General features: G+C 52.4%; 56 protein-coding genes and 1 other RNA gene (1 of these 57 cut by a window edge). 26 read left to right on the plus strand and 31 right to left on the minus strand.

Going from position 1 to position 56,612, the window contains the following annotated elements; all coding sequences use genetic code 11:
- Positions 1–479: 479 nt before the first annotated feature.
- Positions 480–2,096, plus strand: a complete 1,617-nt coding sequence (locus WKJ03_RS02650; protein WP_337840598.1) for a response regulator — start codon at positions 480–482, stop codon at positions 2,094–2,096.
- Here WKJ03_RS02650 and WKJ03_RS02655 read toward each other — a convergent pair.
- From WKJ03_RS02655 to smc, 4 genes are all read right to left on the minus strand, one after another.
- On the minus strand, positions 2,083–2,565 hold the full coding sequence (locus WKJ03_RS02655) for a DUF2919 family protein (protein WP_337840599.1): 483 nt from the start codon (positions 2,563–2,565) through the stop codon (positions 2,083–2,085). The two genes, WKJ03_RS02650 and WKJ03_RS02655, sit on opposite strands and share 14 nt — an antisense overlap.
- Complete coding sequence (gene ligA / locus WKJ03_RS02660; protein ID WP_337840600.1) at positions 2,566–4,596, minus strand: NAD-dependent DNA ligase LigA; 2,031 nt, start codon at positions 4,594–4,596, stop codon at positions 2,566–2,568.
- A 90-nt stretch (positions 4,597–4,686) separates the two neighbouring features.
- The gene (gene zipA / locus WKJ03_RS02665) at positions 4,687–5,508 is read right to left on the minus strand and encodes a cell division protein ZipA (protein ID WP_337840601.1); all 822 of its coding nucleotides are present in this window, start codon (positions 5,506–5,508) and stop codon (positions 4,687–4,689) included.
- Between the two features lie 19 nt (positions 5,509–5,527).
- A complete protein-coding gene (gene smc, locus WKJ03_RS02670) occupies positions 5,528–8,935 on the minus strand; it encodes a chromosome segregation protein SMC (protein WP_337840602.1) in 3,408 nt (1,135 codons plus the stop codon).
- Positions 8,936–9,093: 158 nt separating this feature from the next.
- On the opposite strand from smc, the gene cysZ reads away from it, so the two are divergent.
- From cysZ to WKJ03_RS02685, 3 genes are all read left to right on the plus strand, one after another.
- Positions 9,094–9,825, plus strand: coding sequence for a sulfate transporter CysZ (cysZ, locus tag WKJ03_RS02675; protein ID WP_337840603.1), 732 nt, complete (start codon positions 9,094–9,096; stop codon positions 9,823–9,825).
- A gap of 264 nt (positions 9,826–10,089) precedes the next feature.
- On the plus strand, positions 10,090–11,616 hold the full coding sequence (locus WKJ03_RS02680) for a P-loop NTPase fold protein (RefSeq protein ID WP_337840604.1): 1,527 nt from the start codon (positions 10,090–10,092) through the stop codon (positions 11,614–11,616).
- A gap of 15 nt (positions 11,617–11,631) precedes the next feature.
- Complete coding sequence (locus WKJ03_RS02685; protein ID WP_337840605.1) at positions 11,632–11,943, plus strand: hypothetical protein; 312 nt, start codon at positions 11,632–11,634, stop codon at positions 11,941–11,943.
- A gap of 62 nt (positions 11,944–12,005) precedes the next feature.
- Here the strand turns inward: WKJ03_RS02685 and WKJ03_RS02690 are convergent, their stop codons facing one another.
- From WKJ03_RS02690 to WKJ03_RS02710, 5 genes are read right to left on the minus strand one after another with little or no spacing between them, the layout of a single operon-like run.
- On the minus strand, positions 12,006–12,608 hold the full coding sequence (locus tag WKJ03_RS02690) for a mechanosensitive ion channel domain-containing protein (RefSeq protein WP_337840606.1): 603 nt from the start codon (positions 12,606–12,608) through the stop codon (positions 12,006–12,008).
- A gap of 19 nt (positions 12,609–12,627) precedes the next feature.
- Positions 12,628–13,119, minus strand: a complete 492-nt coding sequence (locus WKJ03_RS02695; RefSeq protein ID WP_337840607.1) for a YcgN family cysteine cluster protein — start codon at positions 13,117–13,119, stop codon at positions 12,628–12,630.
- A gap of 8 nt (positions 13,120–13,127) precedes the next feature.
- Positions 13,128–13,793, minus strand: a complete 666-nt coding sequence (locus tag WKJ03_RS02700) for a fumarylacetoacetate hydrolase family protein (RefSeq protein WP_337840608.1) — start codon at positions 13,791–13,793, stop codon at positions 13,128–13,130.
- Between the two features lie 2 nt (positions 13,794–13,795).
- Complete coding sequence (locus WKJ03_RS02705) at positions 13,796–14,875, minus strand: lytic murein transglycosylase (protein WP_337840609.1); 1,080 nt, start codon at positions 14,873–14,875, stop codon at positions 13,796–13,798.
- Complete coding sequence (locus tag WKJ03_RS02710; protein WP_337840610.1) at positions 14,872–15,153, minus strand: YcgL domain-containing protein; 282 nt, start codon at positions 15,151–15,153, stop codon at positions 14,872–14,874. Before WKJ03_RS02710 ends, WKJ03_RS02705 begins: the two co-directional genes overlap by 4 nt.
- A 141-nt stretch (positions 15,154–15,294) precedes the next feature.
- On the opposite strand from WKJ03_RS02710, the gene minC reads away from it, so the two are divergent.
- The 3 genes from minC to minE are packed head-to-tail and all read left to right on the plus strand — an operon-like array spanning position 15,295 to position 17,085.
- The gene (gene minC, locus WKJ03_RS02715) at positions 15,295–15,993 is read left to right on the plus strand and encodes a septum site-determining protein MinC (protein ID WP_337840611.1); all 699 of its coding nucleotides are present in this window, start codon (positions 15,295–15,297) and stop codon (positions 15,991–15,993) included.
- Between the two features lie 12 nt (positions 15,994–16,005).
- Positions 16,006–16,815 (plus strand): septum site-determining protein MinD, encoded by an 810-nt coding sequence (gene minD, locus WKJ03_RS02720; RefSeq protein WP_337840612.1) that lies wholly within the window; start codon positions 16,006–16,008, stop codon positions 16,813–16,815.
- Positions 16,816–16,818: 3 nt separating this feature from the next.
- A complete protein-coding gene (minE, locus tag WKJ03_RS02725; protein ID WP_337840613.1) occupies positions 16,819–17,085 on the plus strand; it encodes a cell division topological specificity factor MinE in 267 nt (88 codons plus the stop codon).
- 65 nt (positions 17,086–17,150) lie between these two features.
- On the opposite strand, the gene rnd is transcribed toward minE, so the two are convergent.
- The 5 genes from rnd to WKJ03_RS02750 all read right to left on the minus strand — a co-directional run bounded on the left by rnd (position 17,151) and on the right by WKJ03_RS02750 (position 22,499).
- Positions 17,151–18,293, minus strand: a complete 1,143-nt coding sequence (gene rnd / locus WKJ03_RS02730; protein ID WP_337840614.1) for a ribonuclease D — start codon at positions 18,291–18,293, stop codon at positions 17,151–17,153.
- A gap of 72 nt (positions 18,294–18,365) precedes the next feature.
- The gene (fadD, locus tag WKJ03_RS02735) at positions 18,366–20,024 is read right to left on the minus strand and encodes a long-chain-fatty-acid--CoA ligase FadD (protein ID WP_337840615.1); all 1,659 of its coding nucleotides are present in this window, start codon (positions 20,022–20,024) and stop codon (positions 18,366–18,368) included.
- A gap of 193 nt (positions 20,025–20,217) precedes the next feature.
- Positions 20,218–21,105: an alpha/beta hydrolase gene (locus WKJ03_RS02740; RefSeq protein WP_337840616.1), complete on the minus strand. Its 888-nt coding sequence runs from the start codon at positions 21,103–21,105 to the stop codon at positions 20,218–20,220.
- Positions 21,083–21,937 (minus strand): methyltransferase, encoded by an 855-nt coding sequence (locus WKJ03_RS02745; protein ID WP_337840617.1) that lies wholly within the window; start codon positions 21,935–21,937, stop codon positions 21,083–21,085. The genes WKJ03_RS02740 and WKJ03_RS02745 overlap by 23 nt, the downstream gene beginning before the upstream one ends.
- Complete coding sequence (locus WKJ03_RS02750) at positions 21,903–22,499, minus strand: Slp family lipoprotein (protein ID WP_337840618.1); 597 nt, start codon at positions 22,497–22,499, stop codon at positions 21,903–21,905. The genes WKJ03_RS02745 and WKJ03_RS02750 overlap by 35 nt, the downstream gene beginning before the upstream one ends.
- Positions 22,500–22,747: 248 nt before the next feature.
- Between WKJ03_RS02750 and WKJ03_RS02755 the strand changes: the two genes are divergently transcribed.
- Positions 22,748–24,049 (plus strand): alkaline phosphatase, encoded by a 1,302-nt coding sequence (locus WKJ03_RS02755; protein ID WP_337840619.1) that lies wholly within the window; start codon positions 22,748–22,750, stop codon positions 24,047–24,049.
- A 5-nt stretch (positions 24,050–24,054) separates the two neighbouring features.
- Here WKJ03_RS02755 and WKJ03_RS02760 read toward each other — a convergent pair whose 3' ends face one another.
- From WKJ03_RS02760 to WKJ03_RS02775, 4 genes are all read right to left on the minus strand, one after another.
- Positions 24,055–24,360 (minus strand): hypothetical protein, encoded by a 306-nt coding sequence (locus WKJ03_RS02760; RefSeq protein ID WP_337840620.1) that lies wholly within the window; start codon positions 24,358–24,360, stop codon positions 24,055–24,057.
- 35 nt (positions 24,361–24,395) lie between these two features.
- Entirely contained in the window at positions 24,396–25,115 is a 720-nt protein-coding gene (tsaB, locus tag WKJ03_RS02765) for a tRNA (adenosine(37)-N6)-threonylcarbamoyltransferase complex dimerization subunit type 1 TsaB (RefSeq protein ID WP_337840621.1), read from the minus strand.
- A gap of 9 nt (positions 25,116–25,124) precedes the next feature.
- Entirely contained in the window at positions 25,125–27,047 is a 1,923-nt protein-coding gene (locus tag WKJ03_RS02770) for an ATP-dependent DNA helicase (RefSeq protein ID WP_337840622.1), read from the minus strand.
- Between the two features lie 84 nt (positions 27,048–27,131).
- On the minus strand, positions 27,132–27,401 hold the full coding sequence (locus tag WKJ03_RS02775; protein WP_337840623.1) for a hypothetical protein: 270 nt from the start codon (positions 27,399–27,401) through the stop codon (positions 27,132–27,134).
- Between the two features lie 457 nt (positions 27,402–27,858).
- Here WKJ03_RS02775 and hisG point away from each other — a divergent pair, with 457 nt between their 5' ends.
- From hisG to WKJ03_RS02825, 10 genes are all read left to right on the plus strand, one after another.
- Entirely contained in the window at positions 27,859–28,761 is a 903-nt protein-coding gene (gene hisG, locus WKJ03_RS02780) for an ATP phosphoribosyltransferase (protein WP_337840624.1), read from the plus strand.
- Positions 28,762–28,765: 4 nt separating this feature from the next.
- On the plus strand, positions 28,766–30,097 hold the full coding sequence (gene hisD, locus WKJ03_RS02785) for a histidinol dehydrogenase (protein WP_337840625.1): 1,332 nt from the start codon (positions 28,766–28,768) through the stop codon (positions 30,095–30,097).
- The gene (hisC, locus tag WKJ03_RS02790) at positions 30,094–31,149 is read left to right on the plus strand and encodes a histidinol-phosphate transaminase (RefSeq protein ID WP_337840626.1); all 1,056 of its coding nucleotides are present in this window, start codon (positions 30,094–30,096) and stop codon (positions 31,147–31,149) included. The genes hisD and hisC overlap by 4 nt, the downstream gene beginning before the upstream one ends.
- 45 nt (positions 31,150–31,194) lie before the next feature.
- Entirely contained in the window at positions 31,195–32,265 is a 1,071-nt protein-coding gene (hisB, locus tag WKJ03_RS02795) for a bifunctional histidinol-phosphatase/imidazoleglycerol-phosphate dehydratase HisB (protein ID WP_337840627.1), read from the plus strand.
- Positions 32,265–32,870, plus strand: coding sequence for an imidazole glycerol phosphate synthase subunit HisH (gene hisH, locus WKJ03_RS02800; RefSeq protein ID WP_337840628.1), 606 nt, complete (start codon positions 32,265–32,267; stop codon positions 32,868–32,870). The genes hisB and hisH overlap by 1 nt, the downstream gene beginning before the upstream one ends.
- A gap of 9 nt (positions 32,871–32,879) precedes the next feature.
- The gene (gene hisA, locus WKJ03_RS02805; protein ID WP_337840629.1) at positions 32,880–33,617 is read left to right on the plus strand and encodes a 1-(5-phosphoribosyl)-5-[(5-phosphoribosylamino)methylideneamino]imidazole-4-carboxamide isomerase; all 738 of its coding nucleotides are present in this window, start codon (positions 32,880–32,882) and stop codon (positions 33,615–33,617) included.
- Positions 33,599–34,372, plus strand: a complete 774-nt coding sequence (hisF, locus tag WKJ03_RS02810; RefSeq protein WP_337840630.1) for an imidazole glycerol phosphate synthase subunit HisF — start codon at positions 33,599–33,601, stop codon at positions 34,370–34,372. The genes hisA and hisF overlap by 19 nt, the downstream gene beginning before the upstream one ends.
- Entirely contained in the window at positions 34,369–34,992 is a 624-nt protein-coding gene (gene hisIE, locus WKJ03_RS02815) for a bifunctional phosphoribosyl-AMP cyclohydrolase/phosphoribosyl-ATP diphosphatase HisIE (RefSeq protein WP_337840631.1), read from the plus strand. The genes hisF and hisIE overlap by 4 nt, the downstream gene beginning before the upstream one ends.
- Before the next feature lie 106 nt (positions 34,993–35,098).
- Positions 35,099–35,347, plus strand: a complete 249-nt coding sequence (locus WKJ03_RS02820) for a DUF3297 family protein (RefSeq protein WP_337840632.1) — start codon at positions 35,099–35,101, stop codon at positions 35,345–35,347.
- 136 nt (positions 35,348–35,483) lie between these two features.
- Positions 35,484–36,263, plus strand: a complete 780-nt coding sequence (locus WKJ03_RS02825) for a transporter substrate-binding domain-containing protein (RefSeq protein WP_337840633.1) — start codon at positions 35,484–35,486, stop codon at positions 36,261–36,263.
- A 116-nt stretch (positions 36,264–36,379) separates the two neighbouring features.
- Here the strand turns inward: WKJ03_RS02825 and WKJ03_RS02830 are convergent, their stop codons facing one another.
- A complete protein-coding gene (locus tag WKJ03_RS02830; RefSeq protein ID WP_337840634.1) occupies positions 36,380–37,405 on the minus strand; it encodes a hypothetical protein in 1,026 nt (341 codons plus the stop codon).
- A gap of 175 nt (positions 37,406–37,580) precedes the next feature.
- Between WKJ03_RS02830 and WKJ03_RS02835 the strand changes: the two genes are divergently transcribed.
- From WKJ03_RS02835 to WKJ03_RS02845, 3 genes are all read left to right on the plus strand, one after another.
- A complete protein-coding gene (locus WKJ03_RS02835; RefSeq protein ID WP_337840635.1) occupies positions 37,581–39,674 on the plus strand; it encodes an amidohydrolase family protein in 2,094 nt (697 codons plus the stop codon).
- Between the two features lie 65 nt (positions 39,675–39,739).
- Positions 39,740–40,246: an LURP-one-related family protein gene (locus WKJ03_RS02840; protein ID WP_337840636.1), complete on the plus strand. Its 507-nt coding sequence runs from the start codon at positions 39,740–39,742 to the stop codon at positions 40,244–40,246.
- Positions 40,247–40,296: 50 nt separating this feature from the next.
- Complete coding sequence (locus tag WKJ03_RS02845) at positions 40,297–40,905, plus strand: LysE family translocator (RefSeq protein ID WP_337840637.1); 609 nt, start codon at positions 40,297–40,299, stop codon at positions 40,903–40,905.
- A gap of 9 nt (positions 40,906–40,914) precedes the next feature.
- Here WKJ03_RS02845 and WKJ03_RS02850 read toward each other — a convergent pair whose 3' ends face one another.
- The 4 genes from WKJ03_RS02850 to WKJ03_RS02865 form a co-directional block, all read right to left on the minus strand.
- A complete protein-coding gene (locus tag WKJ03_RS02850) occupies positions 40,915–42,120 on the minus strand; it encodes an ATP-binding protein (protein ID WP_337840638.1) in 1,206 nt (401 codons plus the stop codon).
- Entirely contained in the window at positions 42,117–42,806 is a 690-nt protein-coding gene (locus WKJ03_RS02855; protein ID WP_337840639.1) for a response regulator transcription factor, read from the minus strand. The genes WKJ03_RS02850 and WKJ03_RS02855 overlap by 4 nt, the downstream gene beginning before the upstream one ends.
- Entirely contained in the window at positions 42,806–43,180 is a 375-nt protein-coding gene (locus WKJ03_RS02860) for a DUF3019 domain-containing protein (protein ID WP_337840640.1), read from the minus strand. Before WKJ03_RS02860 ends, WKJ03_RS02855 begins: the two co-directional genes overlap by 1 nt.
- 89 nt (positions 43,181–43,269) lie before the next feature.
- Positions 43,270–45,798 (minus strand): TonB-dependent receptor, encoded by a 2,529-nt coding sequence (locus WKJ03_RS02865; protein ID WP_337840641.1) that lies wholly within the window; start codon positions 45,796–45,798, stop codon positions 43,270–43,272.
- A gap of 203 nt (positions 45,799–46,001) precedes the next feature.
- Between WKJ03_RS02865 and WKJ03_RS02870 the strand changes: the two genes are divergently transcribed.
- From WKJ03_RS02870 to WKJ03_RS02880, 3 genes are read left to right on the plus strand one after another with little or no spacing between them, the layout of a single operon-like run.
- A complete protein-coding gene (locus WKJ03_RS02870; RefSeq protein WP_337840642.1) occupies positions 46,002–46,628 on the plus strand; it encodes a c-type cytochrome in 627 nt (208 codons plus the stop codon).
- Complete coding sequence (locus tag WKJ03_RS02875) at positions 46,625–47,785, plus strand: cytochrome c peroxidase (RefSeq protein ID WP_337840643.1); 1,161 nt, start codon at positions 46,625–46,627, stop codon at positions 47,783–47,785. Before WKJ03_RS02870 ends, WKJ03_RS02875 begins: the two co-directional genes overlap by 4 nt.
- Positions 47,782–49,269 (plus strand): parallel beta-helix domain-containing protein, encoded by a 1,488-nt coding sequence (locus WKJ03_RS02880; protein ID WP_337840644.1) that lies wholly within the window; start codon positions 47,782–47,784, stop codon positions 49,267–49,269. The genes WKJ03_RS02875 and WKJ03_RS02880 overlap by 4 nt, the downstream gene beginning before the upstream one ends.
- Positions 49,270–49,582: 313 nt before the next feature.
- Here the strand turns inward: WKJ03_RS02880 and WKJ03_RS02885 are convergent, their stop codons facing one another.
- The 6 genes from WKJ03_RS02885 to WKJ03_RS02910 all read right to left on the minus strand — a co-directional run bounded on the left by WKJ03_RS02885 (position 49,583) and on the right by WKJ03_RS02910 (position 52,714).
- Positions 49,583–49,846 carry a Txe/YoeB family addiction module toxin gene (locus WKJ03_RS02885; RefSeq protein WP_337840645.1) on the minus strand — a complete coding sequence of 88 codons (264 nt, stop codon included), beginning with the start codon at positions 49,844–49,846 and terminating at the stop codon, positions 49,583–49,585.
- Positions 49,843–50,085: a type II toxin-antitoxin system Phd/YefM family antitoxin gene (locus tag WKJ03_RS02890; protein WP_337840646.1), complete on the minus strand. Its 243-nt coding sequence runs from the start codon at positions 50,083–50,085 to the stop codon at positions 49,843–49,845. Before WKJ03_RS02890 ends, WKJ03_RS02885 begins: the two co-directional genes overlap by 4 nt.
- A gap of 93 nt (positions 50,086–50,178) precedes the next feature.
- Positions 50,179–50,973, minus strand: coding sequence for a c-type cytochrome (locus tag WKJ03_RS02895; protein ID WP_337840647.1), 795 nt, complete (start codon positions 50,971–50,973; stop codon positions 50,179–50,181).
- 101 nt (positions 50,974–51,074) lie between these two features.
- An RNA gene (gene ffs, locus WKJ03_RS02900) (signal recognition particle sRNA small type) lies at positions 51,075–51,172 on the minus strand.
- A gap of 82 nt (positions 51,173–51,254) precedes the next feature.
- Positions 51,255–51,842: a 1-acyl-sn-glycerol-3-phosphate acyltransferase gene (locus WKJ03_RS02905; RefSeq protein ID WP_337840648.1), complete on the minus strand. Its 588-nt coding sequence runs from the start codon at positions 51,840–51,842 to the stop codon at positions 51,255–51,257.
- Positions 51,842–52,714, minus strand: a complete 873-nt coding sequence (locus WKJ03_RS02910) for a DUF3014 domain-containing protein (RefSeq protein ID WP_337840649.1) — start codon at positions 52,712–52,714, stop codon at positions 51,842–51,844. The genes WKJ03_RS02905 and WKJ03_RS02910 overlap by 1 nt, the downstream gene beginning before the upstream one ends.
- Before the next feature lie 116 nt (positions 52,715–52,830).
- Between WKJ03_RS02910 and WKJ03_RS02915 the strand changes: the two genes are divergently transcribed.
- Together WKJ03_RS02915 and WKJ03_RS02920 are read left to right on the plus strand one after the other, a co-directional pair.
- The gene (locus WKJ03_RS02915) at positions 52,831–53,988 is read left to right on the plus strand and encodes a patatin-like phospholipase family protein (protein WP_337840650.1); all 1,158 of its coding nucleotides are present in this window, start codon (positions 52,831–52,833) and stop codon (positions 53,986–53,988) included.
- 120 nt (positions 53,989–54,108) lie between these two features.
- The gene (locus WKJ03_RS02920; RefSeq protein WP_337840651.1) at positions 54,109–55,011 is read left to right on the plus strand and encodes a GGDEF domain-containing protein; all 903 of its coding nucleotides are present in this window, start codon (positions 54,109–54,111) and stop codon (positions 55,009–55,011) included.
- Here the strand turns inward: WKJ03_RS02920 and tilS are convergent.
- Both tilS and accA read right to left on the minus strand, forming a co-directional pair.
- The gene (gene tilS, locus WKJ03_RS02925) at positions 55,002–56,324 is read right to left on the minus strand and encodes a tRNA lysidine(34) synthetase TilS (RefSeq protein ID WP_337840652.1); all 1,323 of its coding nucleotides are present in this window, start codon (positions 56,322–56,324) and stop codon (positions 55,002–55,004) included. The two genes, WKJ03_RS02920 and tilS, sit on opposite strands and share 10 nt — an antisense overlap.
- Before the next feature lie 35 nt (positions 56,325–56,359).
- Positions 56,360–56,612: the 3' portion of an acetyl-CoA carboxylase carboxyl transferase subunit alpha gene (accA, locus tag WKJ03_RS02930; RefSeq protein ID WP_337840653.1), read on the minus strand. 704 nt of this gene lie beyond the right edge of the window; 253 of the gene's 957 nt are visible here — the last part of the coding sequence; its start codon lies off the right edge, out of view — the gene reads right to left on this strand; its stop codon occupies positions 56,360–56,362.

Raw genomic sequence — 56,612 nt, forward strand, 5'->3', positions numbered from 1 at the left:
AGTGTAAGGTCGGTGAAGCACCGCCCGCTCTTTACAACAACAAGGGTGTCACCGGTTCGAACCCAGTACCATCCACCATATATCTAAATCGAAAACTACATTTTAAACTGTTAGCTGCCTTGTTAGTGCGATGCCGCACCGCCCGCTTTCCATGACAAAACGGTTGTCACTGGTTCGAACCCAGTACCATCCACCATAATTTGTTGTGATAGTGTAAGGTCGGTGAAGCACCGCCCGCTCTTTACAACAACAAGGGTGTCACCGGCTCGAACCCAGTACCCTCCACCATAAGTTCCAATAAGTAATTTCAGAAAGCTTGCCATTCCGCTTTACGCACTACCATATTTTTCACAATTCACTAACCTCAATCCCTAAATTCGCAAAATTTTCAAATTTCACCGAATTTTACTGGCCTTGCTGCATCAATTAGCGCTTTAATATCTATATTTGATAGAAATGATAAAACCCCTGAAAGACGCATGAGTGAGCAGCTGAGCCGCGATATCCGCATTCTGATTGTGGATGAGCAACCCATTTTACAGAACTACCTGCGCTTTGCGCTGGAGACGCTCGGCTTTCTGAGTTTCAGCCATGCGGAAAATGCCAGCAGTGCGCTGGCTTTGTATCAGGACAAGTTTTTTGACTTGGTGATCTGCTCTTTTAATCTGGATGGCAAAGATGGCTATCAGCTGTATCAGGAGCTCAAAGCCCGCAATCTGTACCGGCACAGCACGGGTTTTATCTTTATCAGTGCCGACACTGACCCGTCACTGGTACACAGCGTACTGGAACTGCAGCCAGACGAATTTATGGTGAAGCCGTTTTCAATCAAGGATTTAAAAACCCGCATTGAACGAACCATGCTGCGTAAGCAGCAGTTGAAACCCCTGTACGAACTGCTGGACCAAAACAAGACTGTAGGGGCCATTCATCAGATTGATCAGTGGCTAAAACAAAATTCGTTGCCAAAGTACGCTCCGCTGCTCAGGAAAACCCGCGGTGAAATTCTGATCAGCAGCAACAGATGGGCGGAAGCCGAACAGTTTTACGATGCGATTCTGGACAGAGAGCCCCTCCCCTGGGCCCGGCTTGGGCTGGCCCGCTGCCTGGTCGAGCGGGGGGAATTCAACCAGGCCATTTCTCTGCTGCAGCTGCTACTGAAAAAGTCAGATTACAAACTGATGGCACTGGACCTGTTGTCCAGCATTTATCTGCAGCAACATCTGTTTGATAAAGCCCAGGCCGAACTGAAGCAGGCCGCCACGCTGGCCCCACGTAATCTGCTACGCCAGCAAAAACTGCTCAACCTGTCACGCCTGAACCACGACTATGAGAACCAGTACAAAGCAGCCAGGGATCTGGTGAAGTTCGCCCGTTATTCCGTGTTTGAACAGCCGGATCTGTATCTGAACCTGGCGCGTTCCTGCATAGATTATGCGTTGACCACCAGCGAAGAAGAACAAAGCAGCCGACTGTCCAAAGTGGCCAATGAAACCTTAAACAGTATGCGTAAAGCTTTTCCTGATCAACCAAAAGAAGAGCAGCAACTGGTGTTACAGGCCCGACTGCTTTACCTGAAGGAACAAATTGATAAAGCGAAAACCTTATTGCTGGAGCTGCAAAAATCGCCGCAGCCAGAGCGGCTGGAAGATGCGTTGGATAAAGCCAAAGCCCTGCATGAAGTGGGCTTACTCAGTGCCTCGCGTCAGCTCCTGAGCCAGTTGACACTGGACAGCCAGCAAGAGCACGGGATGGATCCGGTGTTTGTCCGCTATCTGCAGCAGGAGCAAAAAGAACGCGCCGCTTTACCTATGGGTCCGCGCGAATTTAATAACAACGCCGTCGCCATGTACGAGCAAGGGCGCTGGCAAGACGCACTGCAGGCTTTTATACAGGCATTTCAGGTAATGCCTTCCAATGCAGGTATTGCGCTCAATCTGCTGCAGGCATTGCGTTCAGGGAAAGTGCAGCTCGACAATGAACTGGCATCCCGTCTGGAGCGGCAATGTGAAATGCTGCTGGTCAACTCCAGACTGAGTAAGGACCAGCAGCAACGCTGGCAGCAGTTGCAAGGCCGGGAATCTATTGCAATTTAGCCGCAGAAGCGGGTGGTTCCGGCCATTCGCTGAGTACCAGCTTAAGCCGGTCACTGCGCAGCAGCCAGACGGAGCCAATACCCAGCGCTATTGGAGCCAGCAAAAGCCAGGGCGCGGTGACAGTGACAAAGGCAGGTAAATGCGTCAGGCTGTGGCCCAGGTCCAGCAAGGCCGTCGCCATCAGCGGCCATCTGCAGTGACGCCACAGCACAAAACACCCTCGCCAGCCTTTGTCTTTGCGTTGTGACAACACCAGTGTCAGCACCAATGCAGGCAGAGCTATCAGGCAAGCCAGCAAAAAATCTTCTGAATGCGGGTAAACCAGCTTCATCATGCTGTCACCGCCTTCGCGCATGGTCAGCACCACCACCCAGAGCAGATAGGGCCGCAACAACACCAGCAACAGGGCATAAAACATCCAGGGAATACGCACAAGGCCGTGGTCGTCCAGCTCAAAATACCGCTTCATTTAAGCAAGACCGTGCTCAGTAAATAAATCCAGCATTTGTTGTTCTGTCCAGACCGGAATATTCAGCTCTGTGGCTTTGGCCAGTTTGGAGCCAGCATTGTCCCCTGCGATCACTGCATAGGTTTTGGCTGACACTGATCCCGACACCTTAGCCCCCAGCCGCTGTAATTTATCTTTAGCTTCGTCCCGGCCCATCGCCAGCAAGGTGCCGGTCAAGACCAGCGTCAAACCTGCCAATGGCTGCTCACTTTGCTGCTTTGGTTCAATCACTGGCCAGTGCAGACCCAGTTCGAGCAGCTCTGCAATCACTGCCTGGTTATGTGGTTCGGCAAAAAAGCGCTGAATTTGCCCGGCCACCACAGCGCCGACATCATTGACGGCCAGCAGTTGTTCCAGGCTGGCCTGCTGCACTGCGTCCAGCGTCGTAAAGTGATTCGCCAGGTTCAGGGCCGTGGCCTCCCCCACTTCGCGAATACCCAGTGCATAAATAAAACGTGGCAAGGTGGTTTGTTTAGCCTGCTCTATAGCCGCCAGCAGTTTCAGCGCCAGCTTTTCGCCCATGCGTTCCAGCCCCACCAAGGCACTGAACTCCAGCCGGAAAATATCAGCCGGTGTTTTGACCAGTTGCTGCTCCACTAACTGGTCAATCAGCTTGTCGCCCAGACCTTCGATATCCAGCGCTTTACGGGCGACAAAATGTTTCAGCGCTTCTTTTTGTTGGGCCGCACAGAACAGGCCGCCAGTGCAGCGGGCAACCGCTTCGCCTTCAACCCGCTCTACGGCGGAATCACAGACAGGACAACGTTGCGGAAACAGGATTTCTTTGGCGTCGGCTGGCCGCTCTTCCTGCACCACGGCGACAATTTGTGGGATCACATCACCGGCACGCCGAACAATCACTTTGTCGCCCACCTGCACGCCCAGCCGGTTAATTTCATCCTGATTATGCAAGGTGGCATTGCTGACGGTGACGCCGCCGACCACCACAGGCTCCAACCGCGCCACTGGTGTAATGGAACCGGTGCGGCCCACCTGAAACTCCACATCCAGCAAAGTGGTGGTTTTTTCCTGGGCCGGAAATTTAAAAGCTACAGCCCAACGCGGTGCCCTCGAGACAAAGCCCAACGCCTGTTGTTGCGCCAGACTGTCCACTTTCAAAACCACACCGTCAATTTCATAAGGCAGTTGTGCTCTTTTAGCCAGAATTTGCTGCTGATAGGCCAAAGCAGCCGCCAGGCCATGCACCTGCTGTACTTCTGGGCAGACAGGTAAACCCCAGGCTTTGAGCTGCATTAAACGCTGAAAATGGCTCTGGTTGTTGAGCAAACCACTTTCATCGTCCAGCGCGCCAATGGCATAGGCATAAAACATTAATGGACGGGTGGCTGTAACTTTCGGGTCCAGCTGACGCAAGCTGCCGGCCGCCGCGTTGCGTGGGTTGGCAAAAACTTTCTCGCCACTTTGCCGCGCTTTGGCGTTCATCTGCTCAAAACCCGCCAGCGGCATAAAAACTTCGCCACGGACCTCCAGTACGGCGGGCACCTCCCCCAAAAGTTTCAGCGGAATGGCTCGGATGGTTTTGATATTGGCAGTGATATCTTCGCCGGTGAACCCATCACCGCGGGTCGCGGCCTGCACCAACCGACCATCTTCATAGCGGATACTGACGGCCAGACCGTCCAGCTTCGGCTCCGCTGAAAAGCTGAAATCGCCGTTAAAATCGATGCGATCCGCCATACGTTTGTAAAAAGCACTGAAATCATCAGCGTCAAAGGCATTGTCCAGCGACAACATAGGAATTTGATGCGTCACCTGGCCGAATTTACTTAAAGGCGCCGCCCCCACCCGCTGGGTTGGGGAGTCGGCGGTCACCAGCTCAGGGAACTGCTGTTCCAGCTGCTGCAATTCACGAAACAAGGCATCGTAATCCACATCCGGAATGGACGGGTTGTCCAGCACATAATACTGGTAGTTATGGTGGGCCAGCAGCTCACGTAACTGCTGCGCCCGGGCGGCAGAAGTTAAAGTCATAGTTAACTCTTTGTAGGCAAAAGGCCAACAGGCCAGATAAACAAACAGGCCCCATAACGGGGCCTGTGCAATTCAAAGGTCAATGCGGGATTAACCGTGGATCAGCTGCTTGCGCTGAAATTCACGGATTTTTTCCACGTAATGACGCACAGTCTGCACTGTCAGCACAGAACGCTGGCCGTCCAGCACCTGGCCACCAAACTCATCGGCCAGTTTTTTCGCCGCACTGTGCATCAGGTTAAAGTTTTGCAGCGCTTCGCCTGGTCCTGGCAGCGTCATGAACAGGCTTAAACCACGGGTATTCATCTTGTCGATGTCTTCCAGGTCAAAGGTGCCAGGGTTAAACATATTGGCCAAAGAGAACAACACCTCGCCTGAACCGGCATTGTCCTGGAAGCGGTGGAAAATATTCATTTCACCGTATTTAAAACCCAGGGTCAGCAGGCTTGGCAGCAACAGCGAACCATTGATTTCTTCACCTTCCGGCAGCAGCACATAGAGGATCAGCACTTCGTTGGCTGGCGCCTGTGGCGCCTCGTCCTGCACTGCGTCGTAATCCGCCTGCTCTTCAGCAGTAAAATCCAGCTCGTCAGTTGCAGAAAAACTGCCCAGATCCAGCGAAGGTTCCGACAGGTCGGGCTCACGCCGTACTTTCACAGGTTCACGTAATTTATTGCTTTTCGGCGGCACAGTAGGAGCAGGTTTTGGCTGCGGCTTTTCACCTGGTGCCAGCACGCGCTTTTTACCCACGCCAAATTCATCAAAGCCATCGGCTTTTTCTTCCGGCGTTTCAGGTTCGTAATTCAGTTGATCCTGATTGTTTTTCCGCACCGTCCACCAGCCATGCAACGCCAGCGCCGTAATACCGGTCACACCCAGAATAATTAATACATAACGTAATTCTTCAGCCATCTCTTTTACCTTTTAGTTCTCAGGCCTGTGCCATTTTCACGGCATCTTCCACATCCACTGCCACAACACGTGAGACTCCGGGTTCCTGCATCGTCACCCCCATCAGCTGTGCTGCCATTTCCATCGCAATTTTGTTATGGCTGATATAAATAAACTGCACCGTCTCAGACATTTCCCGTACCAGGTTGCAGAACCTGCCGGTATTGGCGTCGTCCAGCGGCGCATCCACCTCATCCAACATACAAAAAGGTGCCGGATTTAACCGGAAAATTGAAAACACCAATGATAAAGCTGTCAGCGCTTTTTCACCACCCGATAACAAGTGAATTGTACTGTTTTTTTTCCCCGGCGGCCTTGCCATGATCGTTACTCCTGTTTCTAACAGATCTTCTTCCGTTAAATCAAGGTAGGCACTGCCCCCCCCAAAAACTTTTGGAAACAGATTTTGCAGCCCTTCATTGACCTGCTCAAAGGTCTCTTTAAACTTCTGGCGGGTTTCCCGGTCGATTTTCCGAATGGCCGTTTCCAGGGTATCCAGCGCATCGGTTAAATCCTGATGTTGCGCATCCAGGTATTTTTTCCGCTCGTCCTGCTGTTCAAATTCGTCAATAGCCGCCAGGTTAATAGGCCCTAAGCGGCTGATGCTGTCCTGGGTTTTCTCCAGTTGTTGTTGCCACTGCACTTCATCCGCTTCGGCGGGCAGGCTTTCGGACAGCTCTTTAAAGTTCACCTGCAGTTCAGTCAGTTGTTCGAGCATATTGTTGGCCCGCACCCGGTAGCCTTCGGCAGACAACTGTAAATCAGCCAGTTCACGTTGTTTTTGTGTCAGTACCTGGTTCAGTCCTTGTTGTCCCTGCTCCAGTTGCCTCAGTTGTTCATCCAGTTGCTGTAGTTGTTGACTTTGGGCGGCCAGCAAAAGTTCCTGCTCTGCGCGCTGCTCTAACAACAGCTGCAGCTCTTCCTGCGGGTCAGTGTCGGGTTCGGCCAGTTCCTCCAGTTGATCAGCGACCACTTGAGCCCGTTGCTGTAATTGCTGTTGTTGCGCCTTACCCCGCTCCAGACTTTGCTGTTGAAACTCCAGCTGCTTTTGCGCCGATTGTTGCTCCAGCCTCAGTTGCTGCACCTGTTGACGGCAGGCATCGTACTGCTGCCGCAACTGCTGAACCTGCTGCTGGCTTTGCAGCAGTTGTTGCTCCAGCGGGTACTGTTGCTCCGCCAGCTGTTCCTGCTGCAGCTGTAATTCATCCTGTTGCAGCTGCAGCATGTCCAGCTGCTCTGCACTCTGTTCTGCCTGTTGCCGCGCTTTGCTCAGTTCAAGCTGAGTTTGCAGCAACTGCTGCTGGCTTAACCGCTGTTGCTGCTCGGCCAGCAGGCAAGAGGTCGTCAGTTGCTGCACTGCCGCTTGCTGGCTGTCTTTGTGCTGTTGCAACTGCTGTTGCCGGGCCTTTTCCTGTTGCAGCTGCTGCTCAGCCTGCTGCAAGCCAGCTTGTTGCTGCTGCAGTTTTGGTTCCAGCTGCTGTAATTCCAGCTCAAGAACACTGAGCTGATGCTGCAGTACCAGGCTGTTGTCCTGTTCGTCCTGTGGCAGTTGGCCCCAGTTGGTGCCAAACCAGCAGCCGTCCTGACAAATCAGCGACTGGCCCGGCGCCAGTTGGCTTAATTGTGTTTGCAGCTGATCAGGGCTTTGCAGCAATAGAATGTGATTGAAGTAATCCGGCACCAGGCCATCGACCACAGCAGCCAGAGTGCCCGGGGTTTTGTCCTTGGGCTGGCGCAGCACATAGGCCTGCGTTGGTTCTGACTGATGCTGCTCGCTTAAGCCGGCCTGCTGCAAACCGGACAGAGCCGTGGCAACAGCCAGCGCCCAGCTTGGGTCCGGCTTTAGCTGAGCCAGTAATTCTGCACTTTGTTGCTGGCGCTGCTGCCACTTTTGTTTCAGCTTCTGATGCTGCTGTTGCAGGCTTTGCTGCGAACTTTCCAGCCGCAGTGTGTCGGTTCGTTGCTGCTGCCAGTGCTGTTCTGCCTGTTCGAAAGCCAGTTGAGCCTGGCTGATTTGCGTACTGAACTCCGCTAACGCCGCCTGCTGCAGTTCCAGCTCTTGCCGCAGCAGGGCCAGTTCTGCTGGTTGTTGTTGCTCTGACAGCAAAGCGAGTTGCGCCTCAAGTTCGACAGAGCGCACTGCGGCTGTTTGTTGCAGCTCCAGCTGATGGCGCTGCTGGAATTGATTCTGCTGCAACTGCTGCTGCAATTGCAGACGCTGATGCAGTTGCTGCTGTTGGCCCTGCTGCTGCTCAGCCAGCAGCTCAGTGGCCTGCTCCAGTTGTTCGGTCAGCTGTTCCAACTGCATTTCACTGATGTCCAGCTGCGGCGCATACCCCAATAATTGCTCCTGCAGCTCCTGTTGCTGTGCCAGTTGCAGCGCCAGATGCTCGTCAACGTCTGCCAGCGTCAGTTGCAGGCTGCGTAATTCATCGCTTAAACGCTGACGCTGCTGGCGTTGATGCAGCAGGTTTTGCTCTAACCGGGTAATTTGGTTGCCAAGCTGGTAATAGCGCGCCTGCGTCTGCTGATGATGGTCGCGCTCTGTCTGCTGCTGTTGTTTGAGTTGCAGCACCTGCAGCTCGTCACCAGACTGGCTGGCCTGAAATTTTTCAATCTCAGTTTGTTTGGCCAGGATCTCCTGTTCGCTCTGCTGCTGCAGCCCATGAAAATGCAGCCATTTCAGGCAAGCCAGCTCGGCTTTGAGTTTACGTTCCTGCGCTTTCAGCTCTTTAAACCTGGCCGCCGCTGACGCCTGACGTTTCAGCTTGTCGAGGTTTTTGCCAAGCTCTTCACGCACATCACTTAAGCGGTCCAGATTTTCGCGGGTGTGTTTGATGCGGTTTTCAGTGTCGCGCCGCCGCTCTTTGTATTTGGAAATACCGGCGGCCTCTTCGATAAAAATGCGCAGTTCAGCTGGCTTGGACTCAATCAGCCGCGAAATCATGCCCTGTTCAATAATGGCGTAACTGCGTGGTCCCAGGCCCGTGCCTAAGAAGATATCGGTAATGTCCCTCCGCCGGCATTTACTGCCATTCAGAAAATAACTGGACTGGGCATCGCGGGTCACCAGACGTTTAATCGAGATTTCACTGCGATCGGCCAGGCTGCCCTGCAAGCGGCCCTGGGTGTTCTCGAACACCAGTTCCACCGACGCCTGCGACACAGGTTTGCGTTGGGTGGAGCCATTAAAGATCACGTCTGTCATGGCGTCGCCACGCAGGTTTTTGGCCGAGCTTTCACCCAGTACCCAACGCACGGCGTCAATTACATTGGATTTACCACAGCCATTGGGCCCGACCACAGCGGTCATCTGGGCGGGAAAGCCCACAGCTGTCGGGTCAACAAAGGATTTAAACCCTGCCAGTTTTATTTGCTTTAGGCGCATCAGTCCCTGGATCACAGCACAGCATCATCATTCTGCCGAAACTGTAACAGAAGCACCTTTGCGCTGTCATTACTGAAACTTGCAGTTACGATTTGTATTTGCCTGTATTGGCTGCATTTTTTATGCTTTGTATCAGAGAATTCAGCAGGAGTGCGAACATGCAGTATCTGATGCGGGGCTTGTCTTTGATTAAAACCAAAGGCTTAAAGCGTTATGTGGTGGTACCTTTGACCATCAATCTGGTGTTGTTTGCCAGTGCCTTTTTTTACCTGATGAGCCAACTGGGTGCCTGGGTGGACCAGGTGGCGGCGACTTTACCGGACTGGCTGAGCTTTTTGCAGTACCTGATCTGGCCTTTGGCGCTGTTTTCTATTGTGATGACCATGGCACTGACCTTTACCATGATCGCCAATTTTATTGCCGCTCCTTTTAACGGCCTGCTGGCGGAAAAAACCGAACTTTACCTGACCGGCCAACCTTTACCCGATCAAGGGTTATGGGCTTTTACCAAAGACATTCCACGATTGTTGGGACGCGAATGGCAAAAGCTGCTGTATTTGCTGCCACGTGCCATAGGTTTCTTGTTGTTGTTCTGGGTGTTGCCAGGTATTGGCCAGTTACTGTGGTTTTTATTCTCCAGCTGGATGCTGGCGGTGCAGTACTGCGATTACCCCTTTGATAACCACAAAATTCCTTTTGCCACCATGCGTAAAGAGTTACGTGACCAGTGGCAGCTCAGTATGGGCTTTGGTATGAGTGTGTACCTGCTAAGCCTGGTGCCACTGATTAACCTGCTGATTATGCCGGTTGCCGTCTGCGGTGCCACCGCCATGTGGGTGGATCACTACCGTTACAAACCACTGCGCAGCCAGCATTTGCGCAAAAACTGATTTGAAAGATGCCGCAGTGGCAGCGGAAAAGGCAAAGCCCACGCAGCCACGCCGTAAACCCGTCCCTGGGGGCTCCTGTTCGGCTCCCTGCCTCACAGGGGCTGCTTAGGTCTCTACCTTTTCTCGCTTTTGTAGTACCTTTATTCCGTTTCAAAATCGGTTATTCGGTCATTTATTTGAAGATGCACAATTGAGAACGCTGCCATTATTGTATGGCAGTGAATCAATTGGCAGACTTGTCAAAAATTAACGCACGGATTGCATATGACTAAACTATCTTTCAACTGGTCAAAAACTATCTGCTGGCCATCTGGCGATTCCCCCAATAACACTTATCAAGGCATTGAAGGGTCGGGCAGTTCTGAAAAATTACTGCTTGCACCAGAAATACTGCCCGCAGACCAACTAAACAGAGCTGAGACAGCTAGTTTCCTCACTGAGCTAGCAAAGTTAAAAAAGATTGGTTATGTGCTGAATCTGAATTGCCCTTGGGGAACGGGAAAAACCTGGTTCCTAAAACGTTGGTACTTGTCACTAAAAGGCCATAACCCAGTAGTTTACATAGACGCCTGGAAATATGATCACCATAACAGTCCGTTACTTATTTTATTGCAGCACATTGTTCAATCACTTCAGGACCAGTCTCCAGAAGCTAAAGGCATGCTGGAACATATCAAACGCTCACGTGGCTTTGCCATGGCAAAGGTATTGTTACCAGAACTCGTGAAGGCGACCTGTCGTATCGATCTCGAAAAACTGATGGAAAATTCGGAGTGGGAAAGTAAAAAATCCGCAGTAGATGAATTGGCGTCTAAAACAACCAGTCTGCTTCTGGATAGCGTGAGTAAAGAAAATGAAGCAATCGATGAGCTGAAACGTTTAATTGCTAAATCACTGGATAAGGTCGTTGCATCAGAGCGCTTAAGCTACCCAGTGTTCATTTTTGTGGATGAATTAGACAGGTGCCGACCCACTTTTGCTATAGAGGTGCTAGAGGCAATTAAACATGTATTCGATATCCCCTATATTCTCTTCGTAATCGCAACCGATTCAGAGCAATTACAGCATTCGATCAATGCGGTCTATGGCGAAAAGTTTGGCAGCTATAACTATTTAAAGCGCTTTTTTAATGCCAGCTTTCAATTAGAGCTACCTGCAGCCAATGACTTCGTGCAGGTACAGTCGGAATTTAAAACGCTTTACGATAGCTATAAGGCTGACAGCAAAGATATCTATGAAAAACTCACCGAAGAGCAATTTGCAACTTTGTTGGCAGGTTTAGCCAGCGATTTGGAGCTAAGTTTACGCACCATCAAACAGTGGCTCTCGCGCATGGCATTAGTCTGTGAACTAAAGAAGACAGAGCTGAGCCAAGTGCCATTTTTTTCGTTTGTGTCTATTGCCGTGCTAAAAGAAAAAAGCTTTAGCAGCTACCAATCCATTACCTCAGTTCCAATTGAGCCGAGAGACCCAAAGGAAGCTCAAATAATCAAAGCCTTTATTCAAGCGCACGCAGCGAAATCCTTGGTTAGGATGAAAATTGCTGACGGGATATCAAGTTTTTACCCATTTGATCAACGAGGTGATGTCACCAAGAAGTTTACAAGCCAAAGCTTCCTTCATTTGTTCCTTGGAATCACTACATTATCCAAGCCACAAAGCAAACCTATTGGCCATCTACCTATCGCGGTCTATGAAACAATTGAGCGCTACCCATCAACAAAAACAACTTTGAAAAGCCAGATAGACCGACTATTGGAGCTGACAAGCCAGTTTTCCGACGCCAACTGAATTTGTTACCAAGAGATGCATAGTTTTGTCAGAACTGAATGCTCTGCCTGCCTGGAATTAACAACTGTGGTCATGCTGGACTTTCCCCTTAGGCGGCAAGCCGGGCAAAATTGGGTGGCCAAGGTTTTAAGTCGGGAAGTGTTTGAGCGAAGCGCGGTAGCACTTTGCGAGTTGTCCCGGCGCCTTGGCCGCACGGTTTTGAGCCGGGATTTCGCTGCCGCATGGGGTCGGTTTTCTTTGGATACTTTCTTTTATCGAGATAAAAGAAAGTATCTCGCCAAAGGCGAAACAACCTTTATTTCAGCAGAGAAATACGCTGAAATTTAGAACAAAAGCCAGCCAACTAAGCTGACTGGCTTGTGCAACATTGGACAAGTAGATAAACCTTTTTAAGCGGAGTGTTTACGCCGCCAGCGGGCATCCAGTTTGGCTTTCGGCTGCACACTGCACTGCTGCTGCACCACCACAGGCCGGGACACAATCAGGTTATTCGGGTAGACCACCTGCTCGTTGTGTTTGGTTACCAGCACAGTGCTGAACAGGTTAATCTCCAGTATCCGCCCTTCAATATGGTTGCCTCCATCGATAATTTTTACCTCAGCACCAGGGGCGAAATTACGCTGGCCGAGCATAATAAAAAACGCCGTGATATTGGAGATCAGTGACCAGGCGGCAAATAACGCCACCCCTATCACCGCAATCATCGAGGACGCAAGGACCAGCAATCCTTTGATATCAATGCCCCAGACCACACTGAGTATCACCACCAGCAGCAAAAACAGCAGAATATGGAACACCACCAAAGCGCGGCGGTTCATTTCTTCTTTCAGCACACTGGCGGCTATGGTTTTGTACAGAAAAGGCGCGATACGCCGGCTCAGCACAATGTAAAACAGAATAATCACCAGGCTGATAATGGCCTGAACCAGAGCCGGGCTGAAATGGGCAAACACGGCCTTCAACTCAGCCAGCCATTGCATCACTTGTTGCACCTTTACTTGTCCTTTTTAGTTAATCCAAATCGTTCAGCGCCCAGCTGACGATATAATCTTCAAACTTGTCCATATCCACCGCATCTTCCGAAATGGTTTTGTTGCGTACCGACATCTGCTTTTTATGCATCAGACTCTTTTTTCCGCCATTGAGCAGAGGATGCCAGGACGGCAACCCCCTGCCTTCGTACAACCGGCGGTAACTGCAGCTGGTTGGCATAAAAAAGATGTCTTTTAAATTTTCTTTGGTCAGTTTCACACAATCAGGCACCAGCACAGTGCGTTGGTCATAGACAGTGCATTCACATTTGTGGCTGTTCAGGTAACGGCAGGCAATATTGGTGTAATACACTGTTTCTTCATCGTCGATGTAATCGGTCGGGCCTTCCTGCTCTTCATCATCAATAAACTTGTTCAGGCAGCATTTGGCACAGCCATCACAGAGGGCTTCCCATTCCTGGGTGCTCATGTCTTCAAGGGATTTATGTTCCCAGAATTTATCAGTTAACACAGTAGGCCTTATTCAGACACGCTGGTCTGTACTATAAAAAAGTCATTCAGTTCAATACGTAAGTGGTCGCCAGGCAACAAAGGCCCGACACCAGCCGGTGTGCCAGTCAGCACCAGATCACCAGGCAATAAAGTGAAGTGCTGTGACAGCTCCGCCAGTATCCGCGCCACTGAGCGAATCATCATGCCGGTATGTCCAGCTTGCCGTGGCTGGCCGTTGACCTGCAATGAAAACTCCAGCTGCTGTGGGTCTGCAATTTGGTCGGCCGCAACAAAACCCGACACAGGGCAGGCCCGATCAAAACCTTTGGCAATTTCCCAGGGCCGGCCCAGTTCCTTTAAACGTTTTTGCACATCACGCAGTGTTAAATCCAGCGCCAGACCATAACCCCAGACGGCTGACAAGGTTTCATCCTCAGACGCCTTACTCAGTGGGCTTTGGATCAGCACCGCCAGCTCGGTTTCATTATGCACTTCGCCTTGTCCCTGCGGCAGTAACAGTGGCTGTTGCAAATGACATAAAGCGGTTGAAGGCTTAATAAAAAACAGAGCTTCAGGCGCGGTTTTGCTGTTCATCTCAGCAATATGATCCTGATAATTCTGGCCTATACACAACACTTTGCCGACCGGCAGCGCTATCGGCCGGCCATGCTGGTCCAGATGCTGGTAATTCATCCTCAGCCCTCGCTGATAATCAGGTCAGCCAGATAACCGACGCTGGTGACAAAATAATAAGAACGGTTCCAGTGCATTAAAGTCTGGTAATTGCTGTAAGCCAGATAGACCCGGCCATGCTCATCGTCCGGCATCACCATGGCGGCGCGAATATCCCGTTTCGGTAAGTCGCCTCCTGTGGCGGTGCGTACCCCCAGAGCCTGCCAGTCGGTCAGGCTGCGCTCCGACTTCGACCACCACTCTAACCACTGCGCCCTGTCTTTACTGCCTTTTGGGATCACCAGGCTGAAATCAAACTGTTTCGGCACTGTCACTTGCCGTCCCCAGGTCAGACTCTGGTCCCAGCCTTCGGTTTTCAGATAATTGGCCATTGAGGCCCAGGCATCCAGCCGGCTTTGCCAGATATTGATATGGCCGTCACCATCGCCATCCTGTGCATAGGCCATAAAGGCGCTTGGCATAAACTGGCTTTGCCCCATAGCCCCGGCCCAGGAACCTTTCATATCGGCGAGCTTGACATGGCCTGCCGCCAGAATATCCAGCGCCAGGAAAAACTCTTTGCGGAAAAACGCTTCGCGCCGGCCATCGTACGCCAGGGTGGCTAAGGCCGAAGGCACTGCGTAGTTGCCCATTATTTTGCCGAAGCTGCTTTCCAATGCCCACAACGCCATAATAAAACGCGGTTGTACCTCATATTTACGGCCAATGGCGGCCAGCTCAGCCTGATGCTCTTTGTAAAATTTCCGGGCCAGTGCAATACGTTGCTTGCTGACTCGTTTTGGCAGGTAAGTGTCCAGTGTTTCGACAAATTCGGGTTGTTTTTTATCTGCAACCACGGCCGATTTGTAATGTTGCAGACTGTCAAACACCTGCTTGACCAGCTCAGGCGAGTAGCCCCGCTCAACTGCTTCTTTTTTTAAACTGGCCGCATACTGAGCGAAACTTGGTTTGTTGTCCGGCGCTGTGGCCGCAGGCACAGATGTTGCCGCATTTTTGGTGACTACTGTGCCATTGGCTGCTGACTGGCTACAGGCCAGTAAACCGGCCGATAACAGCACTGGCAAATACCAGCTCAACTTCATTGTGGCTCCTTGTTTAACCAGTCCTTATGCTCAGCCAGCCAGTTTTCCTGCTGTGGTGGCATTTGCAAATAAAAGCCTTGCTCATTTAATGACTGCCGCACTTTTACAATGTCGGCATTGGCCAGTTGCTCACGGCTGTCCAGGTTCAGCAAGGTCACCAGTTGGGGGGAACCAAAGCTGTTGAGCAGGGCTTCAGGCACCGCAGAGAAATCATCACGGCGCAAAACATACAAAAAGGTCTGGTCTTTTTTTGGGCTTTTATAGATAGCGCATAACATAGGGCAAAAACTACTCTGACTAACTTGCCTTGGGGGTGCGCAAACTATAACATGAAGCACCAGCCTTGCGTATCAGAGCGTGCAAGGGCTGCAAAGAATTTTGCCTTAACAAATCAAAGAAAAATAAGCGCTATTTCATCTATGTCAGATCATTCCTTTGAACTAAAAGGGAGTTTATTCCCTCTGTCTGTGTTGTATTGCCAGGATTTATCTGCCAGCGCATTAAAAACTCAGCTGGAACAAAAATTGTCCCAGGCTCCGGCTTTTTTCTACCGTGCTCCCGTGGTGATTAATATTGAAAGCATGCAGGACGTGCCGGATTTTTCCGCCATTAAGCAGGTATTTGCTGAGTTGGAACTGGTGCTGGTTGGCGTCTGTGGCGCCAGTGCTGAAATAAAAAAAGCCGCTCAGGCGGCTGGTCTGGCGTCGTTGCAACTCAGCAAAAACAAAACACCTGCGAAAGAGAGCAAAGAAGAAAAAACCGCACCGACACCCGTAGCTCCAGTGCTGATGGACACCAAAATTGTCGAACAGAACATCCGCTCTGGTCAGCAAATTTATGCCAAAGGTGCAGATCTGGTGATTCGTGGTACTGTAGGTGCCGGTGCCGAAGTGATTGCCGATGGCAATATTCATGTGTACGGCGCCTTGCGTGGTAAAGCCATTGCCGGTGCCGCCGGAGACAGCAGTAAACGTGTGTTCTGCCACAAGCTAGCCGCAGAATTAATATCAATCGCCGGCAGTTACTGGCTTAGTGACAGTCTGCAGGGTGAATACTGGGAGAAGTCGGCCTGCATCAGTTTGCAGGACGATAAATTGGTTTTAGCAGATTTGCTTTAAGGATCTTTTGCGATGGCAAAAATCATTGTTGTAACGTCAGGAAAAGGCGGTGTTGGTAAAACTACTTCCAGTGCTGCCATTGGTACAGGTATAGCGATGCGCGGTTTTAAAACCGTGATTATCGATTTTGATATTGGCTTGCGTAACCTCGACCTGATCATGGGTTGTGAGCGCCGTGTGGTGTATGACTTTGTCAATGTGATCAATGGCGAAGCCAACTTAACTCAGGCACTGATTAAAGATAAACGCATTGACACCTTATTTATTCTGCCTGCGTCACAAACCCGTGACAAAGATGCGTTGAGCAAAGAAGGCGTCGAACGTGTGCTCAACGATCTGAGCAAAGATTTTGATTACATTATTTGTGATTCACCGGCCGGTATTGAATCTGGTGCCATGATGGCGCTGTATTTTGCCGATGAAGCTGTAGTGGTGACCAACCCTGAAGTGTCTTCTGTACGCGACTCAGACCGTATCCTCGGTATGCTGAGCAGCAAATCACGCCGCGCCGAACAAGGTCAGTCAGGTATCAAAGAACACCTGCTGCTGACCCGCTATAACCCGGAGCGGGTAGAAAAAGGCGAAATGCTGAGCGTGGAAGATGTAGGTGAAATTCTGGCCATCAAGCTGCTGGGCGTGATCCCAGAATCTCAGGCGGTGCTCAATGCATCGAACTCAGGTACACCGGTCATTCTGGATGAAGAAAGTGATGCAGGCCAGGCCTATCTGGACACAGTAGCCCGTTTATTGGGTGAAGAAGTGCCTTTCCGTTTCCTGAATGTGGAGAAAAAAGGTTTACTGAAACGTCTGTTTGGAGGCTAACCAATGTCATTATTGGACTATTTTCGCTCGTCGAAAAAGAACACTGCCTCGACTGCCAAGGAGCGGTTGCAAATTATTGTGGCCCATGAGCGCCGTCGTCGCAGCAGCCCGGATTATCTGCCGCAACTGGAACGCGATATTCTGGAAGTGATCCGCAAGTATGTCGATATCGCCGACGACCAGGTATCAGTTTCACTGGAGAAAAGCTCTGACGAACTTTCTGTGCTGGAACTGAACGTGACCTTCCCGGAAGAGAAAAAAGGCGGTTAACTTTTACTGCCCTGTATAGCGAAAAGGCCCTGGTGGGCCTTTTTTATTGCTCTATCAGTGGGTATTTATGGCCATTGGATATGGGCAATAGTCGGCAGGTAAGGCTTAAGCAAAGGTGCACGCCAACTGCGTAATAACTCGGGCACCGGCACCTCTGAACGTTCAGCGTCGCTGATACGCCATATCCAGTTAAACAGCTCGTTGACCTGTTTCCGCACCGCCAGCAGCTCTGACGGAATACCGGCGTTTTTTGCCGCCAGCTTAATGCAGTCCACCAGCTTTTGCTGCTCTTCCTTCTGACCACCGAATACATCGCGATGATAGAAGGTATGAGGACACTGCTCGGCCGGTAAGGCCTTGGCTTTTTCAATTAGCATAAGCACTGTTTTGCCGTGACGGCGGACTTCACGCTGCGGGATCTCAGGAATATTCAGCATGGATTCAATGCTGCCTGGTCGACGTTTGGCAATATCCAGCAAATGGAAATCTTTAAAGATCAGACCCAGCGCCATATCTTTTTGTTCAGCGTATTGCTGCCGCCAAACCACCAGCTCCCGCAGCACCGCCAGCTCGCGCGGGTTCAGCAAAAAGCTGTTTTTCACTTCCAGATGTTTAAAGGCATCTGGCCAGGACACATGGCGGCGCTCAATCAGATGCCGGCCTTCTGCCAGCAACAGGTCCAGCTGGTTTTTCTGTTGCAACTCGCTCAGCAGTTGCTGGTACACCGGCAGTAAAAATTCGACATCATGGGCCGCATAACGCAATTGCAGAGGGCTTAAAGGCCGGGCCAGCCAGTCGGTGCGCGATTCACTCTTGTCCAGCTCTTTGCCTGTGACCTTATGCACCAGCTTGGCATAGCCCAGGCTGCTGCCCCAGCCCACCAGTTCAGCGGCCAGCTGGGTATCAAATAACGGTGTAATCGGCAGCAGGTTTTTGGTGGCCAGAGCTTCCAGATCTTCATTACAGGAATGCACAACCTTCATCACAGCAGGGTTGGCCAATAAAGTCTGCAGACTGCTCCAGTCCAGCTCAGCCAAAGGGTCGACCAGCGCCAGCCTGTGGCCATCAAACAGCTGAATTAACCCCAGTTTAGGGTAAAGTGTACTTTGCCGGATAAACTCGGTATCCAGCGCCAGACAGGCGGCTTTGCTGGCCTGTACGCAAAAATCATCAAGTTCGGTCTGGCTGCTGATTAACTGATCGCTCATGCTCTGTCCTGTGTCCTGTTTTGCGGCCCTGAAAAAACAAACCGGCGAATTCGCCGGTTTTGTTGTTCTGAGTCAGCCTTTCAGCTCGCGTCGCAGGATTTTTCCTACATTGGTTTTTGGCAATTCGGTGCGGAATTCTACCAGCTTCGGTACCTTATAGCCCGTTAAACGTTCTTTACAGTGTTTAATCAGTTCAGCATCGGTCAGGCTTTGATCTTTTTTCACCACAAAAATTTTGACCGCTTCGCCTGTGGCTTCGTTCGGCACACCAACTGCAGCCACCTCCAGCACTTTGTCGTGCATGGCCACCACTTCTTCAATTTCATTGGGATAGACGTTAAAACCAGACACCAGGATCATGTCTTTTTTGCGGTCCACTATGTAAAAGAAGCCTTCGGCATCCACTTTGGCAATATCGCCGGTGGCCAGCCAGCCTTCGTCGTTCAGTACTTTGGCCGTTTCTTCAGGACGGTTGAAATAACCTTTCATCACCTGCGGGCCTTTGACCCACATCTCGCCCGCTTCGCCTGCGGCCACTTCTTCCCCTTGGTCGTTAACCAGTTTGATGTCGGTTGACGGCGCCGGTAAACCAATGCTGCCATTGTACGCAGGCAGATTGTAAGGACTGACGGTGACCAGAGGAGCGCACTCTGTCAGACCATAACCTTCCACCAGACGGGTATGAGTGACTTTCTGCCAACGTTCGGCGACAGGACGTTGGACCGCCATACCACCACCCAACGCCAGTTTCAGTTTACTGAAATCCAATTGGGCGAATCCCGGCGTATTCAACAAACCATTAAACAGCGTATTCACCCCAGTCAGCGCAGTGAAGGGGTACTTGGCCAACTCTTTGACAAAATTGGGCATGTCACGCGGGTTGGTGATCAGCAGGTTAGTACCACCGTACTTCATAAAAACCAGGAAGTTCGCAGTGAGTGCAAAAATATGGTACAGCGGCAGCGCCGTGACAATCAGCTCCTGACCTTTGCTCAGCAGCGGGTCCAGACAACCGGCCGCCTGCTCCAGGTTGGCAATCATATTACGATGGGTCAGCATAGCGCCTTTGGAAACGCCAGTGGTGCCACCTGTGTATTGCAAAAAGGCCAGGTCTTCCCCCACCACTGCAGGTTTCTGGTAACGGCTGGCGTCCCCCTGGGCTATCACAGTTTTGTAGGTGGTGCTGTGTTTCAGGTTGTGCGCCGGGATCAGCTTTTTCACATGCTTGACCACCAGATTGACGATACTGCCTTTGAGCAGGCCCAGCATGTCACCCATTTGAGTCAGGATCACATGGTCAACCCCAACCTTGTCCTGCACATCAGCCAGTGTGTGGGCAAAGTTCTCCACGATTACAATGGCTTTGGCTTTGGAATCATTCAGCTGGTGCTCCAGCTCACGTGGGGTGTACAAGGGGTTCACATTCACCACCACACAACCAGCACGCAGAATCCCCAAAATGCAGACTGGGTATTGCAGCAGGTTGGGCATCATCACGGCAACGGCGTCGCCTTTTTGCAGTTTCAGCTGGTGTTGCAGGTAAGCAGCAAATTTCAGGCTCAGCTCGTCCAATTGACGGTAGGTAATGCTTTTGCCCATATTGATATACGCTGTTTTGTCAGCGTAGTCTTGAATGCTTTCGGAAAAAACCTCTAACAATGACGGATAATGATCGGCATTGATCTCAGCTGGTACACCAGCCGGATAACTTTGTAACCAGACTCTGTCCACTGTCCTCTCCTCGTGGTATTGGCAGTTTTATAATTATTTTAGTGAGCTTTTTGCCTTGTTCAGGACAGTGTTGACGGCCCGCAAAGCAAACATCGAGTTTTTACTCTAATCCAGCATCATCCCATAATTGCTTTATTTGTACAATTGTTCGCTGAATCATCCATTTTTATAATCACTATAACAGCAGAAAATTTCAGCTGACCAGCAAAAACTGCTCTATCTGCTCTGCCAGCGCGGCGGCCTCTGTCATATGACAGTGATGACCACCAACCACCTCAATAATATCAAGCCTGGAATAGCAAGGCGCAAAACGTTGCCTGGCCTGTTGCATCAGCACCATCCCCTCTTTGGCCATCAGAGCAACCACCGGGCACTGAATCGCACGCAACAGCTGTTCTGCCTGCTCTGGCAATAGCCGGTACATGGAGGATTCCCGCAGCCGCAGGTCAGAGCGCCAGCGGTATCCGTCAGCAAGCCGCTCAGTTCCCCGCTCCGCCAGCAAAACCGCACTGCTGAGGTCTAAATCGCCTTGCTGCAGGCGGGCCTGAGCAGCAGCGGCCAGATCCGGATACTGCGGCTTTTGTTTACGCTCACTTTGCCAGCGGCTTTGGCTGGCACTTCGCAGTTGCTGCACCACCGCCCTGGCCTCTCCCACCACCAACCCAATCGAATCAATCAGGATAAGCTGTTTCACCAGTTCAGGATGCACAGCCGCCAGTACAGAGGCGATCATGCCTCCCATCGAATGGCCAATCAGGGTCATGGGCTCCCATGATTGCTGGCGCATTAAACTGGCGATGTCGTGCACATAATCGAGAAAATGATAACTGGCGTCCGGGCTTCTGTGCGACGACCAGCCGTGGCCAGGCAGATCCAGCGCCACTAAAGAATAAGAAGGGAGTTGCTGCGCCAAAGGCACAAAGCTGTTGGCATTGTCCAACCAGCCATGCAGACAGAGAGCGTCAGGTTGCTGTTTCGGAGCAGATTGCCACCCGGCTAACGTCAGGCCGCCGGGTAACAGATACCGATGTTGCAGCAATGGCACGCCACCGGTCATGTTATTGCAATGTGGGTTTAACAAATTTCAGCGTCATCCTGTCGCTTTCACCTATGGCCAGGTATTTACTGCGATCGACCAGCCCCATAGCCAAAGTAGGCGGCAAGGCATAGACCCCTTTCGGGTGGTCTTTGGTATCTTTTGGGTTGGCATTGATTTCTGACTGAGCCACCAGCTGAAAGCCAGCCAGCTCAGCCACATGAATCACATAGGACTCATCCAGATAGCCTTCAACTGCTGAGCTGGAGATCTCCGAAACTTTGCTGGCTCGGTGATCCACCAGGCCAAAAACCCCACCAGGTTTGAGCACATCAAACACAGCGCGGAACACATCCAGCAGGTATCCCTGCTCATTCCAGATGTGGCTGTTGCGGAACGACAGCACCATGTCATAGTGGTTGACAGGTCCCATATACATATAAGCTGGCGGGTCAAACTCCAGCTGTTGTACAGGCCCAAAATGAGAGGCATTTTGCGTCAGGTGCTGGTTCAGCTTCTCGGTAATACGGCTCCAGAAAATCTTGCGATCATCGGTCATACTGCCATCATCACTGCGAAACGTTGCCAGAGTCAGCTTGCCCTGTCCTTTCAGATAAGGCGCCAGAATTTCTGTGTACCAGCCTCGGGCAGGCCATATTTCCAGCACCTGCATATCAGGCCTTAAACCAAAAAAATTCAAGGTCTCTACCGGATGGCGGTAAGGATCCCTGGCTCTGTCTTCCGCACTGCGGATTGGGTGATCCACCCATTGCTGCAAATCAGCAGACTGCGGTGTTGCCGCAGTCGCCACTGATGCAGAGAACTGAAAAAGGCAAACAAAACTAAGGCTGTACTTTATTCCTGTTATTATCGACATGAACCGGACCTTGTGTGGTTGTAGTTTGTTTTGTAATGGTTTTCACCCGGATACCAGGCCCATACAAGCCCCAATAAGGGTAAGGGCGGTAATAAGGCCATGGATCCACATACTCAATACGGGTGTCCTGCAATTTAGGCCAGACGTAGACTTTCGCTTCTTTGATCACCGGATACAGATACTCATATTCGTCTACTTTGCCTTGTTCCTTGCGGCTCAGCTCCCCCAATACAGTGACTGACTTGCCCTGCTGATACACCATAGGGTCAAGGAAACCTTTGACATAAGCAACAAAACGACCCTGTGTTTGATCGGAAACCTGAGGGCGACCATTGGAACCAGAGGGAAAATACACCACCTCCAGGCGGGTACTGTCTTTCTGATTGCTGACCTGCGCAATCACACCACTCCAGCGTGCTGTGCCAAAGTCGGTACCAGCCTGAACTGCTGTATCGTAATTCACTAAGGCCACATTATCGGCGATCCGGACCTGCTCCGGGTAACTGGCACACCCCACCATCACCACCAAACTTAACAGAATGGTAACAGATTGTTTTATCATGATAATTTTACCTCTTGGCGTGATACTACTTAGATATCCAGCAGGTGCGTTAGTTCCGTTTTACTCTATGCGAAGGGCGCATCCGGTGCAAGCTCCGGCTGCACTTTCGCGTTTCCGGGCTTTCGTCTGAGCCAATCACCCACTGGGCGTGTTTATCATTTTGTCAAACAAGCTTAGTACTTTAAGATGAACGCTTGCTGAGCCTCTCCCTGCCTGAATACGGGTAATTTGTCGAAAAAGGTCAAAAGATGTTAAAGAAAACCGCATTAATGGTCTGTGCAGCACTGTCCGCAGCACCAGCACTGGCTGCACCAAAAAATATCATTTATATGATTGGTGACGGTATGGGCCCGGCTTACCTGTCGGCATACAGGTACTATATGGATGACCCGGCAACCAAAGCTGTGGAACGCACCATATTCGATGAACTCTGGGTTGGGGTGGCCACCACTTACCCGGATGACGACACTGTTGTCACAGACTCCGCCGCCGCAGCCACGGCGCTGGCCACCACCCATAAAACCTATAATGGCGCTATCTCGGTGGATCACCAGCATCATCACCTGACCACTATGCTGGAAATTGCCAAAGCCAAAGGAATGACCACAGGTGTGGTCGCTACTGCCCAGATTAACCATGCCACCCCTGCCAGTTTTATTGCGCATGACCCGGCGCGCCGAAATTATGATGCCATTGCCGATGACTTCTTTGATAACAGAGTCGATGGCAAAGCTGTAGCCGACCTGATGCTCGGCGGCGGCACCCAGTACTTTATCCGCAAAGACCGCAATCTGGTGGAGCAGTTTAAAGCAGAAGGCTACCAGTACGCCGATAGCTGGGATGGACTGCGTAAGTTAAACAAATTGCCAGCCATGGCTTTGTTGGCACCTGAAGGCTTTGTCAGCACCATCGACAACCCGGAACCGGCTCCACTCAGGCAAATGACCGAAAAAGCACTGCAGCTGATGACGGGCAACGACCAAGGCTTTGTAGTGATGATTGAAGGCAGTCAGATTGACTGGTGTGGTCATGCCAACGATGTGGCCTGCGCCATGGCTGAAATGCACGATTTTGCCGAGTCCATCAAAGTGGCGAAAGCTTATGTCGACAGTCACCCGGATACCCTGCTGGTGATCACGGCCGACCATGAAACCGGTGGTTTGTCTTTGGGCGCCGATGGCCAGTACGCCTGGAAACGGGATCTGATTAAAAAAGTGAAAAACAGTGGTGACTATATTGCAGGACAACTGCTGCCGCTGAAAGACGCGGCCAGCTTGTACCAGGCTTGGCTGAGCTTCACCTCGCTGCCACTGTCCGCCGAGGAGCAACAACTGCTGGTTACAGCCCGTGCGCAAGGCCAGAAAGCCCTGGCCAAAGCAGTCAAACAACGTATTGATCATCATTCACTGACCGGATGGACCAGTGGTGCCCACACCGCCATTGACGTGCCTGTGCTCGCTTACGGTGCCGACAAAGCAACCTTTGCCGGCTTTCAGGACAATACGGAAATTGCCGCCAAGCTGATTGGGTTTATTCAGCAGTCAAAGTAACGGGGTTAAGCGAACAAATCCACACTGAAGAGCTGTTGGATTTGCTCGCGTTTTTCCTGATCCGCCAGGCTCTGGTAGGCCTGCAACGCCTGACGGTTTTTGTTATTGGGCTGGTCGTAACTGGTGCGGCGTTGTTCCTGCTGCTCGTCCAGCAGACTGATCACCTGAGCACTGGCTTTAACACCACTGCCTTCTGGCTGCGCAGGTTTTTCTGCCACAGGCTTGGCAGGCACCGGCAACGATGCCTGCCCCTGGAACACCTGGGCCACATTTGGGCTTTGTGGAATGTCACGACTGACAGTCACACTCATGACTACGGATCCGCCTGTTTAATTCAATTCAGTCTTTACCGGCCCGGCAATTTTTGCCAGGTCACTTCGTCCCGCACATAAGTCGGCTCTGCCCGTTCAGCGGCAAAAAATTGCCCTAAACGGCAAGCCATTGCCGCATGCGGCAACATATCCTGCGCCGAAGGGTACAGAATTGTTGGGCTGTGCAGCACTATAGCAAATTCATCTTCACCTGAATTGCCAGTTTTGTGCCAGTCTGTCAGCTCCGTCAGATAGGTTTGCCAGCCTGTGCCTACAGCACAGATTGGACCTTTGAGTACAGGAGCGGGTAACAGGGCCGGTTGGCAGGCGATCTCTTCGGTGATGGCCTGCATCAGACCAAAATCGTCCAGTGAAAAACTGGCGAGATACACTTCGCTCATGCGCGCATCAATAGCCGCAACGACCTGATGCGCCTGATGGTGCCGCTGTGCGGCCTGCGCCATCGCAGTCAGGGTCGACACCCCAAACACTGGTAGATCCGCACCAAAGGCCAGGCCTTGTGCCACCCCAACCCCAATACGCACGCCGGTAAAGCTGCCTGGTCCTTTGCCAAACACCAGGCCATCCAATTGCTGCAGGCTGATTCCGGCTTCACTCAGCAGTTGCTGCACCATAGGCAAGACCCGTTTGCTGTGCTGCTGCGGGCAGACTTCATCCAATGTCAGCAGTTGATCATTCAATTGTAACGCCACTGAACAGGCTTCAGTGGATGTATCTAAGGCCAGTAATTTCACCAGCACTCCTTAATCTTGTAATTGCTGCAGAAATTCTACCGCAGAGTGCAGATCCCGGCTACGGCGCATTGGCGGTAAACTTTTTAAAAACACCGCCCCATAAGGTTTAGTGACCAACCGGTTATCCCCTATGACCAGCACACCCTGATCGGACACATCCCGGATCAGCCGGCCCACCCCTTGCTTTAAGGTAATGACGGCCTGGGGTAACTGCACCAGCGCAAAAGGGTCCTGCCCTTTGAGCTGACAGTCTTCATGTCGCGCTTGCAACAAAGGGTCGTCGGGCGAGGCAAAAGGCAGTTTATCGATAATGACACAGCTAAGTGTATCGCCACGCACATCCACCCCTTCCCAGAAACTGCCGGTGCCCAGCAACACCGCATGGCGGGTTTCCACAAACTGCTCCAGCAGCAATCGTTTACTGGTACTGCCCTGCACCAGCACTGGCAGGCTTAAATGGTGTGGCAATTCGTTGGCCATCCATTGCAGCATGCGGTGGCTGGTAAAGAGGAAAAAGCAGCGGCCCCTGTTGGCTTCAATCAAAGGCACCGCCATTTTCAGCAGCGCCTGACCAAAACCTGGGTCGCTGGGTTCAGGTAAATAACGTGGCACCAGCAACATAGCCTGTCGCTGGTAATCAAAAGGGCTGTCGAGTAATAAAGTGGCGGCAGTTTGCAGGCCCATTTGTGCCGTGTAGTGAGCAAAGCCGTTGTCAACCGATAAGGTGGCTGAGGTAAAGACCCAGGCGCGTTTCTGGCCAAACACCAGATCATTAAATTTATCGGCAATACTAAGCGGCGTTAAATGCAGGCTTAAGTGCTGCCGGCTGGTTTCATACCAAAAGCTGACGCCGGTTTTTTGCACATCCTGTAGTTTTTCCAGCTGGTTTTTACTCTGGGTCAGCCGCTCAAACACATGATCCACCACCTCATTGCGGCCCAGGCTGCTTTTCAGCACCTGATACAACATGCCCATGGCGTCAGCAACCCGGGTCAGTGCCAGCTGCACTTCAGGCCGCCGGCAGGCTTCCCGCCAATTACCACGCTGGGGTTCATCCGGCCAGAGCAGCCGTAAGTCACGGGTCAGCATCGCCAGTTTGTCAGCCGTTTTGCTCAGTTGCGGATGATCACGCAGCTGGGTTTTGCAGACCAGATCCAGTTCCTTGCAGAGATCCAGCACAGTGCGGGTCGACAGCGACTCACCAAAGTACTCAGACGCAATATCAGGGATCTGGTGGGCTTCATCAAAAATCACCACATCCATTTGCGGCAGCAGTTCACCAAAACCTGTGTCTTTCAGTGCCATATCGGCAAAAAACAAATGGTGATTCACCACCACTAAATCCGCCTGTTGCGCCTTTTTACGCGCTTTCAGCAAATGACAATCGTCAAAACTCGGGCAATCTTTGCCCAGGCAGTTGTCGGTGGTGCTGGTCACCAGTGGCAAGGCTTTTGAATCTTCTGCTATATAAGTCAGCTCGCCAATATCACCGCTTTGGGTTTCTACCGACCATTTTTTAATCAGCGCCAAATCATTCAGCACCGCAGGCTCCATGCTGGGGGCATGGCCATAATGCTGCTCCAGCCGGAACAGGCACAGGTAGTTCGAACGGCCTTTAAGCAGGCTGGTTTCTACCGGCACTGCCAGCGCTTTCAGCACTGTGGGTAAATCGCGAAAATACAGCTGCTCCTGCAGGTTTTTGGTGCCGGTGGACAAAATCACCTTTTTGCCGGACAGCAATGCAGGCACCAGATAAGCAAAGGTTTTACCTGTGCCTGTGCCAGCCTCCACCACTAACGCCGAACCCTGTTCTATGGCGGTGCTGACGGCCAACGCCATTTGCTTTTGCGGCTCGCGGGCACGAAAGCCAGCGATGGTTTTGGATAATGCCCCCTGTTCGGCAAAAGCGGAGCCAACGCGCTGATGAATCATGCGCGACAGCCTTGTGACATGAAAACTGTGAAATGGTACAAATCCGGCAACCTGCTCTGATAACAAGCCGCCATTATGCCTTTGTCAGACAAAAATATCTAAATGACCATCGGCGTCGGTATGCTGCTCTGCTTCTGGGGTGGTGTGCGGCGTTACAGCTGGCTGAGGCGGGATTTCTGACCTGGCCTGGCCATGCTGCTTTTTTTGCTGCTCCTTTAACAGGATCAGAAAGCGCTTTTCATTTCTGTCATAAGCACTGATCCGGGCATCTTTAAAGACCGGCGTGATCATAGGTCCGCCCGGCGACGTCGGTGTGCCAGGCGGGCGCTGTAAATACGGAAACAAAATGTCCATGCGAGCCTCCTTTTTCCTGTTATCGGCAGAGCACCAGACAACTTTATCTATACAAGCTGACCAAATAACAGGCAGCACCACTGACGTTTTTGTGGTGTTAAGTTTGACACTTGCTAAACAAAAGAATTCACAAACAACACAAATACAAATACAATCAAACACTTAACCAACTAACCCTGGTTTTATCCGCAAAAAAAACAGCAAACTTTTTGCTTGCCTGTGCTACACAAATCCGTTAGCTTGTATACAACCTAAGCAGGAGATACCTATGAACTTGTTCAACAGCTGGCACCATCATCACCATCATTTGTCCGACTAGCCAGTCCGTGTTGACCATGGAGGCTAGTCTGTACTTGGCCTTCGATGGGAACTCTGCACCAAATGCAAACAGAAACCCCGGGGCCAGAATCCCGGGGTTTTTGTTTTTAACGCTTTAGAGAAACAAACGAGACAGCATATGACTATAGACGGCAAAAGATTACGCATCGCCATTCAGAAATCCGGCCGCTTATCGCAGGACTCCCAGGCCCTGCTGACCAGTTGTGGCCTGAAAATCAATTTACGGGAACAGCGCCTGATCGCCCATGTCGAGAATATGGACATTGATTTGCTGCGGGTGCGGGATGATGACATCCCCGGTCTGGTGATGGATGGCGTCTGTGATTTGGGTATTGTCGGTGAAAACGTACTGGAAGAACTGTCGCTGCAGCGCCAGATTGACAACGAAGCTTATGATTACCAGGTACTGAGCCGGCTGGACTTTGGTGGCTGCCGTTTATCCATTGCGGTACCACAGGAAGAAAACTACCAGTCCGTCAAAGATTTGGAAGGCCGCACCATTGCCACCACCTACCCACGCCTGCTGAACCGCTACCTGAAACAACAGGGTGTCAATGCGCGGGTGGTGACCTTAAAAGGTTCTGTGGAAGTGGCACCACGTGCCGGTTTGGCCAGTGCTATCTGCGATTTAGTCTCTACCGGTGCCACGCTCGAAGCCAATGGCCTGAAAGAAGTGGAAGTGATTTACCGCTCCAAAGCCGTGCTGATCCAGCGCCGAGATCTGGATGAAAAGAACAAACTTAATATCATTAACAAGCTGATGCCACGTATAGCCGGTGTGATGCAAGCCAATGAAAGCAAGTACATTATGCTGCACGCACCACGGGCTCAGCTTGACCAGGTGATTGCGCTGTTACCCGGCGCGGAAAACCCAACCCTGCTGCCACTGGCAGGCAATGACGCCATGGTTGCCATCCACGTGGTCAGCAGTGAAACCCTGTTTTGGGAAACCATGGAAAAGCTCAAGGCCCTTGGCGCCAGCTCCATTCTGGTGCTGCCGATTGAAAAGATGATGGAGTAAGGTCATGCAGATCCAAAGCTGGCCACAGGACGCAAAAGCACAGCAACAGCTGCTGGCCCGTCCGCTGCAACAGCAATCGCAGCAATTGGCCGATGCAGTGCGCAGTATTATTCAGGCAGTGAAAACCGAAGGCGATGCCGCACTGCGCCGTTTCAGCGCAGAGTTCGACCGGGTGGCTGACAACCCGCTGCGTTTATCAACAGAGCGCCAGCAGCAGTTAATCAGCGGTTTAAGCGACGAGCTCAAACAAGCGATTCAAACCGCCTATGGCAATATCCGTCGTTTTCACGCCGCGCAAATTCCGCAAGATATTGAACTGGACACCCAACCCGGCGTGACCTGCCAGCTGAAATACCAGGCCATAACCAGCGTCGGTTTGTATGTACCAGGCGGCAGTGCGCCGTTGCCTTCAACCGTCTTAATGCTGGGTATTCCAGCACAGCTGGCCGGTTGCTCCCGTGTAGTGCTGGTGACGCCGCCAGGTCAGCCTCAGGCTGGTGACATTGCCGCCGAAATTGTCTATGCAGCGTCGCTCTGCGGCATCAGCGAAATTTACACCTTAGGCGGCGCTCAGGCCATTGCCGCTTTAGCCTATGGCACTGACACTATTGCACCTGTCGATAAAATTTTTGGCCCCGGCAACCGCTATGTTACCGAAGCCAAACAGCAGGTCAGTCAGGATGCCCGCGGCGCTGCCATCGATATGCCAGCGGGCCCCTCTGAGGTGCTGGTGATAGCCGATGAGAGCGCCAACCCGGTCTTTGTCGCTGCCGATTTATTGTCTCAGGCCGAACACGGCCCGGATTCACAAGTGGTACTGGTCAGCCCGTCGGAAGCCTTGCTGGATGCGGTGCTGGTGGAACTGGAACGCCAGACCGCCTTATTACCCCGTGGCGCTATTGCAGAAAAAGCCCTTGCCAACAGCCGGCTGATTTTAACGGCGGATCTAGCCACAGCTGTGCAGGTCAGTAATTTGTATGCACCTGAGCACCTGATTATTCAAACCCGTGACGACGACCGGCTGCTGGGCATGCTGACCAACGCGGCCAGTATATTTGTCGGGCCTTTTACGCCTGAGTCGGCCGGAGACTACGCCAGCGGCACCAACCATGTGTTACCCACTTATGGCTACAGCCGCAACCACAGCAGTTTAAGCCTGGCCGATTTTTATCGCCGTTATACAGTGCAAAAACTCAGTGCCGAAGGTATACGGGCTTTGGCCCCGACCATTGTCAGACTGGCGAAGGCCGAGGGTCTGGATGCCCACGCCAATGCCGTATTGTTCCGTTTAGATGTATTAAAAAACCAGGCCAGCCAGGAGGATGTTCCGGCATGAATATCAGTGAATTAGCCCGCGATAAAGTCAAAAACCTGGTGCCTTACGCTTCAGCCAGGCTCAGCATGAGCGGCGGCTCGGTCTGGCTCAATGCCAATGAAAATGCGCTGAGTACCCAGTATCAGTTGAGTGGTGACTACAACAGATACCCGGATTGCCAGCCACCCGCCTTGCTCCAGGCCTATGCCAGCTACGCAGGTGTGGCTGCATCGCAAGTACTTACCAGCCGTGGCGCCGACGAAGGCATTGAGCTGTTAATCAAAAGCTTTTGTGAACCCGGTAAAGACAGAGTCACCATTTGCCCACCCACTTACGGCATGTACAAGATCAGTGCTCACAGCCAGGATGTGGAGGTCAATACGGTGCCACTGACCAGCGAGCTGACGCTGGACCTGCCAGCCCTCTTTGCAGCGCCTGACAGCAAGCTGGTGTTTATCTGCAGCCCGAATAACCCAACTGGCGATTTGATACCGCGTCAGCAAATTATTGAAGTGCTGGAGTCTTTTTCCGGCAAAGCGCTGGTGGTGCTGGATGAAGCCTACATTGAGTTTGCACCAGAAGCGACAGTGGTGAATTTACTGGCCGACTATCCACATTTGGTGGTGCTGCGCACCTTGTCCAAAGCCTTTGCGTTGGCCGGCCTGCGCTGTGGCTTTACCCTGGCGCAGGCGCCTGTGATTGCCGCACTGAAACAGATGATAGCGCCCTACCCTGTGCCAGCGCCGGTCGCCGACATAGCGGTGCAGGCACTGTCCAAAGAAGGCCAACAACAGATGCGCAGCCGGGTGCAGACCATTTTGCGTGAACGCGACAGTTTCAGCCGTTTTGCCGCCGACTTGTCGTATGTCAGCCGGGTGTACCGCACAGCCGCCAACTATGTGCTGCTCAGCGTGCCTGACGCCGCTGCTGTGGTCAGCGCCATTGCCGACAAAGGTATTTTAATTCGCAACCAGTCCAGCCAGCTTGGCCTGGGCCAGGTAGTTCGGGTGTCCATTGGCAGCCCGGCCGAGATGCAACAGCTCAAAGCCGTGATGGCTGAGCTGTCGTTTTGATGACGATTATGATTTTCCAAAAGAATTGATCAGCTGAGGTTTGCAATGACCGCTTTGCCTATTTTATTTATCGACCGTGACGGCACCATGGTGGAAGAACCCCCCATCGACAAACAACTGGATAGCCTGGAAAAACTGGCTTACGAACCGGATTTAGTGCCGAGCCTGTTGAAGTTACAAAGCGCCGGTTACCGACTGGTGATGGTGACCAATCAGGATGGCCTGGGTACCGACAGCTTTCCACGCGACACCTTTGACGCCCCGCATGACAAAATGATGCAACTGCTGACCTCGCAGGGCATTCGCTTTGACGACGTGCTGATTTGCCCGCACTTTGAGCACGACAACTGCAGCTGCCGCAAACCCAAGCTGGGCCTGGTGAAAGATTACCTGCAACAAGGCAAGATCGATTTTACCAATTCCTTTGTGATTGGCGACCGCCAGACTGATGTGCAGCTGGCAGAGAATATGGGCCTGCGCAGTTTCCGCTATGAGCGCGAATCGCTTGGCTGGAAAGCCATTACTCAGGCACTGCTGAGCAAAGGCCGCACCGCCAGCGTCAGCCGGGTGACCCGCGAAACCGACATTCAGGTGACGGTGGATTTAGACCAGAGCGGACCGAACCACATCAACACAGGGGTCGGCTTCTTTGACCATATGCTGGACCAGATTGCCACTCATGGCGGCTTCCTGCTCAAGCTCAGGGTGCAAGGCGATTTGCATATTGATGACCACCACAGTGTGGAAGACGCCGCGCTGGCGCTGGGTCAGGCGCTGAAACAGGCGCTTGGCACTAAAAAAGGCATTCAGCGTTTTGGTTTTGTATTGCCGATGGATGAATGCCGCGCCGAATGTGTGCTGGATTTATCCGGCAGGCCGCTGCTGAAATTTGACGCTGAGTTGGGCCAGGGCCAGGTTGGTAGCCTGAACCTGGAAATGGTGCAGCACTTTTTCAGAAGCTTAAGTGACGCCATGTTGATGACGCTGCACCTGTCGGTCAGCCCGGGCAACAAACACCATATGGTGGAAGGTTTGTTTAAAGCCTTTGGCCGCGCCCTGGGCCAGGCCATTAAAGTCAGTGGCGATGCACTGCCCAGCAGTAAAGGAGTGCTTTGATGAGCCTGGTGATTGTCGATACCGGCTGCGCCAATATCAGCTCGGTCTATTGCGCTTTCAAACGCCTCGGCGTCCAGGCCAAAGTCAGCCGCGACCTTGGCGAGATTAAAAACGCCGGTAAGCTGTTGCTGCCCGGCGTTGGCGCCGCCCATCAGGCGATGAGCAATTTACAACAACGTGATTTAATCGACAGCTTAAAAGCAGCGCCACAGCCGATGCTGGGTATTTGCTTAGGCATGCAGCTATTAACCGACCACAGCGAAGAAGGCGATGTGGCCTGTTTAGGCATTTTACCCGGTGAGGTGAAACGCATGCAGGTGGGTAAGCTGCGTTTGCCTCATATGGGCTGGAATACCCTGAACACAACCGAAGCTGGCTGCAACCACCCGTTGCTCGCAGGTATTGGCGCCCAGGATTATGTTTACTTTGTGCATAGCTTTGCGGTAGCGCCCTCGGCCATTACGCTCGCCAGTTGCGACTATGGCCAGAGCTTTGCGGCCGTGATTGGTCAGGGCAATAAATTTGGCGCCCAGTTTCACCCGGAGCGCTCCGGCAAAGTGGGCGCGCGTCTTTTGCAAAACTTTTTAAGCCTGAAGGCTGATTGAGGACAGTGTGTGATTATTCCTGCAATTGATTTGATTAATGGCAAAACGGTGCGGCTTTATCAGGGCAGTTACGACCAGACCACTGAATATACGCAAAGCCCGCTGCAATTACGTGATTTGTACGCCGAAGCAGGCGCGAACCTGCTGCATTTGGTGGATTTAACCGGTGCGAAAAATGCCGCCGACCGCCAGCTGCCACTGCTTAAACAACTGATGCAAAATGCGCCGCTGCCGGTGCAGGTCGGCGGTGGTGTGCGCACCGAAGCCGACGTGGAGCAACTGCTCGACGCCGGTGCCTCGCGGGTGGTGGTTGGCTCCGTCGCTATTCGCCAGCCTGAACTGGTCAGTGACTGGTTACGCCACTACGGTGGGGAGCGGATTGTGCTGGCGCTGGATGTGGTCATTCGTGCCGACGGTGCCAAAACCCTGCCAAGCCATGGCTGGATTGAACAAAGCGAGCTGACGCTGGAGCAATTGCTGGATGGCTACTTAAGTTCTGGTGCCCGCCATGTGCTCTGCACTGACATCAGCAAAGACGGCACTCTGCAAGGCCCGAACCAGGCCTTGTACCGCGAAGTGGCGGCCCGTTATCCGCAAATTGTCTGGCAGGCCTCCGGCGGTGTTGGTGCCTTGTCAGATATCAGCGCGTTAAAACCGACCGGGGTCGGCGGTGTGATTTTGGGCCGGGCTCTGCTGGAAGGTAAATTCACTGTGCAGGAGGCCATTCAATGCTGGCAAGACGCATAATTCCCTGCCTGGATGTACGGGATGGCAAAGTGGTCAAAGGTGTGCAGTTTCGTAACCACGAAATTATCGGCGATATAGTGCCGCTGGCTCAGGCTTATGCCGAACAAGGCGCCGACGAGCTGGTGTTTTACGACATTACCGCGTCCAGTGATGGCCGGGTAGTGGATAAAAGCTGGGTGCGCCGCATTGCCGAAGTGATTGATATCCCCTTTTGTGTCGCCGGAGGTATTAAATCTGTGGCCGACGCCGGGCTAATTTTAGAAATGGGCGCCGACAAAATTTCAATCAACAGCCCGGCTTTAGCAAGGCCTGAACTGATTAGCGAGCTGGAACACAGTTTTGGTCAGCAATGTGTGGTGGTCGGGATCGACAGCTTTTTTGACCAGCAAAGTGGCCAGTATCAGGTGTATCAGTTTACCGGCGATGAAAGCCGCACCCAAAAAACCAGCTGGTTAACGCTGGATTGGGTTAAGCAAGTGCAGCAACTGGGGGCCGGAGAAATTGTGCTGAACTGCATGAACCAGGACGGCGTGCGTCAGGGTTACGATATTGCCCAGCTCAAAGCGGTGCGGCAGAGTTGCACCGTGCCGCTGATTGCCAGTGGCGGCGCTGGCGCTATGGCGCATTTTGCTGACGTATTTAAACAAGCCGATGTCGATGGTGCCTTGGCCGCGTCGGTCTTTCACAAAGGCGTGATTGCCATTCCTGATTTAAAACAGTATTTGCTGGCACAGCAGTTGGAGATCCGGCCATGAAACTGACTCTTGAGAATTTAACCCAACTGGATTTTGCCAAAGGCGACGGCCTGTTGCCAGTCATAGTTCAGCACGCCCGCTCCGGCAAAGTGCTGATGCAAGGTTACGCCAACCGCGAGGCCTTGGAAAAAAGCCTGCAAAGCGGCGATGTGACTTTTTTTAGCCGCAGCAAAAACCGGCTTTGGACCAAAGGCGAAAGCTCAGGCCATACGCTGAAGCTGCAAAACATGACGGCCGACTGCGACCGCGACAGCATTCTGGTTCTGGCCTTACCCGCTGGCCCGACCTGCCACACCGGCGCCGAAACCTGCTGGTTTGACACTGACGCCAATAGCCCCAGCCTGAGTTTTATTGACGATTTGGAACAAGTGATCCACAGCCGCTACGGCGCCGATCCCAGCACCAGCTACACCGCCAGCTTATTTGCCAAAGGCGTGAAACGTATTGCGCAAAAAGTCGGGGAAGAAGGGGTTGAAACGGCTTTGGCTGCCACAGTGGGTGATAAAGAAGAGCTGAAAAACGAAGCAGCCGATCTGTTGTACCACCTGCTGGTGTTACTACGCAGCCAGGATATGGCACTGGATGATGTGGTGCAGGTATTAAAACAGCGGCATAAATAGCCGCTGTTTCCATCTGATGTCTGGTAAATACGGCTGGGCCTCTTGAGCCGAACAGTCGCAATTGCCTACAATGGCGCACTTTTTTATTAACTGACAGGCCCAAGCCATGAACGATACCGTCACCCGCCCGGATTTACCGGACCGCCTTTCTGTCCACCCACGCAGCCCACACTACAACGCCGAAGTTTTTGCCCATGACATTGGCATTCGCTTAAACGGCAAAGAACGTTTTGACGTGGAAGAATACTGCATCAGCGAAGGCTGGGTGAAAGTGCCTGCCGGTAAAGCGGTGGACCGTCGTGGCAATGCGCTGCTGATCAGCATTAAAGGCACTGTTGAGGCCTACTACCGCTGAGCATGATTCAGGCAGGCTGCCTGACAGCCTGCTTTGCCTGCCCTGCTGCAGTCTTTTTTTTCCGTCACTGCGTTACTTCATTTTTTGCAGCTATGCTGAAATTATCTTTTCCTTTCAAGCATAGTGAATGCCTTTTATGAGCTCTGGGGTTGTCGCCTTTTGCGCCGCTGTCGTTTTCCTCTGTAGCCCCGTTTTTGCTGATTCAAGTCCATGCAGTCTGGCCGTCCCTGTCACTGAGCAACCGCATCAGAGCACAACGACTGAGCCCAGCCGCTGGTTTGCGCTGCAGCAGGAATTGCTCCAGTTGCTGGCTGAAAGTGCTGATTGCAGTATTCAACTGATTAAGGTGCCCTGGGCCCGTGGATTGTTGATGTTGCAAGAGGGTGAGCTGGATTTGGTGATGACCTTGTCCAAAACACCGGAGCGCGAGCGTTATACCGATTTTATCGGCAGCCATTATCTGGAAGAAATGATATTGGTGCTGCGCCGGGAGCACCAACAGCAGGTGCAGACGCTGAACGACCTGTTGCAGCTCCCCGGTAAAATTGCGGTACTGCGCGACGGATTCTATGGCGAAGCCTACCAGCAATTAAGACGCAACCCAGCCTTTGAACGCAAACTTCAGGCCGCTCAAACCATCAGCCATCAACTGGCGTTTCTGCAACATCAACGGGTGCTTGGCATCATTGGCGAAAAAACCCAATACGAGCAATGGGCCCGCAGCCATCCAGAACAGGCGGCTGACTATGTTGAGCACTTAGTAGTCAATCGTAACCCGGTGTATTTCGCCGCCAGCCGCAAAGCGCTCAGCCAGCAACAACGGGATCACCTGCGTCAAAGCTGGGCCAAAGTCTATGGCTCCGCCAAACATAAAGCCATTCTGCAAAAATATGGTTGGAATACGGTGCTGCAATAATTCTCACTGTATCTGCGAGTCACCAATCCAGATGGGAAAGAGCAAGGGATCCGTATCCTGTTCGGATAAAACAGCCCGGGCGCGCAAAGGTGGGCCTGAGCTGCCTTTGATACTACTTAGTTGTAAGTCAGCTTCAGCGATTTAATATCGGCCCACTGGGCCTGGCCTTTGATTAAATCGCCACCCGGGTCTGTCATCCGTTGCTCCACCAAGGTGTTCGGCACCAAAGTTCCCGACTCAGGCAGCAAATCAATATGTTCGGTGTCGCTCCAATTCCAGGGGCCATCGACATAGCCTGGCAGAGCAGCCGTTTCAGGCTGCGGGTAATGGATATACGCCTGAACTTTTACCGGCGTGTCCGCAGACAACCGCATAAGCGCAGCATGTTGTGGGACTTGCGCAACAAGGGTCAAGGTGTTGCCCTGCTGCTGCAGACCTATAGCCATGGTTGGTGAGCTGCTAGTGGACAATAGTCGACCCGTGCCATTTTCAGGATAATGGGTCCAAATCTGCGCCCCTAAATCGACCAGAGGCAAGGAATAATTGTCAGGGAAGCGCTGTGTATTTTTGAAATGCAGGATCGTGAAATCAATATCGCCCACATCGGTCTTGCCATTTTTATTCAGGTCGAAAGAAATAGCGTATCTGTATTCAACGTAACCGGATTGCTGAGCCGCTCTGTTGATGGTGACCGCTGGTGGTATAGAAGCCAGCTCCAACTCTGCGGTCACAGTGGTCAAATTCTGAGGATTGGCGCAGCCTGGCGTCGGCCAAAAGTTTTGCAGCGCAGGCAATTCCAGCTCATCGTTGCCTTCTTTGAGTTTCAATGCTGCACCAGCAAGGCTGAACGAGGTGGTGCTTTGTTCGCCGGTTGTCACATCTTTACTGGTCAACGAATTGGCCGTGCTGGCAACCACATTAAAAAAATCCGCTTCATAGCAGCCTTTGGTATCGTCAAATACATAAGTAGCCACACTGCCTTGGGAGATCATGACCACCGCCACCCCATCGATGCCCCACACTCCGGCATAAGCCACAGATAATGGCGCAGCACTGCCTTGCCCTGTATCTGTCCCTTCGTCAGAACCACCGCCGCACCCAGCTAACGCCAAAGCCAACACCGGCAAATATCCATATTTCATCAAATAACTCCTTGTTTTGTAGACCAAAACAGTACCTGATAAAAGCCCAGATTGAAAGCAAAAAGCGGGACAGCCTGACAAAATTTCACGTCAGCGCCTATTTCACTGCCCGTCGCCTACCCCTTGCTGCACTTTTGTTTTATGCTGGGCCAAACCAATAAAAACAGGGAATCCCATGAAATTCAAAACACTGAGCCTGCTCACTATGCTGGCCTGTTCCACGTCCGTTTTCGCCGCTGAACAACTGAACTACCAAATTCTGGTGGATAAAGGCAACAAAGCCGGTGAGCAACTGGTCACCATTGGTGACAATGGCGATATCAAAGTCCGTTATATCTTCAAAGACAATGGCCGCGGCCCGGAGCTGGATGAAGTCATTAAACTCAATGCTGCGGGGGTAATCAGTGATTACCAGGCCAAAGGCAATACCACTTTTGGTTCGGTGATTAACGAGCAATTTAAGCTCGACGGCAGCACGGCCAGCTGGAGTACAGGCAAAGAACAACAGCAGGCAAAAACCGATGGCAAGGCACTGTATCTGCCGGTCGACGGCTCGCCTTTTCTGGCGTCTATTGCCATCAGCGCCATGGCGAAAAACAAAACCAACAGCCTGCCGCTGTTGCCAAGTGGCACCTTAAAGCAGGAAGTGGTCAGCGAGCTGATTGTTGATAAAGGTGGCGAAAAACAACAGGTGCAGTTACTGGTGCAAACCGGGGTAGGTTTTGAGCCCAGTTTTGTCTGGGCCACCAAAGGCGAGAATGCACGGCTGTTTGCTTACCTGGCACCGGGTTACCTGACCCTGATTGAAGAAGGCTGGCAGGACAATGCCAAAGCCATGATGGACATCCAGCAAAAAGCCGAAACTCAGTTGCTGGAAAAAGTGGCCACTGAGCTGCCCAAAGAATTGCATGGTCTGACCGTGGTGCGAAATGCCCGGGTGTTTGACTCCGTCACTATGCAGTTGAGCCAACCCAGTGATATATACCTGCTGCGTGGCAAAATCACCACCATAGTGCCCGCAGGCAGCCTGCAAAGTGCCGTACAGCATGAAATTGACGCGGCCAACCGCATTGTGCTGCCGGGCCTGTTTGATATGCATGGCCATATTTCCCGCTGGGAAGGCTTATTGCATCTTGCGGCCGGGGTCACCACCCTGCGCGATATGGGCAATGACAACGCCACGCTGCAGCAGATGATGGATGAAATTGAGCAGGACCAGCTGCTGGCACCCACTATAGTACCAACAGGCTTTTTAGAGGGAGAAAGCGCTTTTTCCGCCCGTAATGGCTTTGTAATCAGTACGCTGGACGAAGCCAAAGCAGCCATCGACTGGTACGCTGCGCACGGCTACCCACAGCTGAAGATTTACAATTCCTTCCCGAAAGACATTCTGAAGCAGACGGTTGCTTATGCCCATAGCCGTGGCCTGCGGGTCAGCGGCCATGTGCCAGCCTTTTTGAAAGCTGAAGATGCAGTGCATGCAGGCTTTGACGAAATTCAGCACATTAACCAACTGATGCTGAATTTCCTGGTGAAACCGGACACCGACACCCGTACCTTGGACCGTTTCTACCTGCCGGCCCAGCAAGTGGCTGATTTGGACCTGAACGGCAAAGCTGTACAGGACTTTATCACGCTGTTAAAGGACCATAACCTGAGTGTGGACCCGACGCTGGCGACTTTTGACTTCCTGAAAAAAGTAGACGGCACTGTCGGTGAGCCCTGGCGCGCCATTGTCAAACACCTGCCACCAGATATTCAACGTGCTTATGCCCGTGCCGAGCTGGATATTCCGGATGAGGCCACTGCAGAGCGTTATGCCAGGTCGTACGCCAAGATGGTGGAATTTACCGGCATGATGTACAGAGCCGGTATTCCAGTGGTGGCCGGCACTGACGAGCTGGCGGGTTTTACCCTGCAGGGTGAACTGGAACTCCTGGTGAAAGCCGGCCTGACACCCTCAGAAGCACTGCAGGTCGCCACCTTAAATGGGGCCCGTTTCAGCCGGGTGGAGCAACACAAAGGCCAGATCAAAGCCGGCTATGACGCTGATTTATTGCTGGTGGACGGCGATCCGACACAAAACATCGGCGATATCCGTCAGCTAGCGCTGGTGATCACCCAAAACAAAGCGATACGCCCAACCACTTTGTACCGCCAGCTGGGCGTTGAACCTTTTGTGAAAACAGAAGTGACCATCCGTGATTTTGCTGAACCTGCGGGTCAGAGCGGCGGTAAAACAAGGCAGGGTCACCGCCATCTGCACTGACACTGAAGCCCCGTGGTGACGGGGCTTTTTGAACTGTGCTATCGACCCTCTGTGTAATGGGAAAAATGCCGATGAAATACCAAATTAAACAAAAAATTTTCAGCCTGACGGACAGTTTTGAGATTGCCGATGAAAACGGCCGCAGCGCGTTCAGTGCCAAAGGCAAGTTGTTCAGCATTTCCAGCAGCCAGACCCTGTTTGATACGTCAGGCCGGGAAGTGCTGAAAATTAAACGCAAATACCTGACCTTGTTACCAGCCTGCCGCCTGCTCTGTGCCGATGGCAGTGAATGGCTGATCCGCAAACGTTTCTGGCCCTTCTGGACCAGCCGCTTTACCATTACAGGCCCGGCGGGAGAGCTGGAGATCAACGGCAATTTGTGGCAGCACGACTATGAAATCCTGCAACAGGGACGCCTGCTGGCGAAGATTTCCAAAGCCTGGTTCAGCTGGTCGGATACCTATGGAGTGGATATTTACGCGCCGGAATGGACAGCCCAGTTGTTGGCAGCCGTGATCGTCATTGACCGCATCCAGCACTCAGGGAAAAACTCTGTGGTGGATGACGACTGATACAGGTTCGACGCCGGGCAAATTATTTATTCAATAACACAGGACTTTTCATGGATTTAAGCAGTTATCTTGCGCTGGTTGCCATTGCCTTTATGGGGGCGGTCAGCCCAGGCCCCAGCCTGGCCTTGATCATTCGTAATACAGTTCAGGGAGGTAAAGCTTATGGTGTGGCCACCGCACTCGGGCATGGTATGGGCGTTGGGGTTTATGCGCTGCTGACTGCGGTCGGCTTGTCGTTGCTGTTAAGCAGCTCCCCCATGCTGTTTGACCTTATACGTTACACAGGCGCGGCTTTTCTGGCCTACCTTGGCGTAAAATCGCTGATGGCTAAACCGGCCGATCCCAATGCGCCACTGCTGCTGCACCAAAGCAAAGGCCATAAAGGGGCGGCAGAAGGCTTTCTGATCGCCTTTCTGAACCCGCACCTTGCGCTGTTTTTTATCGCCTTGTTCAGTCAGTTTGTCCACAGCGACACCGGCTGGTCACAGGCACTGCTGATGATGCTGACCGTCGGCACCATAGATGCACTCTGGTATTGCCTGGTGGCGGTGCTGTTATCCACCGGCCCTGTGCTGGCCTGGTTGCGGCTAAAGGGCCACTGGATAGACAGGATCAGTGGTGTGGTGCTGCTGGCACTGGCCATCAAGGCAATACTCTAGCCTTTAGTTTCATCCGGAGGCCGAACCAACGGGCAGCTTGAGCCGGGCGACTGCCCCGCCTTCATTTCTGCTCAGCCGGATAAAATCGCCGCCATGCTGACGGGCCACCCGCTGCACTATGGCCAGACCCAGGCCATGGTGCGACAAGCCGTCGGTATTATGCTCCCTGCCGCTGTGCCAGCCTTCACCATCATCACAGACATCAATATGGCAATCCTGCTGCACCAGACAGATTTCAATCCAGACGCTGGTCTGGCAATAACGCAACGCATTGCTGAGCAGATTGGATAAGGCCCGTTGCAGCAGTTTTTGATCCGCCTGAATCACCAAAGGCTCAGTACTCTGTAATCTAATCTGGTGTTCTGTATTGGTGGAAAATTTGTCAATCAGCTCCTGCAATACCAGGTCAAGCCGGACTTCACTCAATGTCAGTTCTGAGCGGAAATTTTGTTGCGCCAACCTCAGGTAGTCATAGACATTGTCTTCAATTTCCTGCAAATTGCGGCTGATTTGCGCCGATTGCTCTGCACTTAAGCGCTGCTCCAGATTCAGCAGAACAAAACGCAGGCGGGCCAGCGGGGTTTTTATATCGTGACAAACCGTGTCAGCCATTTCGCGCTGCAGGGAGTTCAGATCCGCAATGGTCTGGTTCATCCGGCTTAACGACCTGGCTAAGGGCTGCAAATAGGACTGGTCACTCAATTGAAAAGCTGGCAGGTGGCCGAGTTTAATTTCCTGCAGCGCACTGCGTCTTAAGGTATCCACATCACGGAACAGGTTGCGGCTTAGCCAGAACAGACACAGCAATAACAGCAACAAAAATACATGGGCTAAATCGATGCTGAAGTCGGCCCCATCGGGCAAATTCAGCTGGCTTAAACAAATCAGCTCACCATCTGGCATTTCACTGCACATGGATGCATTGCCCTGGGTGTCCCGCATCACTTCGACGCCATAGACCACATCAGGCTGTGGTTGCCAATAGCCCTTTGGATAGGTGACATACAGACTGTCGGTGCAATCTTCACTGTCGGACAAACGGCAATGCAGCCGCTGTTGCTCACTGTGGTAATACACCTGATGCAACATACTGCGGGCCGCTTCCACCGTTTCATCGCCCTGATAAAACCAGTTGTACAGCTGGTTCAGACTGAAAAATAACAGCAGCACCAACAGCACAATGCCGAGGTAAAACCGCAATAAAGCCGACTTCATTGGTCGCCTCCGACCCTATGGCTGATACGATAGCCCTGGCCCCAGACGACCTGCACATTCCAGTTCGGGTCCTGTTGCTGCAGCTTTTTACGCAGTCGTGACGCCCGGCCATCCATAGTGCGGTCTACCCCGTCGTATTCGCGGGTCAGTTGTTCACGGAACAAACGCTCGCGGCTGACGACAGCACCGTAGTTTTCCAGCAAAGTTTGCAACAGTTGCAATTCGGCGTTAGTCAGCCTGAGTTCCTGTGCATTAAGAAACACCCGGCCCGCCACCTGATCAATCTTCAGGTTATGCCGCTGCAGATAAATGCTTTCAGAACCCTCTGAGGGTAACGGCAAAAACACCCTGATTTTGGCCAACAAAATACGGGGATCCAGAGGTTTGAGCAGGTAATCCTGAGCCCCCAGCTCCAGCCCCTGCAATTGGGCTCCTACCGAGGTTTGTGCCGTCATAAAGAGCACAGGCCCTTTAAACTGCTGGCGGATTTGTTTGACTAAATCAAAACCGCTGCTGCCCGGCAACATCACGTCGCAGACCAATAAATCAAAGCGCTGGGCCAGCAGCAGCTTTTTGGCTTTTTGTGCATTGCCACAACTGCTCACCTGATACCCTTCATTGTGCAGAAAATCTGCGACTAAACGGCACAATTCCGCGTCATCTTCCACCAACAGAATATGCTGCATCAGGGGGTTCCCCAGCTACGGCTACGTTTGAGCAGTTGATCCCCTGCATTGAGGTCTACCTGCACAACCCGGATCAGCCGCTGACTCTCCAACTCACCACTTGCCTGGCGACGCAGTTCGAGATGACTGTGTTCCGTCAGCACCAGTTGCAGCTGTTGATCCACCGAGGTACCACACAACAAAGGTTCTGCTTTGGATTGCAGAAACAAACATAGAGAGTGCTGCTGCTGCCATTGCACCGACAACTGCAGTAAACAGGGTTCGCCAGGGTAATGCAGGCATAGTCTGGGTTTCAGGCTGAACTGAGGGGGCTCAGCTCTGGCCTGGCCGGTCAGGGCGATAAAGGCAAACAGAAACATAACCAGAGTGCGCATAACAGGAAGTCACTGAGTCATTGAAGTGAGTACTCTGCCTGAAGGCACAGCACCAGGCAAGTCAGAGCCTGCCGGTGCTGTGGCGTTGTTCAGAACTGATAACGCAGTTCCACCCCATAAGTGCGGGGTGGATTCAGTGAGGTAATAGGCGTGCCCAATACATCGGCCGCCCAGCCACCAATACCACCCGTAGTGTCATGGTCAAGCAGATTTTTGCCATACAACGCCAGCTCCCACTGATCATCCTTGCTGCTCCAGCTCAAGCGGGCATTCAGATCTTTGCGGTCAGCAAAATACTCCGGAATGCTGTATGCGATCGGCAGAATATCCGGATCGTCCGCTCTGGTGTTTTCCTCATAGACATAATCCAGATGCAGTTTGACATGGCCGTTTGCCCACTGGCCCGGCGCCGTCCAGTCTGCACTCAAGGTGTACGAATCGGCGGTTGAGGCTTTTTCGGTGTCCGTCACCAAATCGCCGTCGGCATTGTAGAACTGCTGCCACTTGGATTCGGTTTTACGGTACTCAGTCACCAGACCCAGCTTCAGGCTGTCCAGCGCCTGCCAGTCCAGGATCAGCTCAGCGCCACGGATCTGCTGGTCGCCATTAATCACAATGGGCACGGCCACACCAGACCCCGGCTCTTTGCTGTTCACCGATCGTTGCCTGTTGTCCAGATCCATGTGGAAGGCTCCCAGCTGCAGCCGGACTGCCTGCCACAGATCGGCTTTATAACCCAACTCCAGGTTGCTGACTTCTTCCGGGGCAAAAGGATTAAAAGCCGAGCGCGGGTCCAGCGAGTCATACCCTCCGGATTTATAACCGGTCGAATACGACAGATACAGCATTTGCTGTTCGGTCAGGTTGTAACGGGCCACAGCCCGGCCTGTCCATTTGCTCCAGCTGTTGCTGGCGTCCAGCCTTGGCATCACCGGAAATAAAAAGTCGGTTAAGCCTGTCATGGCGGCACCAAAGGACCGCTCTTTAATTTCCCAACTGAAGTCTTTGTCATCTTTGCTGTAACGCAGGCCAGCCGTCAGGCCCCATTGCTCATTCAGCTGATAATCCAGATCCGAATAAATACCGACCGAGGTGAAATCGCCAGTGTTGATAATATCTTCGCTCCACAACTGACCTGCCGCTGAAGGGCCAAAGATTTCGTTGACGCCTAAACCTGCGCTGATGGCCTGATAAGTTAAATCGCCTGTGGCCTGAATAGCAGCCACCAATTCAGGGCTGAACGGCTGTGCCCCCAGTTGTTGCAATAAACCGCCGACAGCCGGATCCACCATGGCCATCACACTCAGAATGCTGGCCCAGTCCTGTGGGTTCCATAAATGGTCAGCAGGCAGCCCCATCATTTCAATCATCTCATCCGGAATACCAGCCCCTTGCAACGCCGGGATCAACATGGCGTTGATATCGGCCGTGGTCAGCCGGGCTATGGTGTCTGCCATAATATTCAGGCTGGTTTTCTGGTAGACATTTTCTTTGCTGTACGTCACACCACCGACATAGCTCAGTTTGTCGTGCTGGTAGTTGATCTGCAGTTCGTTGTAAAAAATGTCGGAATCTTCAAAGTTAATGGTGTCGAGGTAACGGGTTTTGTCGGCGGTACCGTCTGAATCGTCACGACCAGACACTTCCCACTGGCGTTTACTGCTAATGAATTTGCCTGACCATTCATCATTAAAGTCGTGCATGATTTTCAGGGAGACCGCACTCATATCCCGACGCTCATGGCCGTCAATCACGTCATTTTCAATGGTCCGGTCGGCCACTTTCATGCTGTAGGCATAAGGACTGACGCCAATGGAAGGTGCATAGCCCTGGTTCAGATCGTCAAAGTCGTAACTCAGCTGCACCCTGGTGCTGCTGGTCGGCTGCCACAAGGCGGCCAGTCGGGCGGCTTTATGGTTGGTGTTGCCCAGCTCCTCGCCCTGATAATCCGGATAGACATTGTCGATATAGGAATCACGCTGGTTGCTCATCATATTGAGCCGCACCGCAAATTCGTCACTGAGCGCTTTATTGCCCATCAGCTCAACACGTTTTTGGCTGTAATTCCCCAATGTGGCTTTGATAAAGGCTTCATCATCCTGTGACGGTGCATTCGGGATCATATTGACCACACCGGCAGCGGCGTTTTTACCAAACAAGGTGCCTTGTGGCCCTTTTAAGATTTCAATGCGCTGGGTGTCGGAGAACATCACACTCTGCGCCGCCCGTGGCAGGTAAAAATCATCAAAGAAAATAGCGACAGAAGGGTCCCCCCCTGTGCTGATATTGCTGCTGGAAATGCCCCTCATACTGGCACTGGCCTGCACTACAGCGTCTTTACTGAAGCTGAAGCCCGGCGTGTAATCGGCGATATCGCCGAGCATCACTGAGTTGGTTTCTTTTAAATCTGTCGCTGAAATGCTGTCGATAGCAACCGGCACATCCATCAGGTTTTGCACCCTTTTTTGTGCGGTCACCGTCATCACTTCAATGGCTGGTTCGTCTTTTGTTTGTGCCTGCTGTGCCAGCAGGCTCTGGCTGCACAAGGCCAGCACCACACCGACGGCCAATGGATGCAGGCCAAAGCGGTTGCGTTCACGCAATTGCTTAGATGACATAGGTTTCTCCCCGTTCTTGTTGTTCTGTTTTTTGGGATCGTGCGCTCTGCATTGAACCTTCTACTGCGTCCTTTCAGAGGCGGATCTCGTCCACTTCGATACTACCTGTGCTCTGTTTGAAATTCAGCGAACTGGACAATTTTGTACACTTTTCGGTTTGAACCCAGAGCGCTGAAAACGCAAGCTTAAGCCAGACAATTCCAATGCACTATTTTACCAATGGCGCTGATATGTGGATAAAAAGCAGACTATTGCCGCTATTGGCTTTGATTAGCCTGAGTACTGCTCAGGCAACAGAGCCAACACTTTGCCTGAGCTGCCATGGCGAAAGCAGCCGGATCGCCTTAGGGGCACCTGTACTGGATGCCCAACACAAACCTTACCTGCAAAAACAACTGCAGCAATTTAAGGCAGGTGAACGGGGCGCCGAAGCCGCTGATGCTGCAGGCCAGCAAATGGCGGCTGTCGCAAAAAACTTATCCGATGCAGAGATAGAACAACTGGCGGGTTATTTTGCCGCCTTGCCAAAAGCTGTGGCTGCGACTGAGCCTGCGGCTGCCAGTATGCTCGATAAAGGTCGCCGAATTTACATTGGCAATTGCGGCACCTGCCATGGCACTCAAGCTGAAGGCAATGCCGCCTTGCACGCTCCAGCCTTGTCGTCATTGAATACAGCATACCTGCAATTGCAGTTACAGCATTTTCGTACTGGCCAACGCGGCCAGCATAAAACCGACAAACCCGGCCGCCAGATGGCAATGATGGCCCGCACCCTGACCGAAGCCGATGTGCAGGCCGTGGTGGCTTATATCGGAGCCGGGTTGCCATGATGCTGACTTTCTTAGCTCAACTGGCGCTGGCCGGTCAGCCACTGCAACTGAGCGAGCACTGTCCGCCCAGTTTTGAGCTGACAGCGCAGAACCAGTGCCAACTGGTGACCCGTTATGATTTATATGATTCTTTGCAAAACAAAGGGGTGGGCGGTACCAAAACGGCCTTGCCCAAAGCCCGCGATGGCTTTAGCCCACAACAAATTGATTTAGGCCGGTTTTTGTTTTTCGACCCATTGCTGTCCGGCAATCATCAGCAAGCCTGTGCCAGCTGCCATCAGCCGGCTTTAGGTTTTGCCGACGGCAAAGCACTGAGCACAGGAGCCCATGGGGATAGCGGCAACCGCAGCGCGCCCAGCCTGTGGAATGTAGCCTACTTAACCCAGCTGTTTTGGGATGGCCGCGCCAAAACCCTGGAGCAACAGGCGCTTATTCCGCTGTTTGCCAAACATGAAATGGCCAATACACCGGAGCAACTGCTGGCTGAACTGTCCAGCAATGCGCAGTACCCGGCACTGTTTCGCCAGGCCTTTCCAGGCAAGGAACAGATCGATTTAACTCAGGTCGCCACAGCGTTAACCGCCTTTCAAAGCTCGTTAATTTCGCTGAACAGCAAATACGATCAATACGCCCACGGTTTTCACGAAGCTCTGAATGAGGAAGAAATTAAGGGCCTGAACGTGTTTCGCTCTTTTGTCGCACGTTGTTCGGAGTGCCACACCCCACCACTCTTTACCAACCAGCAAATAGCGGTGATTGGCACGCCGGAACCCGACGGCATGCCGTTCGACCCTGGTGCAGGCAGTGAGCCTGGCAAAGAAAAATGGCGGGGTGGCTTTAAAGTACCCAGCCTGCGCAATGTGGCACTCACTGCGCCTTATATGCATTCAGGCCGTTTCGCCACTTTGGAAGAAGCTGCTGAATTCTATACCAAAGGCCGGGGCCATGCCGTGCCCAAAGGTGAACAGCTGCAACTGCACTGGCATATCTGGGAGCCGAAACTAAGCCCGGAAGAAATTAACCAACTGGCCATTTTTATGAATACCCTGACCGATCAAAGCCTGCTGCCAGCGATCCCTCAGGAGCTTCCTTCAGGCCTGCCGTTACCGGCAGAGCTGCAAACCACCAACGACAACAACAAAGGAATTACGCCATGAAAAAAACCACTGTGGCATTAGCGCTGCTGGTTCCGGCCGCTTTTATTGCCGGCAGCTACCTGTCGGGCTCTGGCCAGTCAGCTCCGGTTTACCAGCCTGACGTCAGCTATGGCGCCAGCGGTGCGGCCAATCAGAAAAAATCAGTGATTAACGCCACAGCGCCTGGAGCTGTGCATCAGGTGAAGCCCGGCCAGCTGATTATGGATGCGGTAAAAGCAGCCAATCCCGGCGATATGATCCAGGTCTGGCCCGGGGATTACACTGAAACTGTCTATATCGACAAAGACAATATCCGCCTGTCAGGGGTGATTATCGAAGGCAAGCGGCCGCGGCTCTTTGGTGATGGCCACTTAAACGATGCCATTTTGTATTCGGGCAACAACATAGTGGTGGAGAATTTTCTGATCACCAAATACAAAGGCAACGGCATTATGGGCCAGGCCGGGAATAACTTTGAGATCAGAAACAACATTATTGAAGACACCGGCGTTTACGGCATATTTCCACAACTGGGTGACAACGGTATTGTCGAACACAACGTGATTTCTGGCATTGAAGATGCCGCTATTTACATTGGTATGAGCGACCATATTCATGTGGCCAATAACGAAGTGTTTGACAGCGTGGCCGGCATTGAAATTGAAAACAGCCGCCATGCTGTGGTGGAAAACAACTTTGTGCATAACAACACAGGCGGTATTCTGGCTTTTGTCACCCCGGGCCTGCCGATTAAAGATACGGTGGATGTGATTATCCGCAATAACTGGGTCAGCAATAACAACACCAAAAACTTTGGCGCGCCGGGCTCCACTGTCTCCGGCATTCCGGCTGGTACCGGCATTCTGATTATGGCGGCCGATAAAGTGGTAGTGGAAGACAACCTGATCATCGGCAATAAAACGGCTGGTATTATTGTGACCGACCACCAGAACGCACCTAACACCACGCTGGACCCGGAATCTGACCCTTACCCGGATGAGGTGATGATTTTAAATAACCTGATGTACAACAACGGTTACGACACCATTCCTGAAGCCAAGGTATTGCTGGCAACCGAACTGAAGCAAGGCAACCCGGATATAGTGCGGGTAGGCGACAGCAACAAAAGCTGTATCAATAACCCTCAGCAGTACATTACTGTGGGTGTAGGCAACTGGCCGGCCTGTGGTTTTACCAATACTGACAATGTGGTGAGTTACCTGCTGGATACGCCAGCCGCACCACGTTCAGTCGACCCGAAAGACAAAGGTAAATACGCTTATTTAGGTATTTGCACCGGCTGTCACGCTTACACTGGCCGTTTAATTGGCCCACCAGTGCAAGTGATCCAAAGCCTGTATATGGACGACCCACAAGGCCTGGCGAACTACATTGCCAACCCGGTGAAAAAACGCGAAGACTTCCCGGCCATGCCCAAACAAGACTACCTGGACGAGGAAACCCGTTTAGCCGTCGCGGAATATATGCTGTCGGTCACCAAATAATCCCCTTTCAGGGTGACCGTAGAGGCGGGGTTTACCCCGCCTTTTTGTTCTCGCATCCAACAAGATCGGGGCGTACCTTGGTGCGCCCTTTTACTTCGAATCAATGTCGACCAAACTAACGGCTGGTCTTGTGACAAACAATCCGGCGGCAGGAGACTACTGCGTTCGCCCGTTCGTGCCTCCCGCACTCACTTTTATATCGCTCACTACGTAGTCACCAACCACCGGCTTGTTGATAGATTGCTATGCGTCAAACTTCGTTGAGGGACGAGAACCTTAAATACATTTCTTCGTTTAACCATATATTCAAGACTCACTCATAATGCGTCCAAAGCCGCAGCACTTTGACTGTATGCTCGGCTTCCAACACCTGGTAGACAAGACGATGCTGAATATTGATACGGCGCGAATAGGCACCTTCCAGATCACCAACTAACTTTTCAAATGACGGCGGCGTTTGGAAAGGGTTTGCTTCTATCAGGTTCAGTAATTCTTTGGCTTTTTCTTTCAGGCCGGACGACACTAGCTTCTGCGCGTCTTTTTGGGCTTGTTTGGTGTAAACAAGTTGCCAGCTCACCAACCAAGCTCCGTGGCACAGGTGTCAACAGGCTCTGCCATGCCCTCTTTAATAGATTCACGCATGCCGGGCACCGCAAGCAGGTACAGGGTTTCCTGAATGGCTTCCCAATCGTCAGCCGACACCAGCACTGCATTGGTTCTTTTGCCTGCAATAGTAATGGGCTGGTGCGATTCTGCCGCTTGATCCATCAACCGGTACAGATTGGCTCTTGCTTCACTGGCAGTAAGAGTTTGCATCATGATACTCCTCTTAATTAAGAGTCAAAAGAGTACGCTTTTGCGTACGTTTTAGCAAGGCGGTTTACATAGTTGGCCTATCGAGCGACTTGGTTACAACCTCAGCTTCCGCTCTTTGCTATGGCGTAAAAACGCCAATAGCTGGTCTATCTGCTGCTCCTTTAAATGGCTAAAAGGTGGCATTTTGCTTTTATAGCGAAAGCTGTTGGAGTTTTTGATAAAGGCGCGCAGGTTGGCTTCGCTCCAGTATTCGGTGACATTTTTGGGCGCGTTCAGCTCAGGCCCCACTTCCCCTCCCTGCAGGTTGATGGAATGGCAGCTTAAGCACTGGCTTTTAAACAGTAAAAAGCCCTGATAGACGGCCGAATTCTGGGGAACGCCAGTGGGATAAAGCGCTGCATAAGTGTCGGCAAAACTGACCAGTTCAATTTTAACCAGCTGATAAGGCCATGGGTTATGTTTGGCGGCGGCGCCCTGAGTCCAGACCAGGTAAAAAGGCGCTGGTGATAGTTTGGCTTTGCCTTGAGTCACAGCGGCAAATTCAAAATCGGCTTTACCGGTTTCGGCAAAGGCCAATACAGGTTCACCGGCCACTAAACTCAGCGGCATGGCCGGGGCGTAACCGTCGCTCGCCACCAGCTTTAATTCATCGCCCTGCATAGCACTTTGGTAGCCTGCCAGCGTCAGCACATCCGTCAGTAAAAAGCCCTGATAGCTTTTTTGCTGCTCATACACCGGGTCATACAGCTGCACCCTTTTTAGCGGCAATTGCTGCTTCAGCTCCGCCAGGCTGAATTCCACCTGCTTACCCGGCAGACTGACAGTCAGGTCGGCAGAAAAAACGTCAAAGCAACAAAGCAAAACGCAGAACCTGATCAGATGGCGCATAAAGCAGGACCCAAAGACAAAGACTGTCTGAGCTTACAACGAAAAAGGCAATTTACAAACCAGAGCGGCGGCTGAAGTTTTACGGAAATCTTGGGTGGCAACCTCACCAGCCGGCATCCCGGCACACACATTGTCTGCTTTGGCTGCTTCCTTCCGGACCTGACCAGGTGAACAAACTAGCATTGCGGGAGGACCGATGAGGTCACCATTGAGGGTACCGGAAAACCGGTGCGCGCATTATCCGTAAAAGCCACAGTGATGGCAAGGCAGGAATGGCCGCTTCAGGCATTTTCCGGATAACGGGCAGTTATTTGCTGAAAAAATGCACGATACAGTTGCATATCCTGCTCAAAAGTCTCGCCTGTCTTCAGGCAAGGACCAAAACGCACTTGGCGGCTGGCGTAATCCAGCCCAATCAGTGCAACTGGCACATCGGCCTGTTTGGCAATTTGCCAGAAACCGGATTTCCACTGTGTAACTTTTTTACGGGTGCCTTCAGGCGCCAGCCCAAGCAACATGGCGTCGCTTTGCTCAAAGCGTTGCACCACCTGCCCTACCACACCATGGGCTGCGCTGCGGTCCACAGCTATCCCGCCAAGACGGGTTAACAAACCGCGCACCGGCCAGACAAAAATACTGTGTTTGCCTAAAAACGACACTTTGATATCCAGCGCCAGCACAGCGGCAATACCAATGAAAAAGTCTTTATTGGCAGTATGAGGCGCCACAGCCAGCACCAGTTTGCGTTGCTGCGGCATGGGCCCGGTGATTTGCCAGCCGCCGAGTAACTTCAGCAATAAGCGGCCAATGCAGCGGCCAAAACGGCTATGGCGTTTTGGCCAGTTTTCAGGCGTCTGGCGATAAGGCATTAAGGCTGCGCCAGCACCAGCTGATGGGCCTGCAGCACCTTTTTCAGCCGCTGCTGGTTCACAGGCCCCAGACGGATCATCTGGCGCTGTGCCAAAGGTAATTCCTGCAGCGCCGCATCGGCATAAGTGTAATACACATTGGGTTGTTCCAGCGCCATCGGCGGCGCTACTTCCGGTGTTTCCAGCAGCACTTTAATGGCCTGCTGCACACGGTCGCGGAATTGCGCATCCGGGTAACCGAGCTCCTGATACGCCTGCTGCATCAGCGGGTAATACTTTTCAAACACCTGCTTCAACTCTGTCACTGAAATACTTTCCAGCAACTGCAGGTAAGGCTCATAACGGACAAAGTTATTGGGGCTGAGCAGCACCTGGCCGTCTTGCCGCTCCACCATAAACTTCTCTGCCATCGGCTGAAACAGTGGCTGATTCTTCGGTAAGGTGCCCTGCGCCACGTTATCCACGTACACCACAAAGCGGCGGATCATATCTTCAGTCACAAATAAGGACGACAAACCTGGCGCCCATTTCATCGCCAGTACCGCCGCTTTTACTTCAGTGTCGGAATTATCCAGGTCCGGCAGTGCCGGAGTGGGTTCCACCTCGACCGCATCGGCCAGCGGCTGCTCCTGCAATGGGGTTTCATCTTCGGCCTGCACCGTCAGGCTGTCGACAGGCTCCTGCTGTGCGGTCAGTACATCAGCAGGTTCCGGCTGAGTCTGGGTCACCGGGGGTGCCACCGGCACAGGCTCTGCGTCCGCAGCGCTGTCTTCGCGTAGAAAAAACCAGGCCAGAACCGCAATAGTGACCAGGACCACAGCCAGACCAATATAGTATTGTTGTTGGCCTGAGCCAGGCGTTTTTTCTGTCATAACTCCCTTATCCTTCTTCACTGCCAGAGGCCGGTTGAAAACGGCTCTAGCGTTGCATTTATTTGGCTTTTCAGCAATATATATCAACAGACTGCGGTTTTGGTTAAGAAGTTTCGATGCAAACCAGCAAAACAGAAAAAAAATCAACGAAGAAAATAGCCTTGCTGCTGACCGGAGGTGGTGCCAGGGCGGCTTATCAGGTGGGGGTGCTCAAAGCCATAGCTCAGCACTATCCACGCACCAGCGCCATTCCCTTTGACATTATCTGCGGCACCTCGGCCGGCGCAATTAACGGTACCGGCATTGCCTGTTATGCCTCCTGTTTTCACCTGGGGGTGAAAAAAATTGAATTTGTCTGGCGCAACTTTCACACAGGTCAGGTGTATTTTTCCGATTACCTGCGTTTGGGCTGGCATTTATTACGAGGGTTTTTAAGTAATTTTCAGGCTGATTATGCCAATAAAAAACCTGTCAGTTTGTTTGATAACAAACCCCTCAAGCTGTTGCTGCATAACATTGTTGATTTGCAGCGCATCGACCGCAATATTCAGGGCGGTTACCTGTCCAGTGTGTCGGTCACGGCGTCCTGCTACAACACGGGCGATTCCATCACCTTTTTCCAGTCAGACCAGGCTCAGGAATGGCGTCGGGCCAAACGTTGGGGCCGCAAAACTCTGCTGGGCATTCAACACCTGATGGCGTCTGCCGCCATTCCTTTGGTGTTTCCTTCGGTGCGTATTCACCAGCAGTACTTTGGTGACGGTTCAGTCAACCAACTGTCGCCGCTCAGCGCCCCCATTCATCTGGGGGCGGACAAAATTCTGATTATTGGCCTGGAACCCCCACGACCGCCGGATTTCAGTCATCAGATGCCACATCACCCAGGCCTGGCAACAGTGGCTGGGCACTTGCTGGATACTATTTTTGCCGACACCTTAAATGCCGATCTGGAGCGGATGAACCGCATTAACAAAACCATTGATACGCTGAAACAACATGGTATTCAGAGCGACTTAAAAAAAGTGGAAAGTTACCTCATCAACCCCAGTGTCAACTTTAACCAGATTGCCAGCCAGTATTTTTTAAACCTGCCGCTGGCGGTCCGTACTTTACTGAAGTTCATTGGCATCAGCCAACATTCCGAGTCGAGCCTGACCAGTTACCTGCTGTTTGAAAAACCTTATACCAGGCGGTTGATTGAACTGGGTTACGAAGACGCGATGCGGCAAATGTCGGCCATTCAGGCTTTTTTACAGGATGAAGCGGCAACTTAACGCCGTCAAAAAACCAACAGTTGTGCTCAATGATTTGAAAATATCTGCAATATCATTCACTTACTAAACTGGCACAATCCCTGCTAATCCCGCTTATCTACAGCACTGCGGAGAAAAGTAGTGGAATTATTTGGCTTGCAGGATATGGCGCTGTTTGGTGCCAGTTATGCGGGGGTGACTCAGCAACCGCAATGGACGTCCGATGATCCGGCATCTTTAACCGAACAATTACAAACCAGCCTGGACCTGGCCGAGCAGTTGGAGATTTTCTCCATGGCGGCCGGCAAAGTCTTGCCGCTGCGTTCGTTGCAATTACAGACTGCAGTGGGCAAATATCTGGCTTCGGGGTCGGAGCCGGCTGCATCGGAACACCGCAGTATGCTGATGCTGAACGACCAGTGTCTGGCCGAATTGTGTTATCAGTCGGAACATCCGGTCACTCCGATGCAACAACACCAGTTATGGCAACTGGAGCGGCAATGGTTGTACCCGCTGCGCAATACGCTGGTGGTCGCCCGCTTACAACAGCTGGCGCTGCGCGACAGTCTGACCAGCCTGGGCAACAGACGGCATTTTGACGACCAGTTTGCCAAAGCGCTGCAGCTGGCACACCGACGCCATGAAGCCTGTGCGCTGATCCTGCTGGATTTGGATAACTTTAAACGCACTAACGACAACTTTGGTCACCATGCAGGGGATGATGTGCTGTTGGCGGTGGCCGATGCAATGCGCCAGACACTGCGCGCCAGCGACGGCCTGTTCCGTTTTGGTGGCGATGAGTTTGCGGTAGTCCTGAGTGCAGAAGATGCCGCCTGTGCAGAGCTGGTGGCGCACCGGCTGGTAAAAGCCATCAACCAGCACCATCAGTGTCAGCAGTTTGAAGTGACTGCCAGCGCTGGTTTAGCTCAGCTGACACCGGGTGAGCAAGCCGCCACTCTGTTTGCGCGCGCCGACGATGCGTTGGCACAGGCTAAACTGGCCGGTAAAAATGCCGTCAAAGTGTCCCTGTTGAATCAGGCCTGATCCAGCCACTGAATATCGGGCCCGTGTTGCCATAGCAGCCGGGCCTTCGCCTGATCGTCCGCACAGTTCCCTGTGATCCCAGCCACCGCCAGCACCTGTCCTGCCTGCACCAGCACCGGCAGTTGTGCTCTTTGCCAGGGCGGAATCTGCCAGAGTTTCAGCCATTGTTTCAGTGTTTTGTGATGCCGGGCCCCGGCAGGTAAAAATGGCCAGTGGTACTGACCAAAACACAGCTGCAGTGGCAGGCTGGTATCATAGAATAGCGCCGTCCCTTCCCCAGTAGTGGTCAGTTGCACACTGCCCAGTTGATGGGGTAACTGCAGCAGGCTGCCGTCCCAGGTCAGACTTTGCGCCTCGGGGGCCAGCTGAGGCTCAAGCAGGTAGACCCACTGCTGAAAGCGTCGCAGCTGGTATTGCTCCAGCTGCAGCAGGGGCTGCGCATCCCGTCTTGCCTGTACCAGCTCGGTAAAAAACGTATTGAGCCAGCCACTGGACGGGTTCAGTTGCCATTGGGCCAGCCAGTGCCGTACCAACAGCTGTTGTTCAATCAGTGGAAACTGCGCCAGTTCCTGTAAATTCAGCCGCTGCCCTTGCTGCACCTGTGACAGCACAGGTTCAATCTGTTGCTGCTGCCAATGCCACAGCTCCCGCACATGCTGCTGGCTGCGCAGTGCATTGCTGCGAAAACTCGGCCAGCGCTGTTGCAATAACGGGATCACTTCGTTGCGCAGGAAGTTGCGGTCAAAGCGGCTGCTGCTGTTGCTGTCATCTTCGACAAAATCCAGTTGTTCTGTTCGGGCAAAGCCTTCCAGATCGGCGCGGCTGAACTCCAGTAAAGGCCGCAGCATATGGCCCTGCGCAAAAGGCTGCACTGCAGCAATACCGGCCAGACCAGCCAGACCAGCGCCACGTTTAAGCGCCAGCAACATAGACTCCAGCTGATCATCGGCATGATGGGCCGTCAGCAACAGGGTATCGCTCTGCTGCACAAAAGCTGCCAGCGCGTCATAACGAGCTTGCCGGGCTTTGGCTTCGAGATTGGCCCCCCCTTCCAGCTTCACCCTGACCGACTGAAAAGGTACGGCGCGCAGCAGACACTGCTCGGCACAGAAGGTGGCCCAGTCATTGGCGTATTGGCTTAAACCGTGGTGGATATAAACGGCTTCCAGTTCGAACTGATGCGCGCGACGCAGACGCACACAGAGCTCAAGCAGCACCATGGAATCCAGCCCGCCAGACAAGGCCAGTACCAGCTTTTGTGGCGCCAGGGGTTTGAGTGACGCCATCAGCGCCTGCAGTAATTTAGAGGTCATAAAAAACCGCCTGGCGGCGGTTTTTCCTTAGCTTGTCAGCAATAACCAAACGACATCAGGCGTTTATAGCGTTTGTCGAGCAACTCTTCAAGGCTGAGTTTTTCCAGCCGGTTTAAGTCGCGGATTAACGCCTGTTTCAGACTCTGAGCCATCTGGTCATGCGCACGGTGCGCGCCGCCCAAAGGTTCGCTGATAATATCGTCAATCAGGTTCAGCTCTTTTAAACGTGGTGCCGTAATGCCCATAGCGTCTGCGGCTAACGGGGCTTTTTCAGCACTTTTCCACAAA

This window comes from Rheinheimera sp. (assembly GCF_037442525.1).
Classification (GTDB): domain Bacteria; phylum Pseudomonadota; class Gammaproteobacteria; order Enterobacterales; family Alteromonadaceae; genus Pararheinheimera.

Coding starts and splice junctions, on each gene's coding strand:
- WKJ03_RS02650 (WP_337840598.1), top strand. CDS start 480: ATGAGTGAGCAGCTGAGCCGCGATATCCGCATTCTGATTGTGGATGAG.
- WKJ03_RS02655 (WP_337840599.1), bottom strand. CDS start 2,565: ATGAAGCGGTATTTTGAGCTGGACGACCACGGCCTTGTGCGTATTCCC.
- ligA (WP_337840600.1), bottom strand. CDS start 4,596: ATGACTTTAACTTCTGCCGCCCGGGCGCAGCAGTTACGTGAGCTGCTG.
- zipA (WP_337840601.1), bottom strand. CDS start 5,508: ATGGCTGAAGAATTACGTTATGTATTAATTATTCTGGGTGTGACCGGT.
- smc (WP_337840602.1), bottom strand. CDS start 8,935: ATGCGCCTAAAGCAAATAAAACTGGCAGGGTTTAAATCCTTTGTTGAC.
- cysZ (WP_337840603.1), top strand. CDS start 9,094: ATGCAGTATCTGATGCGGGGCTTGTCTTTGATTAAAACCAAAGGCTTA.
- WKJ03_RS02680 (WP_337840604.1), top strand. CDS start 10,090: ATGACTAAACTATCTTTCAACTGGTCAAAAACTATCTGCTGGCCATCT.
- WKJ03_RS02685 (WP_337840605.1), top strand. CDS start 11,632: ATGCATAGTTTTGTCAGAACTGAATGCTCTGCCTGCCTGGAATTAACA.
- WKJ03_RS02700 (WP_337840608.1), bottom strand. CDS start 13,793: ATGAATTACCAGCATCTGGACCAGCATGGCCGGCCGATAGCGCTGCCG.
- WKJ03_RS02705 (WP_337840609.1), bottom strand. CDS start 14,875: ATGAAGTTGAGCTGGTATTTGCCAGTGCTGTTATCGGCCGGTTTACTG.
- WKJ03_RS02710 (WP_337840610.1), bottom strand. CDS start 15,153: ATGTTATGCGCTATCTATAAAAGCCCAAAAAAAGACCAGACCTTTTTG.
- minC (WP_337840611.1), top strand. CDS start 15,295: ATGTCAGATCATTCCTTTGAACTAAAAGGGAGTTTATTCCCTCTGTCT.
- minD (WP_337840612.1), top strand. CDS start 16,006: ATGGCAAAAATCATTGTTGTAACGTCAGGAAAAGGCGGTGTTGGTAAA.
- minE (WP_337840613.1), top strand. CDS start 16,819: ATGTCATTATTGGACTATTTTCGCTCGTCGAAAAAGAACACTGCCTCG.
- rnd (WP_337840614.1), bottom strand. CDS start 18,293: ATGAGCGATCAGTTAATCAGCAGCCAGACCGAACTTGATGATTTTTGC.
- WKJ03_RS02745 (WP_337840617.1), bottom strand. CDS start 21,937: ATGTCGATAATAACAGGAATAAAGTACAGCCTTAGTTTTGTTTGCCTT.
- WKJ03_RS02750 (WP_337840618.1), bottom strand. CDS start 22,499: ATGATAAAACAATCTGTTACCATTCTGTTAAGTTTGGTGGTGATGGTG.
- WKJ03_RS02755 (WP_337840619.1), top strand. CDS start 22,748: ATGTTAAAGAAAACCGCATTAATGGTCTGTGCAGCACTGTCCGCAGCA.
- WKJ03_RS02760 (WP_337840620.1), bottom strand. CDS start 24,360: ATGAGTGTGACTGTCAGTCGTGACATTCCACAAAGCCCAAATGTGGCC.
- WKJ03_RS02770 (WP_337840622.1), bottom strand. CDS start 27,047: ATGATTCATCAGCGCGTTGGCTCCGCTTTTGCCGAACAGGGGGCATTA.
- WKJ03_RS02775 (WP_337840623.1), bottom strand. CDS start 27,401: ATGGACATTTTGTTTCCGTATTTACAGCGCCCGCCTGGCACACCGACG.
- hisG (WP_337840624.1), top strand. CDS start 27,859: ATGACTATAGACGGCAAAAGATTACGCATCGCCATTCAGAAATCCGGC.
- hisD (WP_337840625.1), top strand. CDS start 28,766: ATGCAGATCCAAAGCTGGCCACAGGACGCAAAAGCACAGCAACAGCTG.
- hisC (WP_337840626.1), top strand. CDS start 30,094: ATGAATATCAGTGAATTAGCCCGCGATAAAGTCAAAAACCTGGTGCCT.
- hisB (WP_337840627.1), top strand. CDS start 31,195: ATGACCGCTTTGCCTATTTTATTTATCGACCGTGACGGCACCATGGTG.
- hisH (WP_337840628.1), top strand. CDS start 32,265: ATGAGCCTGGTGATTGTCGATACCGGCTGCGCCAATATCAGCTCGGTC.
- hisF (WP_337840630.1), top strand. CDS start 33,599: ATGCTGGCAAGACGCATAATTCCCTGCCTGGATGTACGGGATGGCAAA.
- hisIE (WP_337840631.1), top strand. CDS start 34,369: ATGAAACTGACTCTTGAGAATTTAACCCAACTGGATTTTGCCAAAGGC.
- WKJ03_RS02820 (WP_337840632.1), top strand. CDS start 35,099: ATGAACGATACCGTCACCCGCCCGGATTTACCGGACCGCCTTTCTGTC.
- WKJ03_RS02825 (WP_337840633.1), top strand. CDS start 35,484: ATGAGCTCTGGGGTTGTCGCCTTTTGCGCCGCTGTCGTTTTCCTCTGT.
- WKJ03_RS02830 (WP_337840634.1), bottom strand. CDS start 37,405: ATGAAATATGGATATTTGCCGGTGTTGGCTTTGGCGTTAGCTGGGTGC.
- WKJ03_RS02835 (WP_337840635.1), top strand. CDS start 37,581: ATGAAATTCAAAACACTGAGCCTGCTCACTATGCTGGCCTGTTCCACG.
- WKJ03_RS02840 (WP_337840636.1), top strand. CDS start 39,740: ATGCCGATGAAATACCAAATTAAACAAAAAATTTTCAGCCTGACGGAC.
- WKJ03_RS02845 (WP_337840637.1), top strand. CDS start 40,297: ATGGATTTAAGCAGTTATCTTGCGCTGGTTGCCATTGCCTTTATGGGG.
- WKJ03_RS02850 (WP_337840638.1), bottom strand. CDS start 42,120: ATGAAGTCGGCTTTATTGCGGTTTTACCTCGGCATTGTGCTGTTGGTG.
- WKJ03_RS02855 (WP_337840639.1), bottom strand. CDS start 42,806: ATGCAGCATATTCTGTTGGTGGAAGATGACGCGGAATTGTGCCGTTTA.
- WKJ03_RS02860 (WP_337840640.1), bottom strand. CDS start 43,180: ATGCGCACTCTGGTTATGTTTCTGTTTGCCTTTATCGCCCTGACCGGC.
- WKJ03_RS02865 (WP_337840641.1), bottom strand. CDS start 45,798: ATGTCATCTAAGCAATTGCGTGAACGCAACCGCTTTGGCCTGCATCCA.
- WKJ03_RS02870 (WP_337840642.1), top strand. CDS start 46,002: ATGCACTATTTTACCAATGGCGCTGATATGTGGATAAAAAGCAGACTA.
- WKJ03_RS02875 (WP_337840643.1), top strand. CDS start 46,625: ATGATGCTGACTTTCTTAGCTCAACTGGCGCTGGCCGGTCAGCCACTG.
- WKJ03_RS02880 (WP_337840644.1), top strand. CDS start 47,782: ATGAAAAAAACCACTGTGGCATTAGCGCTGCTGGTTCCGGCCGCTTTT.
- WKJ03_RS02890 (WP_337840646.1), bottom strand. CDS start 50,085: ATGCAAACTCTTACTGCCAGTGAAGCAAGAGCCAATCTGTACCGGTTG.
- WKJ03_RS02895 (WP_337840647.1), bottom strand. CDS start 50,973: ATGCGCCATCTGATCAGGTTCTGCGTTTTGCTTTGTTGCTTTGACGTT.
- WKJ03_RS02905 (WP_337840648.1), bottom strand. CDS start 51,842: ATGCCTTATCGCCAGACGCCTGAAAACTGGCCAAAACGCCATAGCCGT.
- WKJ03_RS02910 (WP_337840649.1), bottom strand. CDS start 52,714: ATGACAGAAAAAACGCCTGGCTCAGGCCAACAACAATACTATATTGGT.
- WKJ03_RS02915 (WP_337840650.1), top strand. CDS start 52,831: ATGCAAACCAGCAAAACAGAAAAAAAATCAACGAAGAAAATAGCCTTG.
- tilS (WP_337840652.1), bottom strand. CDS start 56,324: ATGACCTCTAAATTACTGCAGGCGCTGATGGCGTCACTCAAACCCCTG.